49 protein-coding genes, 13 tRNA genes, 2 pseudogenes and 2 riboswitches (1 of these 66 running past the window's edge) are annotated in these 57,671 nt (G+C 51.1%); of the genes and pseudogenes, 47 read left to right on the top strand and 17 right to left on the bottom strand.

Going from position 1 to position 57,671, the window contains the following annotated elements; genetic code table 11:
• Positions 1-77 precede the first annotated feature (77 nt).
• The 16 genes from EDM58_RS02750 to EDM58_RS02830 all read left to right on the top strand — a co-directional run bounded on the left by EDM58_RS02750 (position 78) and on the right by EDM58_RS02830 (position 9,626).
• Positions 78-153 (top strand) — tRNA-Asn (locus EDM58_RS02750).
• 5 nt (positions 154-158) lie between these two features.
• Positions 159-251 (top strand) — tRNA-Ser (locus EDM58_RS02755).
• A gap of 3 nt (positions 252-254) precedes the next feature.
• Positions 255-331: transfer RNA gene (locus EDM58_RS02760), tRNA-Glu, on the top strand.
• 85 nt (positions 332-416) lie between these two features.
• Positions 417-492: transfer RNA gene (locus EDM58_RS02765), tRNA-Val, on the top strand.
• Positions 493-539: 47 nt separating this feature from the next.
• A tRNA-Met gene (locus tag EDM58_RS02770) sits at positions 540-616 on the top strand.
• A 7-nt stretch (positions 617-623) separates the two neighbouring features.
• Positions 624-700, top strand: a tRNA-Asp gene (locus EDM58_RS02775).
• Between the two features lie 33 nt (positions 701-733).
• Positions 734-809 (top strand) — tRNA-Phe (locus EDM58_RS02780).
• 3 nt (positions 810-812) lie between these two features.
• A tRNA-Trp gene (locus tag EDM58_RS02785) sits at positions 813-886 on the top strand.
• 26 nt (positions 887-912) lie between these two features.
• A tRNA-His gene (locus EDM58_RS02790) sits at positions 913-988 on the top strand.
• A gap of 10 nt (positions 989-998) precedes the next feature.
• Positions 999-1,073, top strand: a tRNA-Gln gene (locus EDM58_RS02795).
• A 5-nt stretch (positions 1,074-1,078) separates the two neighbouring features.
• A tRNA-Gly gene (locus EDM58_RS02800) sits at positions 1,079-1,154 on the top strand.
• 151 nt (positions 1,155-1,305) lie between these two features.
• A tRNA-Cys gene (locus tag EDM58_RS02805) sits at positions 1,306-1,379 on the top strand.
• 9 nt (positions 1,380-1,388) lie between these two features.
• Positions 1,389-1,470: transfer RNA gene (locus EDM58_RS02810), tRNA-Leu, on the top strand.
• A gap of 796 nt (positions 1,471-2,266) precedes the next feature.
• Positions 2,267-2,365: riboswitch (cyclic di-GMP riboswitch) on the top strand.
• A gap of 229 nt (positions 2,366-2,594) precedes the next feature.
• On the top strand, positions 2,595-7,334 hold the full coding sequence (locus tag EDM58_RS02820) for an Ig-like domain-containing protein (protein ID WP_246000508.1): 4,740 nt from the start codon (positions 2,595-2,597) through the stop codon (positions 7,332-7,334).
• A gap of 110 nt (positions 7,335-7,444) precedes the next feature.
• Positions 7,445-8,077: a class D sortase gene (locus EDM58_RS02825; protein WP_122911993.1), complete on the top strand. Its 633-nt coding sequence runs from the start codon at positions 7,445-7,447 to the stop codon at positions 8,075-8,077.
• Between the two features lie 217 nt (positions 8,078-8,294).
• Complete coding sequence (locus EDM58_RS02830) at positions 8,295-9,626, top strand: purine/pyrimidine permease (RefSeq protein WP_122911994.1); 1,332 nt, start codon at positions 8,295-8,297, stop codon at positions 9,624-9,626.
• Between the two features lie 131 nt (positions 9,627-9,757).
• Here EDM58_RS02830 and EDM58_RS02835 read toward each other — a convergent pair whose 3' ends face one another.
• The 4 genes and pseudogenes from EDM58_RS02835 to EDM58_RS02850 form a co-directional block, all read right to left on the bottom strand.
• On the bottom strand, positions 9,758-10,465 hold the full coding sequence (locus tag EDM58_RS02835) for an SDR family oxidoreductase (protein WP_122911995.1): 708 nt from the start codon (positions 10,463-10,465) through the stop codon (positions 9,758-9,760).
• 108 nt (positions 10,466-10,573) lie between these two features.
• Positions 10,574-11,086: pseudogene (locus EDM58_RS02840) on the bottom strand (zinc-binding dehydrogenase); the annotation flags it as partial.
• Between the two features lie 133 nt (positions 11,087-11,219).
• Positions 11,220-11,894 carry a Crp/Fnr family transcriptional regulator gene (locus EDM58_RS02845; RefSeq protein WP_122911996.1) on the bottom strand — a complete coding sequence of 225 codons (675 nt, stop codon included), beginning with the start codon at positions 11,892-11,894 and terminating at the stop codon, positions 11,220-11,222.
• Positions 11,895-11,958: 64 nt separating this feature from the next.
• Positions 11,959-12,627, bottom strand: coding sequence for a B3/B4 domain-containing protein (locus EDM58_RS02850; protein WP_122912181.1), 669 nt, complete (start codon positions 12,625-12,627; stop codon positions 11,959-11,961).
• Positions 12,628-12,750: 123 nt separating this feature from the next.
• On the opposite strand from EDM58_RS02850, the gene rnhA reads away from it, so the two are divergent.
• From rnhA to EDM58_RS02870, 4 genes are all read left to right on the top strand, one after another.
• Positions 12,751-13,185: a ribonuclease HI gene (rnhA, locus tag EDM58_RS02855; protein WP_183187409.1), complete on the top strand. Its 435-nt coding sequence runs from the start codon at positions 12,751-12,753 to the stop codon at positions 13,183-13,185.
• Positions 13,182-14,333, top strand: coding sequence for a tRNA epoxyqueuosine(34) reductase QueG (gene queG, locus EDM58_RS02860; protein ID WP_122911998.1), 1,152 nt, complete (start codon positions 13,182-13,184; stop codon positions 14,331-14,333). The genes rnhA and queG overlap by 4 nt, the downstream gene beginning before the upstream one ends.
• Before the next feature lie 57 nt (positions 14,334-14,390).
• The gene (locus EDM58_RS02865; protein WP_122911999.1) at positions 14,391-14,939 is read left to right on the top strand and encodes a methylated-DNA--[protein]-cysteine S-methyltransferase; all 549 of its coding nucleotides are present in this window, start codon (positions 14,391-14,393) and stop codon (positions 14,937-14,939) included.
• A gap of 127 nt (positions 14,940-15,066) precedes the next feature.
• Positions 15,067-16,041 carry an amidase domain-containing protein gene (locus EDM58_RS02870; protein WP_122912000.1) on the top strand — a complete coding sequence of 325 codons (975 nt, stop codon included), beginning with the start codon at positions 15,067-15,069 and terminating at the stop codon, positions 16,039-16,041.
• A gap of 11 nt (positions 16,042-16,052) precedes the next feature.
• On the opposite strand, the gene EDM58_RS02875 is transcribed toward EDM58_RS02870, so the two are convergent.
• From EDM58_RS02875 to EDM58_RS02890, 4 genes are all read right to left on the bottom strand, one after another.
• Positions 16,053-16,754 (bottom strand): ferric reductase-like transmembrane domain-containing protein, encoded by a 702-nt coding sequence (locus EDM58_RS02875; RefSeq protein ID WP_122912001.1) that lies wholly within the window; start codon positions 16,752-16,754, stop codon positions 16,053-16,055.
• Between the two features lie 147 nt (positions 16,755-16,901).
• Positions 16,902-17,351 carry a PTS sugar transporter subunit IIA gene (locus EDM58_RS02880; RefSeq protein WP_122912002.1) on the bottom strand — a complete coding sequence of 150 codons (450 nt, stop codon included), beginning with the start codon at positions 17,349-17,351 and terminating at the stop codon, positions 16,902-16,904.
• Between the two features lie 47 nt (positions 17,352-17,398).
• A complete protein-coding gene (locus tag EDM58_RS02885; RefSeq protein WP_122912003.1) occupies positions 17,399-18,862 on the bottom strand; it encodes a PTS galactitol transporter subunit IIC in 1,464 nt (487 codons plus the stop codon).
• 26 nt (positions 18,863-18,888) lie between these two features.
• Complete coding sequence (locus EDM58_RS02890; protein ID WP_246000510.1) at positions 18,889-19,209, bottom strand: PTS sugar transporter subunit IIB; 321 nt, start codon at positions 19,207-19,209, stop codon at positions 18,889-18,891.
• A 138-nt stretch (positions 19,210-19,347) separates the two neighbouring features.
• Here EDM58_RS02890 and EDM58_RS02895 point away from each other — a divergent pair, with 138 nt between their 5' ends.
• The 8 genes from EDM58_RS02895 to EDM58_RS02935 all read left to right on the top strand — a co-directional run bounded on the left by EDM58_RS02895 (position 19,348) and on the right by EDM58_RS02935 (position 26,565).
• A complete protein-coding gene (locus EDM58_RS02895; RefSeq protein ID WP_122912005.1) occupies positions 19,348-19,605 on the top strand; it encodes an HPr family phosphocarrier protein in 258 nt (85 codons plus the stop codon).
• A gap of 7 nt (positions 19,606-19,612) precedes the next feature.
• Positions 19,613-20,575, top strand: a complete 963-nt coding sequence (locus tag EDM58_RS02900; protein WP_122912006.1) for an NAD(P)-dependent oxidoreductase — start codon at positions 19,613-19,615, stop codon at positions 20,573-20,575.
• 281 nt (positions 20,576-20,856) lie between these two features.
• Complete coding sequence (gene trmL, locus EDM58_RS02905) at positions 20,857-21,327, top strand: tRNA (uridine(34)/cytosine(34)/5-carboxymethylaminomethyluridine(34)-2'-O)-methyltransferase TrmL (RefSeq protein ID WP_122912007.1); 471 nt, start codon at positions 20,857-20,859, stop codon at positions 21,325-21,327.
• 42 nt (positions 21,328-21,369) lie between these two features.
• The gene (locus EDM58_RS02910; protein ID WP_122912008.1) at positions 21,370-22,095 is read left to right on the top strand and encodes an HAD family hydrolase; all 726 of its coding nucleotides are present in this window, start codon (positions 21,370-21,372) and stop codon (positions 22,093-22,095) included.
• Positions 22,096-22,576: 481 nt separating this feature from the next.
• Positions 22,577-24,475, top strand: a complete 1,899-nt coding sequence (locus tag EDM58_RS02915; protein WP_023556115.1) for a PrkA family serine protein kinase — start codon at positions 22,577-22,579, stop codon at positions 24,473-24,475.
• A gap of 43 nt (positions 24,476-24,518) precedes the next feature.
• Positions 24,519-25,676, top strand: coding sequence for a sporulation protein YhbH (gene yhbH, locus EDM58_RS02920; RefSeq protein ID WP_122912009.1), 1,158 nt, complete (start codon positions 24,519-24,521; stop codon positions 25,674-25,676).
• A 280-nt stretch (positions 25,677-25,956) separates the two neighbouring features.
• Complete coding sequence (locus EDM58_RS02930; RefSeq protein WP_122912011.1) at positions 25,957-26,244, top strand: YiaA/YiaB family inner membrane protein; 288 nt, start codon at positions 25,957-25,959, stop codon at positions 26,242-26,244.
• Positions 26,245-26,286: 42 nt separating this feature from the next.
• Positions 26,287-26,565 carry a hypothetical protein gene (locus tag EDM58_RS02935; RefSeq protein ID WP_122912012.1) on the top strand — a complete coding sequence of 93 codons (279 nt, stop codon included), beginning with the start codon at positions 26,287-26,289 and terminating at the stop codon, positions 26,563-26,565.
• Positions 26,566-26,614: 49 nt separating this feature from the next.
• Here the strand turns inward: EDM58_RS02935 and EDM58_RS02940 are convergent, their stop codons facing one another.
• The 3 genes from EDM58_RS02940 to EDM58_RS02950 all read right to left on the bottom strand — a co-directional run bounded on the left by EDM58_RS02940 (position 26,615) and on the right by EDM58_RS02950 (position 28,728).
• Positions 26,615-27,313 carry a L,D-transpeptidase family protein gene (locus EDM58_RS02940; protein WP_122912013.1) on the bottom strand — a complete coding sequence of 233 codons (699 nt, stop codon included), beginning with the start codon at positions 27,311-27,313 and terminating at the stop codon, positions 26,615-26,617.
• 106 nt (positions 27,314-27,419) lie between these two features.
• Positions 27,420-27,779: a VOC family protein gene (locus EDM58_RS02945; protein WP_122912014.1), complete on the bottom strand. Its 360-nt coding sequence runs from the start codon at positions 27,777-27,779 to the stop codon at positions 27,420-27,422.
• Between the two features lie 112 nt (positions 27,780-27,891).
• Positions 27,892-28,728 carry an MBL fold metallo-hydrolase gene (locus EDM58_RS02950; protein ID WP_425455596.1) on the bottom strand — a complete coding sequence of 279 codons (837 nt, stop codon included), beginning with the start codon at positions 28,726-28,728 and terminating at the stop codon, positions 27,892-27,894.
• A gap of 196 nt (positions 28,729-28,924) precedes the next feature.
• Between EDM58_RS02950 and EDM58_RS02955 the strand changes: the two genes are divergently transcribed.
• Positions 28,925-29,680, top strand: coding sequence for a hypothetical protein (locus EDM58_RS02955; protein ID WP_122912016.1), 756 nt, complete (start codon positions 28,925-28,927; stop codon positions 29,678-29,680).
• 39 nt (positions 29,681-29,719) lie between these two features.
• Here EDM58_RS02955 and EDM58_RS02960 read toward each other — a convergent pair whose 3' ends face one another.
• Positions 29,720-30,538 carry an SPL family radical SAM protein gene (locus EDM58_RS02960; RefSeq protein WP_122912017.1) on the bottom strand — a complete coding sequence of 273 codons (819 nt, stop codon included), beginning with the start codon at positions 30,536-30,538 and terminating at the stop codon, positions 29,720-29,722.
• Between the two features lie 19 nt (positions 30,539-30,557).
• Entirely contained in the window at positions 30,558-31,130 is a 573-nt protein-coding gene (locus tag EDM58_RS02965) for a bifunctional transcriptional activator/DNA repair enzyme AdaA (protein WP_122912018.1), read from the bottom strand.
• A gap of 192 nt (positions 31,131-31,322) precedes the next feature.
• Here EDM58_RS02965 and EDM58_RS02970 point away from each other — a divergent pair, with 192 nt between their 5' ends.
• The 3 genes from EDM58_RS02970 to EDM58_RS02980 all read left to right on the top strand — a co-directional run bounded on the left by EDM58_RS02970 (position 31,323) and on the right by EDM58_RS02980 (position 33,705).
• A complete protein-coding gene (locus EDM58_RS02970; RefSeq protein WP_122912019.1) occupies positions 31,323-32,144 on the top strand; it encodes an amino acid ABC transporter substrate-binding protein in 822 nt (273 codons plus the stop codon).
• A 140-nt stretch (positions 32,145-32,284) separates the two neighbouring features.
• Positions 32,285-32,944 (top strand): amino acid ABC transporter permease, encoded by a 660-nt coding sequence (locus tag EDM58_RS02975; RefSeq protein ID WP_122912020.1) that lies wholly within the window; start codon positions 32,285-32,287, stop codon positions 32,942-32,944.
• A gap of 14 nt (positions 32,945-32,958) precedes the next feature.
• Positions 32,959-33,705 (top strand): amino acid ABC transporter ATP-binding protein, encoded by a 747-nt coding sequence (locus tag EDM58_RS02980; RefSeq protein ID WP_122912021.1) that lies wholly within the window; start codon positions 32,959-32,961, stop codon positions 33,703-33,705.
• 107 nt (positions 33,706-33,812) lie between these two features.
• Here EDM58_RS02980 and EDM58_RS02985 read toward each other — a convergent pair whose 3' ends face one another.
• Both EDM58_RS02985 and EDM58_RS02990 read right to left on the bottom strand, forming a co-directional pair.
• On the bottom strand, positions 33,813-34,664 hold the full coding sequence (locus EDM58_RS02985; protein ID WP_122912022.1) for a transporter substrate-binding domain-containing protein: 852 nt from the start codon (positions 34,662-34,664) through the stop codon (positions 33,813-33,815).
• 95 nt (positions 34,665-34,759) lie between these two features.
• Positions 34,760-36,733 carry a methyl-accepting chemotaxis protein gene (locus EDM58_RS02990; protein WP_122912023.1) on the bottom strand — a complete coding sequence of 658 codons (1,974 nt, stop codon included), beginning with the start codon at positions 36,731-36,733 and terminating at the stop codon, positions 34,760-34,762.
• A 71-nt stretch (positions 36,734-36,804) separates the two neighbouring features.
• A riboswitch (cyclic di-GMP riboswitch) is annotated at positions 36,805-36,905 on the bottom strand.
• Between the two features lie 273 nt (positions 36,906-37,178).
• On the opposite strand from EDM58_RS02990, the gene EDM58_RS02995 reads away from it, so the two are divergent.
• The 6 genes and pseudogenes from EDM58_RS02995 (at position 37,179) to EDM58_RS03015 (ending at position 42,933) form a co-directional block, all read left to right on the top strand.
• Positions 37,179-38,327: an alpha-hydroxy-acid oxidizing protein gene (locus EDM58_RS02995; RefSeq protein WP_122912182.1), complete on the top strand. Its 1,149-nt coding sequence runs from the start codon at positions 37,179-37,181 to the stop codon at positions 38,325-38,327.
• A 66-nt stretch (positions 38,328-38,393) separates the two neighbouring features.
• Positions 38,394-38,843: pseudogene (locus EDM58_RS26115) on the top strand (GNAT family N-acetyltransferase); the annotation flags it as partial.
• A gap of 105 nt (positions 38,844-38,948) precedes the next feature.
• Positions 38,949-39,308, top strand: coding sequence for a GNAT family N-acetyltransferase (locus tag EDM58_RS26120; protein WP_246000532.1), 360 nt, complete (start codon positions 38,949-38,951; stop codon positions 39,306-39,308).
• A 112-nt stretch (positions 39,309-39,420) separates the two neighbouring features.
• Positions 39,421-39,900, top strand: a complete 480-nt coding sequence (ybaK, locus tag EDM58_RS03005; RefSeq protein ID WP_122912024.1) for a Cys-tRNA(Pro) deacylase — start codon at positions 39,421-39,423, stop codon at positions 39,898-39,900.
• 4 nt (positions 39,901-39,904) lie between these two features.
• Entirely contained in the window at positions 39,905-40,648 is a 744-nt protein-coding gene (locus EDM58_RS03010; protein ID WP_122912025.1) for a hypothetical protein, read from the top strand.
• Between the two features lie 167 nt (positions 40,649-40,815).
• On the top strand, positions 40,816-42,933 hold the full coding sequence (locus EDM58_RS03015) for a putative bifunctional diguanylate cyclase/phosphodiesterase (RefSeq protein ID WP_122912026.1): 2,118 nt from the start codon (positions 40,816-40,818) through the stop codon (positions 42,931-42,933).
• A gap of 72 nt (positions 42,934-43,005) precedes the next feature.
• On the opposite strand, the gene nadD is transcribed toward EDM58_RS03015, so the two are convergent.
• Positions 43,006-43,647 carry a nicotinate-nucleotide adenylyltransferase gene (nadD, locus tag EDM58_RS03020; protein WP_122912027.1) on the bottom strand — a complete coding sequence of 214 codons (642 nt, stop codon included), beginning with the start codon at positions 43,645-43,647 and terminating at the stop codon, positions 43,006-43,008.
• Positions 43,648-43,663: 16 nt separating this feature from the next.
• Positions 43,664-44,569: a cysteine hydrolase family protein gene (locus EDM58_RS03025; protein WP_122912028.1), complete on the bottom strand. Its 906-nt coding sequence runs from the start codon at positions 44,567-44,569 to the stop codon at positions 43,664-43,666.
• A gap of 199 nt (positions 44,570-44,768) precedes the next feature.
• Between EDM58_RS03025 and EDM58_RS03030 the strand changes: the two genes are divergently transcribed.
• The 9 genes from EDM58_RS03030 to EDM58_RS03070 form a co-directional block, all read left to right on the top strand.
• Complete coding sequence (locus EDM58_RS03030) at positions 44,769-45,893, top strand: glycosyl hydrolase family 8 (protein WP_122912029.1); 1,125 nt, start codon at positions 44,769-44,771, stop codon at positions 45,891-45,893.
• Positions 45,874-46,743 (top strand): GGDEF domain-containing protein, encoded by an 870-nt coding sequence (locus EDM58_RS03035; protein WP_122912030.1) that lies wholly within the window; start codon positions 45,874-45,876, stop codon positions 46,741-46,743. The genes EDM58_RS03030 and EDM58_RS03035 overlap by 20 nt, the downstream gene beginning before the upstream one ends.
• Positions 46,709-48,481 carry a polysaccharide deacetylase family protein gene (locus EDM58_RS03040; protein ID WP_122912031.1) on the top strand — a complete coding sequence of 591 codons (1,773 nt, stop codon included), beginning with the start codon at positions 46,709-46,711 and terminating at the stop codon, positions 48,479-48,481. The genes EDM58_RS03035 and EDM58_RS03040 overlap by 35 nt, the downstream gene beginning before the upstream one ends.
• Complete coding sequence (locus EDM58_RS03045; RefSeq protein ID WP_122912032.1) at positions 48,474-49,760, top strand: glycosyltransferase family 2 protein; 1,287 nt, start codon at positions 48,474-48,476, stop codon at positions 49,758-49,760. Before EDM58_RS03040 ends, EDM58_RS03045 begins: the two co-directional genes overlap by 8 nt.
• Before the next feature lie 6 nt (positions 49,761-49,766).
• Entirely contained in the window at positions 49,767-52,013 is a 2,247-nt protein-coding gene (locus EDM58_RS03050) for a cellulose biosynthesis cyclic di-GMP-binding regulatory protein BcsB (protein ID WP_122912033.1), read from the top strand.
• 121 nt (positions 52,014-52,134) lie between these two features.
• Complete coding sequence (locus EDM58_RS03055) at positions 52,135-53,589, top strand: DHA2 family efflux MFS transporter permease subunit (RefSeq protein WP_122912034.1); 1,455 nt, start codon at positions 52,135-52,137, stop codon at positions 53,587-53,589.
• Between the two features lie 170 nt (positions 53,590-53,759).
• Positions 53,760-55,064: a hypothetical protein gene (locus EDM58_RS03060; protein WP_122912035.1), complete on the top strand. Its 1,305-nt coding sequence runs from the start codon at positions 53,760-53,762 to the stop codon at positions 55,062-55,064.
• Positions 55,065-55,407: 343 nt separating this feature from the next.
• On the top strand, positions 55,408-56,946 hold the full coding sequence (locus EDM58_RS03065; RefSeq protein ID WP_122912036.1) for an AbgT family transporter: 1,539 nt from the start codon (positions 55,408-55,410) through the stop codon (positions 56,944-56,946).
• Positions 56,947-56,985: 39 nt separating this feature from the next.
• Positions 56,986-57,671: the 5' portion of an amidohydrolase gene (locus EDM58_RS03070; RefSeq protein WP_122912037.1), read on the top strand. Its footprint extends 574 nt past the window's final position; only the first 686 of its 1,260 coding nucleotides appear in the window; it begins with the start codon at positions 56,986-56,988; its stop codon lies off the right edge, out of view.

Raw genomic sequence — 57,671 nt, forward strand, 5'->3', positions numbered from 1 at the left:
TCGGTCGAGGACTTATCCACAGACATCCATAAGCATTCGTGCAGATTCAGTTTTGAAGGAATAAATTCCTTCCTTGTTCCTCGGTAGCTCAGTCGGTAGAGCAATCGGCTGTTAACCGATCGGTCGGCGGTTCGAGTCCGTCCCGAGGAGCCATATATGGATGGATGTCCGAGCGGCCGAAGGAGCACGATTGGAAATCGTGTAGGCGGGGTCAACTCGTCTCGTGGGTTCAAATCCCACTCCATCCGCCATCTGGCCCGTTGGTGAAGCGGTTTAACACAGCAGCCTTTCACGCTGTCATACAGGGGTTCGAATCCCCTACGGGTCACCATACAAAACCCTTCACTAGTTGTTGGGGCCCCCGCAAAGTACTCGGAATATGCTTCAGAGCATAAATGTCACTTTGTGGGGAATGCGGAGGCTTAGCTCAGCTGGGAGAGCATCTGCCTTACAAGCAGAGGGTCGGCGGTTCGATCCCGTCAGCCTCCACCACTTTTTAAAAGTGGATAGTAACTTTATCAGGACATTGTCCTAGTCGTCGCGGGATGGAGCAGCTCGGTAGCTCGTCGGGCTCATAACCCGAAGGTCGCAGGTTCAAATCCTGCTCCCGCAACCAAATTTTTGGAGCTGTGGTGAAGTTGGAGTTCACGCCGGTCTGTCACACCGGAGGTCGCGGGTTCGAGTCCCGTCAGCTCCGCCATTCTTTTTAAATGGCGAGTAAGAAGTACATTATGGCTCGGTAGCTCAGTCGGTAGAGCAGAGGACTGAAAATCCTCGTGTCGGCGGTTCGATTCCGTCCCGAGCCACCATGTAGGGGCATAGTTTAACGGTAGAACGAAGGTCTCCAAAACCTTTGGTGTGGGTTCGATTCCTACTGCCCCTGCCAATTTCTCCAAATAGATTCATAGTATGGCGGTCGTGGCGAAGGGGTTAACGCACCGGATTGTGGCTCCGGCATTCGTGGGTTCGAGTCCCATCGATCGCCCCATTTTCATCCTTGGGGTATAGCCAAGCGGTAAGGCAACGGACTTTGACTCCGTCATTCCCAGGTTCGAATCCTGGTACCCCAGCCATTTATGCGGATGTAGCTCAATTGGTAGAGCGTCGCCTTGCCAAGGCGAAGGTCGCGGGTTCGAGACCCGTCGTCCGCTCCATAGAAGTTCTTCAGGTCTCTCACCCGTTCCGGGTTCACCCTTGAAGAAATACAGGAAGCAGGTTGCTCGGGTACTACCGATCTGGCTTGTCTCGGAAGCGTATCGACGCAGAGGCGCCAGAGAAGCGAGACCCGTCGTCCGCTCCATATCTGGAGGCATAGCCAAGTGGTAAGGCACGGGTCTGCAAAACCCTTATCCCCGGTTCAAATCCGGGTGCCTCCTCCAAGTAAATAGGCCGGTGTGGCGGAATGGCAGACGCGCGCGACTCAAAATCGTGAGGGAAACCGTGGGGGTTCAAGTCCCTTCACCGGCACCATAAGAAAAACAAGAAGTTCTTTAGGAGTAAAATCCTAAAGGACTTTTTTTATTTTGAAAGTGATGAACTGTTTGCTCCTATCATTCGCCCAAATGCCCGAATGATAGGAAATGAAGCACTAACGCAATGTATTTGTGGGCACATACGATTGCAGTCTTGAAACAGGCTTATCCGGCTTTTGACGAGCAGGCCGTGCTTAGTCATGCCGTGGAGGATATATCAGGCGACTCGTTGATCGCTGCGTTCGTCAACGGGGTTCATCGTGTATCGCAAAGGACTGTACTCTTATGGGATGATTTTCATCATTTTCATCATAATCAAAGAGCCATCGATCTTAGAGAAAGTGGTTTATTTACTGGAGCGCTTGCCATCCCGCGCTCATCACCTTATCGCAAGCCGAACTCCCCCGTTGCGTTCTCTATCCAGAATAAGGACAGAGAACGCGTTGAGCCGATTGGATGCGAGTGCTCTGCGCTTCGGCGGGAATAGGTTCATGCCGAATGATACTGCAACTCGCGCAGAAGCAACGGTAATGCTGCTTCGAATCTTTGAACTCAATCGATAGATAAGCAAATTCACAGGCGAAGACGGCTCTGAAGGGGTCTCTTCGCATTTTTGTGATATCTATTCCATTTCTATTTTTTAACTTCTACTAAGATGTTTCCTGCCAAAATGACAAAACCTAACAAATAATGAGAAATTCCTACAAAATTGGGTCAATCGTACCTAACTGAAAGAATTTTATCAATATATACTAAAAACTTTAATTTTAGTATAAAACTTATATTCACCCTCGTAACGATAATAGCAAACCCATTGAAAGATGGAGACGCAAAGCTAAAGGGGCTAACGGATTTGCAGAAGACGCAAATACCTATGCCAGCCAGTTGCCGAAAACGACGGAAACCTCCGTCTATTAGCGCATGTCCGCTTATGACGGAGGTTTTTTTATTAATGGCTTGAGGAGGAAGGAATCAGGAGGTGAGGGTAGTAAACGCAGAATGTCTATTTTTATGGTTGCATCTACTAGAAGACAAATCCTCCCCTCACAGTCAAACTGGAAAATAAAAGGAGGAGGTACATTGAAAACAAAATACTTAATCAAGCAAGCTTTGAAAGTTTTAATGGCTATTCTACTTGTTGTAGCGAACTTCCCTTTATACCATCAAAATGCAAAGGCGGCTGATGCTGGTAATCGGTTGACCTATAAATTTGAGGGATTCTCTAATAATGAGATAAATGATTTTTCCTTTAATGGTGATGCTGAAATTCCCACAGGGATGAATCTTTTACGCTTGACACCGGCAGTTGCATTAAAAAGCGGAGCAGTCTTTCACAAAACTCCGGTTTATCTTCAAAATGATTATTCATTCAGTACAGTCTTTTCATTTAGAATGAGTAATTCAAATCCTGTTGATGGTATAAGCGACGGGTTGACTTTTACGATCCAGACCAAAACATCCAGTGCACGGGCAGATGGAGGGGGATTGGGGTATTACGATATTAAGCCCAGTTTTACTGTAAAATATGATACTTTTAAAAATGATGTTTATCAGGATCCCTCTGCAAACTACATAGGAATCGCGCAAAATGGGGAGTTGGGCAATAAGCAAGCATCCTGGTATACGGATCTGGATCAGTACAATACGGCTAATAGCACCAATTATGTTTTATCAGATGGAACCCTGTATTATACATGGATCGATTATGATGGACGAAACAAGAATATTCAGGTTCATCTCGGTACTTCGCCGGATCGGGCAAACTCCCATCAAATATTGGATGTAAATGGTATAGATCTTGGTGCGCTATTCAATGGAAGTCCTATTCATGCCGGTTTTACGGCAGCAACAGGATACCCAAATTATGAGACTCATGATATCTATCGTTGGTATTTTGCGGATGATTACGCACCGATTGATTATGCCCAGAACCGGCCGCCAACGGCTTCAGAGGACAACGTAACAACGGAAGAAGATACTCCAGTGTCAGGTGCTGTTAACGGCACGGACCCGGATGGGGATCCATTAGCATATACAAAAGGCGAGGATCCGAAGCACGGGGTTGTTACGCTCAATCCGGACGGAACTTGGACCTACACTCCGGAGAAAGGCTTTGTTGGTGAAGATAGTTTCACCGTAATCGTGGATGACGGCTATGGCGGTACAACAGAGGTTACGATTACTGTTGATGTGACAGAATCAAATACTCCGTCTCCACCTAATGCATGTGGACCAAGAGTGGCATTGATTAACGGCAGCTTCGAGCAACCGTTAGCAAGAAATGTTGGCGATAAAGGTTCTCCTGGAGCTGAGCACGCTTGGATGTATTTTTACGATTACGAAGTTCCGGCTTGGGAGACTACAGCAACAGATCATTTTATACAAATAATGCAAAACTCCAATGAATTTCTGGGGCCAAATCTAGGAGGGAATGGTCAGACAATCCCCGTTGTTGCAGCTGACGGAACACAATATGCCGAATTGAACGCAAATCAAGTATCCATGTTGTATCAAGACGTGGAAACCACCCCGGGGCAAATCATTTATTGGCGGCTGGCTCATCGTGGTGAATATGGTGTTGATACGATGCAACTTAGAATAGGTTCTCCTGACATCCCGCCGCTAACTATGCCAGTTATTCAACAAATGAGCAGTACCAATAATAAATGGACGTATTATTCAGGAACCTATACGGTACCGCAAGGGCAAACTGTAACAAGGTTTGGGTTTGAAGGTGTCACAAGTTCAAATGGGGATCCAACATTTGGTAATTTGTTGGACGACATCTTCCTGGGTACAGAACCATGCGGAATCGTTACCAAGTCTGTGGACAAATCGGAAAATGTTCAATCAGGGGACAACCTCACTTACACGGTAAACTTCAAAAATGAGGGTGGAGATGTCGCTGAACACGTTGTATTGGAAGACCAAATTCCTGAAGGAACCGAGTATGTTCCTGATTCTCTGGAGATCATCGACGGCCCGAATACAGGACCATTAACAGATGAAAGTGGCGACGATCAAGGCGAATTTGATGAAGATGCTAACAAAATAATCGTTCGTTTAGGAAGTGGAGCAACAGAACAAGAAGGTGGAAGAGTCCCTAATACAGATATTCTGCCTGAAGGAACGACCATTCAATTTAAGGTCAAGGTACTTCCCGAATCTAGTGGAAAACAGGTCATCAACAAAGCTGTCGCCAATTATGATAATTTGTTAGAAAACAAAAACGAGACTCTCGAATCTAATGAAGTCGACAGTTCAGTAAATCTGAATCAACCTCCGATCGTATCGGATGACAACGTAACGACGGAAAAAGATACACCCGTGTCTGGTAAGGTCAATGGTACGGACCCGGATGGAGATCCGCTGACGTATACAAAAGGCAAGGATCCTGAGCACGGGAATGTTACGGTGAATCCCGACGGAACCTGGACCTATACTCCAGAGACAGGCTTTGTCGGTGAGGATAGCTTTACCGTCATCGTAGATGATGGCAAGGGCGGCAAAACGGAGGTTACGATTACCGTTGATGTGACGGAATCAAATACACCACCCCCGCCAACGAACCAAAAGCCAACCGTGCCGGACTACAACTTGTCGACTAGGAAAAACTCCCCGTTAGAAGGAACTGTGGAGGGAAGGGATCCGGATGAGGATTCGCTGACGTACAGAAAGGGAGAGGATCCGGAACACGGAACAGTGACGGTGAACCCGGACGGAACGTGGACGTATGAGCCAGATCCCGACTATGTCGGCCCAGACAGTTTTACCGTCATCGTGGATGATGGAAAGGGCGGCACGACCACGTCAACGATCACGATTGAAGTAGAGGAGCCGAGTACGCCCCCTCCGGTGAACCGACCGCCAACCGCACCGGACTACAGCGAGACGACAGATAATGAAACACCTGCAACCGGAAAGGTGAGGGGAACAGATCCGGACGGCGATCCGCTGACGTATACGAAGGGCGAGGATCCGAAACACGGAACCGTGACGGTGAACCCGGACGGAACGTGGACATATGAGCCGGACCCAGGCTATGTAGGCGAGGACAGCTTCACGGTCATCGTAGATGACGGGAATGGCGGTACAACGGAAGTGACGATCACGATTGACGTAACGGATCCAGTCACGTCGAATCCGCCGCCAGATCCAGAGGAGAACCGACCGCCGACGGCACCGGACTACAGCGAGACGACAGATAATGAAACACCTGCAACCGGAAAGGTGAGGGGAACAGATCCGGACGGCGATCCGCTGACGTATACGAAGGGCGAGGATCCGGAACATGGAACCGTGACGGTGAACCCGGACGGAACGTGGACATATGAGCCAGACCCTGGTTATGTGGGAGAGGACAGCTTCACGGTCATCGTAGATGACGGGAATGGCGGCACAACGGAAGTGACGATCACGATTGACGTAACGGATCCAGTCACGTCGAATCCGCCGCCAGATCCAGAGGAGAACCGACCACCGACGGCACCGGACTACAGCGAGACGACAGACAACGAAACACCGGCAACCGGAAAGGTGAGGGGAACAGATCCGGACGACGACCCGCTGACGTATACGAAGGGCGAGGATCCGAAACACGGAACCGTGACGGTGAACCCGGACGGAACGTGGACGTATGAACCGGACCCAGGCTATGTGGGCGAGGACAGCTTCACGGTCATCGTAGATGACGGGAATGGCGGCACAACGGAAGTGACGATTACGATTGACGTAACGGATCCAGTAACGTCGAATCCGCCGCCAGATCCAGAGGAGAACCGACCGCCGACGGCACCGGACTACAGCGAGACGACAGACAACGAAACGCCGGCAACCGGAAAGGTGAAGGGAACGGATCCGGACGGCGATCCGCTCACGTACACGAAGGGCGAGGATCCGAAACACGGAACCGTGACGGTGAACCCGGACGGAACGTGGACGTATGAACCGGACCCAGGCTATGTGGGCGAGGACAGCTTTACCGTTATCGTAGATGACGGCAATGGCGGCACAACAGAGGTGACGATCACGATTGATGTGAAGGAGCCGAGTACGCCGCCCCCAACCCCGACCCCGGACCCAGAGGAGAACCGACCGCCGACCGCACCGGACTACAGCGAGACGACAGATAATGAAACACCTGCAACCGGAAAGGTGAAGGGAACGGATCCGGACGGCGATCCGCTCACGTACACGAAGGGCGAGGATCCGAAACACGGAACCGTGACGGTGAACCCGGACGGAACGTGGACATATGAGCCGGACCCAGGCTATGTAGGCGAGGACAGCTTTACTGTTATCGTAGATGACGGCAATGGCGGCACAACAGAGGTGACAATCACGATCGAAGTGAAGAAGCCGAGTACGCCGACTACACCACCGGGCTCGTCAACCGAAGGACGGGACCGGGATAGGGACAGGGACAGACCAAGCACGTCAAACGGACAGCAGGGCACGCCTCCGGAAGTTACTACACCGCCGTCGAGCATGCCAGATCAGCCGTCAAGTACACCTCACCAACCAAGCATGCCAGATCAGCCGTCAAGTACACCTGACCAACCGCCGAGCATGCCAGATCAGCCGTCGAGTACACCTGACCAACCGCCTGGCATGCCGACTCCACCGCAAACTACATCGACCCCGCCACAAGCAGGGCATGTAGCAGGAGCTCAATCGGAACAAGGAACAGAGCTTCCATCGGTTGAACCCAAAGGTGGTAAAAAGCCGCAAGCGAAGGATGGAGAGCAGCCTCCGAATAGGTTGCCTAACACCTCGACTAATCTGTATAACCTGGGATTCACAGGAGCGATTGCAATGTTGGCAGGCTGGTTGCTACGAAGAAAAAAAAGCAAGCCGCAATAGATCAGCAGCCATAACAAAGAAGAAAACACTTTTCTTGGGAAAGGTGTTTTCTTCTGTTTCAAAAACCGGTATGGCCAAAAAGCCAAGACTATATTTGGAGGGAACTGTGGATGCAGAGGAAAGCAGGGACACTCTTGATGGCGATTGGTATGATCGTCGTTGCGATCGCCATTTTTCAATATATTGAACATCAGGTCAAGATGAAACAGGCATTGGCGAAGGCAGAGGCATTAGTCGAGTCTTCACCACTGAAGGATGCTTCTGCAACGAAACCGTCCGCTTCCTCTGTTGCAGCTTCCGAACTCCTTTCCGAGCGTCCCAAATTTAGCCCGAAAGAGAATGATGTGATTGGAACGCTGCACATTCCGAAGATAGAGGCTGAGCTGCCAATTATCGAAGGTACGGAGGAAGAGATGCTCCAGCAAGGCGTCGGACATTATCTCACAAGCGCGTTTCCGTCTGATGGGGAACAGATCGTATTATCCGGTCATCGCGATACCGTTTTTCGGGATTTTGCGAAGCTGGAATTAGGGGACCGATTCATCGTCAAGATGCCGTATGGTACGTTTCATTACGAAATATCGAGTACGGAAATTGTCGATCAGGACGACACCTCAGTGATTCGTTCAATGGGGGAGGAGGTACTCGTTGTAACGACATGCTATCCTTTTCGTTACGTAGGAGATGCTCCCGAGCGGTATATTGTTTACGCCCTGCCGGTTTTGGATGGCGAGAACTCTTGAATATAAGCATCGAGATAGGATTCCCTATATTGTACTTATAGGGAAAAAGAGATTCTGATCGTCAATTCCTTGATGATCAGAATTTTTTTGTTTTGGATCAAAAACACATGAAAATCTAGAAAAGAAACCGCATTTCGTGCATAGTAAGTACGTAGGTCGAAAAAAGGCGTTCGCCCAAGCCCAAACGAAATGCTGAAAGAAAAAAGAGGTGGTTGAGATGAGATACGGGATACATGACAAGCCGCCTATGGGCACAACGCTGCTTTCAGCCCTGCAATGGATGATTGTGACAGTGTCAAGCAGTGTGGCAGTTCCCTTGATGATTGGAGATATATACGGACTGCAGCCTGATGAGATTGGCAAGCTGATGCAGCAAACGATGTTTTTTATTGGTTTGGCCTCGATTCTGCAAGTCTGGATCGGGCATCGCTATCCCATGATGGAAGGGCCTGCGGGGCTTTGGTGGGGAATATTTATCATTCTGGCCCAGATTGGAACCAGCGTCGGGCTGCATCCGCAGGAAATCGGACAATCCTTCCAGCTTGGTCTGATCATAGCAGGGATTCTCTTTCTGATCTTTGGTGGATTAGGCTGGGTCGGGAAGCTGCAAAAATGGTTCACCCCGATTGTTTCAGGCACATATATGATTTTGCTTGCGATCTCGCTCTGCAGCAACATCCTGACAGGTATGATGGGGATTGGATTTCAGCACTCCCATGAGGTGCAGCCAGGAGTCGCAATCACCTCTGTTGGGATCGTCGCGTTGGTCATCTGGTTGACAAGATTGGAGCGTTTCTCCAGTTTCGCAGTCTTGTTCGGCATGGTTGCGGGCTGGGTATTATACGCAGTCATGGGTTGGACGGAACCGGTGCGCCCTTCGCATCAAGTGTTTGAATGGCCGTCGCTGTTTTTCTGGGGAGCGCCCAAGTGGGATTGGGGAATCGTTCTGACAAGCGTGCTGACGGGATTTGTCCTTTTGACCAATCTGGTGACCAGTATTGTTGTGATGGGAAAAGCGACGCAGACAGAACCGACGGCGAAGCAGTACAATCGCGGCGGCGTCTTTACAGGGGTATCCCACATTCTCTCCGGGCTGTCCGGGGTAGTGGGGATGATACCGCTCTCTCTGGCAGCGGCGGTGATTCAAACTACACGCATGGCTTCCCGCTTGCCATTCATGCTGGCCATGGTGGGGATCATGGTCATCGGCCTTTTCCCTGCGATCTCTCATTTCCTGTCCGCCTTGCCTACACCAGTCGCATACGCGGCGATGTTCATCACTTACACCAAGCTGCTGGGTTTTGGCTTGAAGGATTACGCCAGCCTGAAAATGGACGAACGGACGCTTACAGTTGGGGGCAGCTCCTTGCTTGTCGGGATCGGCATCATGTTTGTTCCCGCCAGCGCTTGGCAGCAGATGCCGCCGATGATCAGCTTCCTGTTTGGCAATGGACTCTTGCTCGGGGTTCTGGTCTGTTTGGCTCTCGAGCACATCGTGTTTCGCAAACCGAAGGAATCGAATGAACAAAAAGACGGCCAAGCTGCATGACGGCCGTCTTTTGTTATAGTGATGGATGGGATTATTTGAAAAATGGCAATGAACGGCAATATACCGATGACACCCATTTCGGTATTTAGAATGCCAAATACACCTAACATCAAAATAATTCATGCTTATGGTCACCAATCTACTCGTCTTCCATCTCTGAAGAATTCCCCGTTTGGTCCATCAGGTCCAAGCGTCGCTAACCAAAGGATTGACTCGGCAGCTTGCCTAGGCGTTCTCGGAGCAGATGGGCCACCCATATCTGAGCTCACCCATCCCGGATCAACTGCGTTTATTTTGATGTCACCATTGATTTCTGCTGCTACCAATCGCGTCAATCCATTTAGGGCAAGTTTGGACAACTTGTAAGCGCCGGCCCCCCTGTAGGACATCTCCCTTATCGCCCCATACTCGGAGGAAACATTGATAACTCTCCCATAGCCATGTTTTTGCATGAGGGGAATAAAGGAACGGATCACGTGATAAGCGCCGAAGAAATTCGTTGCCATCGTTTGCTCTAGAATGGAAGGGTCCATCGTTAAAATACTACCATTTTCTCCCAAATAAACTCCGGCATTATTAATCAGTACGTCTAATCTTCCAAATCGCTCATTTACTGTAAGTGCCGCTTGACGGATACTTTCTTGATGATCGACATCCATCAGCACAAATGACACGTCCAATGCGGACTCTTGCAGTTTTTGCGCAGCTTCCTGACCTTTTTCCGGATCCCGGCTTGTTAAAATGACCTGATAACCACTCAAAGCCAAAAGCTTGACCAGCTCATATCCAACTCCTCGGTTCCCGCCGGTGACAAGCGCAACTTTTGTATTCTCCGACATCGTTATCCTCCTTCTCTCGGCTATTAATCAGTTTGGGGCTGAGTTGCCACTATGGAAAGAGGCACGCCGTGTTGGCATGCCCCCATCCTATTCTGCAAGGATCAATCGCTATTCATTCTCCATCGTGCTGATGTCGATCACAAATCGATATCGGACATCTGAAGCTAATACGCGCTCCCATGCCTCATCAATTTGCTTGGCTGAAATAACCTCGATCTCAGGAGCAATGCCGTTTTCAGCGCAAAAATCGAGCATTTCCTGCGTTTCGCGGATACCGCCGATCGTCGACCCAGCAAATGAGCGACGATGAAGGATAAGGGGAAATGCGTTAACGGACATCGGTTCCGCCGGTGCACCGACATTGACTAGTGTACCGTCCAGCGCCAGCAACGAAAGGTAGGCATTAATATCAATCGTCGCGCTCACTGTATTTACGATAAGGTCGAACGAACCGGCCAGTTGCGTAAACGTCTCTGGATCGTTCGTGGCATAATAATGATCCGCTCCAAGCCGCAAACCGTCCTCTATCTTTTTCAATGATTGTGATAAAACAGTAACCTCTGCCCCCATGGCATGAGCGAGCTTCACAGCCATGTGTCCAAGCCCGCCAAGTCCTACTAATGGCGAAACAAGTCGGGGCTTTGTTAGGGAGAAGTCTATAGTTCATGAAAAAAGAGCGTCCTAAATCCACTGCCGGGACGCTCTCTATTTTTACTTGCACGTTTTCTTTTCATCGGCAAATTCAGGGCGGGGGCTACTCCAGCCCGGCGGCGGCTAAAAGTCCGTCCAGATCGGTAATCCTGATTTGCCGATTCACGATTCGAATATAACCTTTGTTCTGCATGTCTGACAAAACCTTGGTTACGGTCTCTCGGGCAGTAGCCGTCATATCGGCCATTTGATGGTGGGTGAGCTTCAATCCGATGACGCGGTCTGCTCCAGGGGTCTGCGTCAGGCGGACCAACAGCCGTGCAATACGCGCATAGGCGGAGGTCATGGAGAGGTTGGCGATTTGCTCGTTTGCTTGGCGGAGGCGTTCCAGTGCCGTATTGAGGATCTTGATGAAGATGTTCGGATTCTTGTTGAGAAGCTGCAGGAAGTGTTCCTTTTTCAGGATGTAGACGGTTGTCTTTTCCAACGTGTTGGCGGAAGCTGAGCGTACCTTCTCGTCGCCAAACAGGACCATTTCGCCAAAAAAGTCTCCTTGGCGAAACAAAGCCAATATAATTTCTCTCCCTTCCTGATGACGGAAGATTTTGACCGCCCCGGACTGAATGATGAAGAGCTCGTTGCCCTCTTCATTTTCCCAGAAAAGGTTGACGCCCTTGTTGTAAACCTTCGTCGTAATGACGGAGGCAATATCTTCGAGTTCCTGTCCGTCCAAATGCTCAAAGAAAGGGAAATTTTTCAAAAACTCCATGTCTGGCATGATAGTGGCTCCTTCCCAACAACCTGCAATGCAATGCCCGAAAAGAAGGACAGCCGAAGTCAGGCTATCCTTCTTGCGCAGATACGATGCCGGAATGCACCAGCTCTCCACCGTTGATCTCTGTAAACATGCGTCCTACTGAGCCGAGGATCTCATCTTGTTTGGCGGAATCAAACTGGTCGTGAAAAAAGATGACGTGCAGCAAATCACGGCTTTGCTCGGTGACACAGGTGCGCTTGGAGTCTACGATCGGGCTGCCAAAAGCGCCGAGACCATCTGCCAGCAGTGGTTTGTTTTCCATGCTCACTTCGCGGCCGTTCAAGCCCTCGTAGCGATCGTCGGCAGTTCCGAGCCGGAAAGACACATCGCCTTCTATCTGTGCGGCATCATATATACCGAGAGGCAGGGCGTGCAGCACGGAGAAAAAATTATTGACGTCTACAGCGCTGTTTACCCAAAAGAACGGGTTGCCCTGTAGCAATCGGCGCAGCAAGGCTTCCGCTGACGGTCGATAGCGCGAAGGATCAGTACCCGCTTGCTTCAAGCAAGCACGCCATTCGCGGATACCCGGAATCTCTGTCAAACGGGCAAGTTCATTCTCGAGGCGCAGATTTTCCACAAATAAATTGATGCGTCCCTGGAGCATTTTGGGCGAGTCGCTCACAGTCACATCACGATATTGCAAAACGCCAAGGGATATATTCGGCAAACGTTTTGTGATGGATGAATCCATATGTACTTGTACCAACACTCATTCCCCCGAACCTATTTTTGGTAGTATACCAAATTTTTTTTGTGGAAGCGACTAACCTTCGTTACAATAGAAGAGAACAGGAGGGATTCCCTGGAGATGACGATGCGAGAAGTGACTATTTATACTGACGGGGCTTGTTCCGGCAATCCAGGACCTGGCGGTTGGGGAGCAGTCCTCATGTACGGACAGCACATCAAGGAAATGTCCGGAGCCGAGCCTAACACGACGAATAATCGCATGGAGCTACAAGCTGCGATCGAGGCCCTGTCTCAATTAAAAGAGCCCTGCAAGGTTACGCTATACAGTGACAGCGCTTATCTGGTCAATTGTTTTAAGCAGGGCTGGTATAAAGGCTGGCTGAAGAACGGTTGGAAGAACAGCAAGGGACAGCCGGTGGAGAACCAGGATTTATGGAAGGAACTGCTTCGTTTGATGGATATTCACAAGGTAGAGTACGTCAAAGTAAAAGGCCATGCCGACAACAAGTGGAACAACCGCTGTGACGAGTTGGCGACAGGAGCGATCAGACAGCTGTGAGCGACCGGCAATACTGGGAACAGACGAAGCAGGCCATCAAGGATTATGCCAGCAAGATCGGAATCGACAAGATTGGCTTTGCCAGTGCCGACCCGTTCGTGGAGCTTCGCGAGCGGCTGGTCGAGCATCGGGAGAAGGGATACGAATCTGGCTTTGAGGAGCCGGATCTCGAGAAAAGGACGCAACCACAGCGCATTATGGAGGGCGCAAGATCGCTCATCTCTATTGCTTTGGCATATCCGTCCAAACTGGAGAACCCGCCAAAATCGGAGCCAGGTGCTTACCGCGGCATACTGTGCCGAGCGGCATGGGGCACGGATTACCACCATGTTCTGCGCGACCGGATGGACAAGCTGAGCCGTTTTATTCAGGAGCTGGAGCCGGGAGTGAAAATCGAGTCCATGGTCGATACGGGTGCGCTCTCCGATCGGGCCGTAGCCGAGAGGGCCGGGTTGGGCTGGGTAGGGAAGAACTGCGCGTTGATTACACCTGAATTCGGCTCTTGGGTCTATCTGGGGGAATTGGTGACCAACCTGCCGTTGCCTCCCGATCAACCCGTAGAAGAGGGCTGCGGAGACTGCAACATCTGTGTAGACGCATGTCCTACAGGCGCTTTGGTGCAGGGCGGTCAATTAAACGCGCAGCGCTGTGTCGCATACCTGACACAGGTCAAGGACTTCATCCCCGACGAATTTCGGGCCAAGATCGGCAATCGGCTCTATGGATGCGACACATGCCAGACCGTATGCCCGAAAAATCGCGGCATTCACTTCCAGAACCACGAAGAGTTTAGGCCCGATCCGGAGGTAGCCAAGCCGCTGCTCATTCCGCTGCTGGAGATGAGCAACAAGGAATTCAAAGAGAAGTTCGGAATCTCTTCCTCGTCGTGGCGGGGGAAAAAGCCGATCCAGCGCAATGCGATCCTGGCACTTGCCCACTTCAAGGACCGCACGGCTGTACCGCACCTCGTCCGTTTGCTGGAAAACGACCCGCGACCTGTTATTCGCGGGACGGCTGCCTGGGCTTTGGGCAAAATCGGGGGAGAAGATGCCCATGCCTCGCTGCTTCAGGCAAAAGATCGGGAAGAATCCCCAGAGGTCTTGCAGGAGATCGACAAGGGATTGGACATGCTGAAAGCTGCGCTCTGATTGTACGGATAGCGTGTGACAAGGAGAAGGAATCTACGGGAGCAGGAGGTAGGTTGGATGACGAATACATTGCGTTATACCATGATGGACTCGCCCATTGGACCGTTGTTGCTGGCTTCTACGGCAGAGGGATTATGCTTTATCGAATTTGGAGCAGAGCAGGATAGCCTGCCGTCTCTGCAGAGTTGGAGCAAAAAGCACTTTCTCGGCATGCCGATCGCACGTGACGATGAAGCGAACGAGCAGGTAAAAAAGCAGCTTCATGAGTACTTTGCAGGAGAAAGGGAAACGTTTGACCTGCCTTATGTCTTGCACGGAACGCCTTTTCAAAAAGCGGTCTGGATGGAGTTGAGCCGCATCCCGTATGGAGAGACGCGCTCCTACAAGGATATTGCCTTGGCGATCGGAGCATCGAAAGCGGTCAGAGCGATTGGCGGTGCGAACAACCGCAACCCGATACCCGTCATTATTCCGTGCCACCGGGTTATTGGGTCCAACGGAGCTCTGGTTGGGTATGGAGGAGGCCTGTCGATCAAAGAACATCTGCTCGCTTTGGAAAAGGTACTGCTCACATTGCCCCATACTTCCAATCAAGCCACTCGTTAATTCGGGTGGCTTTTTCTTCTGAAAGGCTTTTCCCTTACATATTCTGCTATGAAAGCAGACGGAAGCCGCATGATTCACGGCAAAAGACAGGCGGAATGCGAATCAGAAAGGAGAGGGGAAGCAGAAGATGGACTGGAAGGGATTTATCCAAAAGTATTTCGATGCTGTTCATTGGTCGTGGATGGACGGCAAAATAGAACGATTAGCATCATTTTTTAGCAAAGAGGGACAAGACAAGACGGGAGAGTGGGAGCGTCTGACACGAGAATACAGTCAGACAGTAAGCCGAGGGGCGCAAATCTATGCTGTGAGCGGACGGGTTATACCATTGTGCTGGATGGAGACGGAAAAAACGCTGGAGATCAGTCTGGTCTGGCGGGGAGCGCGCCATTACCGGATCGGAAATCAGCGGCATGAAGAGGCAAGCTCCCGTGTGATGACGCTGCGCTTGAACAAGGTAGACCATGATTCGTGGGTCATCGCCGAAACGCGTGAATGGGAGGGGGACGTAAAAGCAGCGAGTAGGGAGGCAAATAAAGAGGAGCGGGAAGCAGCTGTCCAGGAAGAGGAGACAGCCGCCAAACCGCTCATGGTAGTGTATGGTGCCAAAGGGTACAATGCCCGCAAAGCGGTAGAGTACGCTGAGCGATACTGGAATACGACCAATCCGGTCTATCCCCGTTTCAATGACGACTGCACCAACTTTATCTCGCAATGTCTGCATGCCGGGGGAATCCCGATGCTTTTTTCCAAAGAGAAGACCAAGGGCTGGTGGATTCGGACGGGAAAAGGCAGCGAGTGGAGCTATAGCTGGTCGGTAGCGCACAGCTTGTATCTGCTGCTCAAATCAGGCAGAGAGCCGATGCGGGCAGTTACAGTCAACTCGCCTGAAGAACTGGTGCCAGGTGATATCATTTGCTATGACTTCAACGGAGACGGACGCTTCCAGCACAATACGATTGTTGTCGCCAAGGATTGGGACAACATGCCGCTGGTCAATGCCCATACGACGGACAGCAGGTTGCGTTACTGGGCTTATGAGGATTCGACCGCCTACACCCCTCAGATTCGCTATGCGTTTTTTCATATCCAAGGGGTATAGGGCCTGCAAAGTCAGCGTCTACGGTTCCACACCGCGCGCCAGAACGTGATGACGCGGACGATCCAGACCGCGAAGGCAAAAAGCAGGATGTCGGATAGGGTGTGTGGCTCGCCTTTGATGGATTGGATATAGATCAATCCATGTACGACAACGAGAATGAAGATGAACGGATTCGCCAAATGGAGCCGTTTCCACGTGGAGCCACCCAACCATTTTTTCGCTGCATCCGAAGAGGTGAAAAGCAAGCTGATGACGTACAAAACCGAAATCAGTCCCAGATAGTTCGCTACCCCAATCAGCGACAAGCGAGGCATTGGCCACCCGTAGAAGGATTCGTAATTCTGGAAAAAGAGGCCAAGCCAGCCTGAACGGGGGCTATCCGCATTGCTCTGCAGGATCATCAGCCGAGGCACTCCCGAGAAAAGAATCAAGACCAAAATGACGTGGGTTATTGCGGTGATTCCAGCCCAGATTCCCAGATCGCGGCGAATGGACAGGCAAGCTGCGCCAAAGCGGGAGGGCAGCCATGCGGACAAGGGACCGATCAAAAGCGTCAAGCCGATTAAGAGAAAAGAGACGTACCCCATGATCATACTGGTGGCCTCCATGGGGGGAAATGATGCGTAATCACCCCACATCCAACGCATGGTCAAAGCTATGAAGATCAGACTGACCAGATGTGTGACAAGACGAAAGGCAAGCGATCGTGCCATCTGCCATTCAACTCCTCATTCAACCCGAAGGCATTTTCCCTTAGATGCAGCAGCGAGCCTTTTCGTTACAGCACTATTGGTCAAAAAATAAAAAGACCTGCCGCATCCATTCGCTTTACCGAAGGACGGCAGGTTTTTTAGCCTTATTTACGCAATGCTTGTCTGCATGACATCCAACACTTCATCGGCAGAAGACGCTCCTAGTACCTTTTGCAATCGCTCGGTATCGCTCAAGATTTCCATGAGACGCTTGAGCAGAGCCAAATGTTCGCGAGGATCCGCAACGGCGAGCAAAAAGACCAGGGAAACGTCAACCAGTTTGTCAGGATCGCTCATCAAGCCAAAACGTACAGGAGTCTGCAGGGTTGCAACGGCAATGCCGGATTCGAGCACATGGCTGCTGTCTGTATGGGGAATAGCCACAAAGAATCCTTTGCCAGGCAGTGCCGTAGGATATTCCCGTTCGCGATTTAGTACGGCTTCAGGATAGCTTTCTTTTACGATCTGGTGGCGGAGAAAAAGCTCGCTCAACTCGCGAATGACTTCTTCTGCACTGCTTGCTTGCGATTGAAGTACGACAAATTCAGGACGGATCATGAAAAACGCTCCTTTTTTGCAGATCGAAGGAAAAGCGGCGACCAGAGCTACTGACCGATGGCGCTGACAGTCCCTTTTTCCGGATTCTCGTCTTTTTTCGTGCGGTCGCCATCCAGTAAAGCGCTGCGCTCGATGTAGTCGGTGATGGCGCCTTTATTCTTCTTGAACAGGATATAAGCTGCAAAATAGATCACCAGTACAAGCCCGATCCACAGCCAGGACTGGGAAAGGAACGCCAGGAAGATCAAGGCGGATACGGGAGAGGTCAAAATGCCGAAGCTCGTGATCAACAAGGTCTCGGCAGGGATCGTCACGCCGACGCCCTTCGCTACTTCAGTAAAGAGAGGGGCGGTGAACGTAATCACATACAGTCCGATGCTGAACCAAACTGCGCCGATAATGACCGATTTGAAAATATTCCCGTTGGTAATCGCCACGGTAGCTTGAATCATGAACGGCAGGGCAATCAAGTCGACCAGCGGCAATGCTTCGTTGCCGGGAAGAATGAGCGCCAGAACAACCATGATGGGAATCAGCAAAATTCCTGTTGTAAGCGTCGCGGTTTCCCCATACCCCATCGCGTCATTGACACCCAGGTACCATTCCCGGGATTTGTCCGTTGACGCAGAATTGGATTTCTTCAGACTTTTCTTGGCTGTCTCGGTGAGCGGCAGGAACGCTTGGGCAAAGATCCCGGATACCTTGGGGAAGATCACCATAACGGCACTTGTGGCGATCCCTACCGTGGCTATTTGCCCCCAGGCTGCCATCGTCCCGAGATTGTTCAGGTTCCCCAGCAGGCCGAGCAAGAGGCCCAGGATCAAGCCCAGAGAGATGGGCTCCCCGAAGATTCCCAGTCTTTTTTGCAGCGCTTCCGGGCTGAGGTTGATTTTATTGCCAACCAGCTTGTTCAGCACCCAGTTTCCCGCGAGAGCAAAAGGAACGCTTCCCACGTGGTGAAGCTGGACAATCGTCACGCGCGGATACTGGAAATAGGTAGACCATCTTTTTGCAAACAGTTCCGAAAACAAAAGGCTGTAAAGATTCAGTACGATCATGCAGGAGATGGACAGGAACATGCTGTCTGTGATCAGATAGACCATCGAACCCCACACCATGTACGAGTAGTTGTTCCACAAATCACCGGGCTGGAAGATGTTCGTCCATTTGACGAAGAACAGAAAAATTTGCAGGACCAGCGCCAGTCCAAGAAAAATCATGCCGACTTTGGTGGAGTAAGCGACGATTGCCGTAGCTTGCCACCCGATGTCAAAGACGGGCAGGCTGACCCCTGTGCTTTTCACCATATTTTCGACGACGGGCATAATGATCGGGATAAAGGCATTAATCAACAGGTTGAATCCGAATAAACCGATACCGGCATACAGCGCGGAGTACAATGCTTTTTTGATCTCAACTTTCAACGCCAGGGAGATGATGAAGATGACGACCGGAACAAATATGGGGGCGCCAAACGTATCAAAAATCTCCTTCAAGGTTTGAAGAAACATGAGGTCTGCTCCTCTCGAGAGAAAAATTAGTTCGCTTCGTTGTTCAGAATCCGGGAGATGACCTGACGCACCTCTTCCAAAAATTCTTCTTCTTCCAAACCGGTCAGAAAGCCGACGCCATTAATCACCGGGATCGGAATATTGCCGGAAACGGGCGTAGTATTGACCACAAAATCATAGTTGCCTTGCTCCACATGTCCCAACACTTGCGTCGGCTTTACTTCTGTGGTGGTGATGCTGATTCCGTCTGCTGCCAGAGCCTCCTTTAATTTTTGCGCCACCATTGTGGAGCTGATCGTGCCTGAACCGCAAACTGTCAAGATATTCAGTGTTCTCACAGGTATCATCCCTTTCTTTTGACTGTGTACATATTAAAACAAATAAATCCGATCAGTCAAATATGAATTATATGATTTACAGGATAAATGATTTGTGGTTACAATGTGTGAACAGATTTGGTTTGAAAAAGGAGAGGAGTTAATCACATGCTGGAGAGAAAAGTAGTCGTTGCGTTGCAGCAGGGTCTTCACGCCAGACCGGCTAGCCAATTTGTAAAGTCGGCGTCTTCCTTTGAGAGTGATATCCGAATCGGGAAGGGCGAAAACCTGGTAAACGCCAAAAGCATTATCAACGTTCTGACCTTGGCAGTAGAAGAAGGCGAAGAAGTTGTGTTGATTGCAGAGGGGCCGGATGAGCAGCAAGGGATCGAAGCACTGGAACGCTATCTGGTCGGACAGGAGTGAGCACAGCATGCGAATTCTTGTCACAGCCCCGTATCCCGTTGCCAGGTTGACTGAGCTGGAAAGCTGGTTCGGAACGGTCATCTACCAGCCTTGGATCGACCGTGGCGCTGCTTATACGGCAGCTGAACTGACAGCGTTGATCAAAGAAACACAGGCGGATGCGCTCATCACCGAATTGGATGAATTAACCCAGGATGTAATCAATGTCTGGGAACCCAAGCCGCGATTTGTGGCCATCTGCCGGGCTACCCCTTCGAATATTGATGTTCAAGCGTTGCGAGAACAGGGTATCCCGCTCATTACTGCACCAACACGCAATATTCAGGCAGTGGCTGAGCTATTGATCGGGAATGTCATCAGCTTTTACCGGCATGCGAGCCGAAGTGAAAAATGGCTGAAAGAAGGCAATTGGACGGACTGGCTCTACCCGTACAAGGAATTCCGCGGCCAGCAGCTCTCTGAAAAGAAGGTCGGCATTGTAGGATTGGGCGCAGTTGGTCGACGTGCAGCTAGACTTTTTGAGGCATTCTCCTGCGATATTTCGTATTTTGACCCGTATGTATCGGCCGAGGATTTTCCGCAATACAAGCCTGCATCTTTGCAAGAGATCTTTTCGGCAAACGAGATCGTGTCGGTCCATCTGCCTTCCACGCCCGAGACGAAACGCTTGATCAGCAGAGAGTTGGTTGAGCTGCTTCCACAGGATTCACTATTTGTGAACACATCTCGGGCATCTGTCGTCGATACCGAAGCGCTAATTGACATCCTTGAAAGCAAAAAAATACGCGGTGCTGTACTCGATGTATTTGATCATGAGCCGCCAGAAGAACAAGACATGCGCCTGATCCGCCTGGAAAATGTCCTGGCTACGCCTCATATCGCAGGCTCCACGGAGGAAGTAGTCCACAATCATGCCGCCTTGATCAACAATGCCTTGGCGGAGTGGAAAGGGACTTGGGCAGCCAGATAGCTATTAGACTATGTAATGCTTCCCCGTGTATGCGGGGATTTTTTATTTGAAAACACCAAGATTTAAGTCATTTTTTTATAAAAACCTCTCGAGAAGCCCGCAAATAAAGCGGGAGGACCAGTAGTAGCTGGCTGAGGAAAAAGGGGACTGAAGCGTGTCCTCTTTTTCCTCCTCTCCACTGCAGCTGGTGGACCACAATGTTCTAAGGTGGCTTTTCAAAGCTGCGTTTAGGTATAATAGAGGTTGTTTACCAGCTCGGATACCAAGGAGATAGTGCTGACATGCCGCTACATATTGTTTTGCATGAGCCGCTCATCCCTGCCAATACGGGAAATATCGCTCGTTCCTGCGCAGCGACAGGGGCTCACCTACACTTGATTCACCCGTTGGGCTTTTCGACGGAAGACCGTTATCTGAAACGGGCAGGCCTGGATTATTGGCACGCCGTGCAGGTTCACCATTACGATTCTTTTGAGCATTTTGCCGAGGTGCAGGGAAGCGAAGCGGGGACATTTTACTTCGTGGAGACCTGGGGAGAGAAGCTGTATACAGACGTTACGTTCCGGGACGGCGACTACATCATCCTGGGCAAAGAGACGACAGGCTTGCCCGAGGAATTGACGAACCGTTATCGGGAGCAGACTATTCGCATCCCGATGAGCGGCGCTACTCGCTCCGTCAATTTATCGAACTGTGCGGCGATTGTATTGTTCGAGGGCTTGCGGCAACTGGGATTTCCCGGATTATCGTAGCCAATGACCAGGACAAGTCCTGACATGAAAGGGGAAACGAACATGAGCGTCAATACGATTTTGTTTGATTTGGACGGCACTTTGCTGGAGATGCAGACGGAGCCTTTTATTGAACAGTATTTGAGAGCCCTGGGCCGCTACGTAGGAGATGCCTGTGACACGAAAAAGCTGATCGCCCTGATCTGGGACGCGACCAAAGCGATGATCACAAGCCAAGAAGCAGACAAGACAAATGAGCAGGTATTTATCGAGTATTTCAGGGAGCATGGCGAATGGAATATCGAGGAGATCTGGCCCATTTTCGACGCCTTTTATCGCGACGAGTTCCCCAAGCTGGTCGAGCATACGCATCCGTCGCCATGGGCGAAGCAAATCATAGCAGGAGCCAAGGCACAAGGCTTCCGCGTCGCGGTCGCCACCAATCCGGTTTTCCCGCGCGATGCCATCCACCATCGACTGGCCTGGATCGGAATGGATCCTGAGGAATTTGAATTGGTGACGGTGTACGAGGAATCGCATTTTACCAAACCAAATCCGGGCTACTACCTAGAGATTTGTAAAAAACTGGGTGTTGAGCCGTCCGAGTGTGTCATGGTCGGCAATCACATGCAGGAGGATATGGTTGCGTCGAAGGTAGGCATGAAAACCTTCCTCGTCACCAACTGGATGGAGGATCGCGGAGAGCCTTCGTACCCGGTGGATCAAAAGGGAACGCTGGAGGAGCTGCATCAGGCGATCAGTGGAAGAAGCGGGGTTTTTGCCGGCTGAGCCGACACAAAGAATAAATGAAAAAAGCAGGTTGCCCGATGAGGCAGCCTGCTTTTTTACTGGGAGCGATGCAAGCCGGTTGCGCTTGCGCCCGTCTTACAGGTTCCAGGTTTTGTCTTTGTTATAACCTGCTGTAAGAATGAAGAACAAAAACGCGGCAAAGACCAACCCTACGATAAACGTACCCATGTTGGACTGCTCCTTTCGTAAAAACTCCCTCCCATTATAGCGTAGCTTGCCCTGTTTGCAAACGGGCTAACAAGGCGTCCTAAGCAAAGTTCGACAAAACTCCATACAAGATTCAGAGAAGTAATCCGAAACTTGCGACGACGGCTTGCATACACATATGAAAAGGCTAGATGGCCTGAAGCGTGCAAGAAAACAGGTGTAAGTGAATGTGCAACCGCCAGCGGACATATACATGAAAGTACATTGTCGTTTGGGGGAAGAGAGAGGGGCTTATGAGGGAGGAGTGACGAGCATGGATATTTTAAAACGAATAGCGCAACACCGGGCCCGAGAAGAAAAGCTCATGTGGAGAGGGACTTTTGCCGAATATCTGGAATTGGTGCGCCAGAATCCACAAATAGCCCAGACTGCTCACTCACGCGTCTACAACATGATTAAAAGCGCCGGCGTCGAGGAAAATGAAGACGGCTCTCGTTCGTATCAATTCTTCAGTCGAGAAATTTATGGATTGGATCGCTCTATTGAACGACTGGTGGAGGAGTATTTTCACTCCGCTGCCCGCCGGCTCGATGTGCGCAAGCGAATTCTGCTTTTGATGGGACCAGTAAGCGGCGGTAAATCGACGCTGGTCACCATGCTGAAGCGGGGGTTGGAGGAATACTCGCGGACGGATGAGGGAGCGATCTATGCGCTGGACGGCTGCCCGATGCAGGAAGAGCCGCTGCATTTGATCCCTCATGATCTGAGGCCGGAGATAGAGGAAGAGCTGGGTGTCAAAATCGAGGGTGAGCTGACGCCCTACAACCGGATGAGACTGGAGCAGGAGTTCGGCGGCTGCATTGAGAATTTCCCTGTTCGCCGCATCTTGTTCTCCGAGTCCCAGCGTGTCGGGATCGGGACGTTCAGTCCGTCCGATCCGAAGTCGCAGGACATCGCCGATCTGACGGGGAGCATCGACTTTTCTACCATTACCAAGTACGGTTCCGAATCCGACCCGCGTGCCTACCGCTTCGATGGCGAGTTGAACAAGGCAAACCGCGGGTTGATGGAGTTCCAGGAGATGCTGAAGTGCGATGAGAAGTTCCTCTGGCACCTTTTGTCGCTTACCCAGGAAGGAAATTTCAAGGCGGGCCGATTTGCCTTGATTTCCGCAGATGAGCTGATCGTCGCGCATACGAACGAATCGGAGTACAAAGCCTTTATCGCCAATAAAAAGAACGAAGCCCTGCAGTCGCGGATTATCGTCATGCCGATCCCGTACAACCTGCGGGTCAGCGACGAGGAAAAAATCTACTCCAAGCTGATCAAGCAATCCGATCTGGGACATGTGCATATCGCGCCGCACGCGCTTCGCTCCGCAGCCATTTTCTCAATCCTGACGCGGCTGAAGGAGTCGAAGAAGCAAGGGGCGGATCTGTTGAAAAAGATGCGCCTCTACGATGGGGAATCGGTAGAGGGCTTCAAAGGTTCGGATCTGGAAGAGCTGCGCAACGAGCACGCGGATGAAGGCATGTCGGGAATCGACCCGCGCTATGTCATCAACCGCATTTCCAGTGCCTTGATTCGCCGGGATACGGAGTGCATCAATGCGCTGGATATCCTGCGCGCACTCAAGGAAGGCTTCGACCAGCATCCATCGATTACCAAGGAACAGCGCGAGCGCTATATGAATTTCATCTCCATCGCGCGCAAGGAGTACGACGAGCTGGCCAAGAAGGAAGTGCAGAAGGCATTTGTCTACAGCTACGAGGAATCCGCCAAGACGCTCATGGATAACTATCTGGACAACGTCGAGGCGTACTGCAATATGAACAAACTCCGCGATCCGGTGACTGGCGAGGAGATGGACCCAGACGAGCGCCTGATGAGGTCCATCGAGGAGCAGATCGGCATCTCGGAAAACGCCAAGCGCGCCTTCCGCGAAGAAATCCTCATCCGCATCTCGGCCTATGCGCGCAAAGGCAAGCGTTTTGATTACAGCACACACGACCGTCTGCGTGAAGCGATCGAGAAAAAGCTGTTCGCCGATCTCAAAGACGTGGTCAAAATCACGACCTCCAACAAAACGCCGGATGAGCATCAGCTGAAGAAAATCAACGAGGTGACCAAACGCCTCATGGAAGAGCATCATTATTGCCCAGTCTGCGCCAACGAGCTGCTTCGCTACGTCGGCAGTCTGCTGAACCGTTAAACATATTCGGCGCAGGTTGCGCCAGTTACTAGGAGGAGACGCCATGAAAGATGAGACATCATTCATTGTCTCCCGGGAAGACTGGTCGCTGCACCGCAAAGGGTACCAGGACCAAACGCGGCACCAGGAAAAAGTAAAGGAAGCGATCAAAAAGAACCTGCCAGATCTGGTAAGTGAAGAAAACATCATCATGTCGAACGGTCGGGAAGTCATCAAAATCCCGATCCGTTCGCTGGATGAGTATCGCCTTCGTTTCAATTTTTCCAAAGGGAAGCACGGCGGCCAGGGCAAAGGCAACAGCAAAGTGGGAGACGTAATCGCCCAGGACGGCGACCCGGCGCAGGGAGCCGGCAAAGGGCAGGGAGCCGGGGATCAGCCGGGGATCGATTACTACGAGGCAGAGATCAGTGTAGAGGAATTGCAGGAGATGCTGTTCGCCGAGCTGGAGCTGCCCAATCTGGAGCAGAAGGATGAACAGCAGATCATCGTCGAGGAGACGCGCTTCAACGATATTCGCAAAAAGGGTTTGATGGGCAACATCGACAAAAAGCGCACCCTGATCGCCGCGATCCGCCGCAACGGACTGGCCGGCTACAGCGATCTGGAGCTGGGCATCAGCGAAGATGATTTGCGCTTCAAGACCTGGGAGGAGATCATCAAGCCCCATTCCAATGCCGTCATCATTGCAATGATGGATACTTCAGGGTCGATGGGCGTTTTTGAGAAATACATCGCCCGCAGCTTTTTCTTCTGGATGGTCCGCTTCTTGCGCACGAAGTACGAAAAGGTAGAGATTGTGTTCATCGCCCACCATACGGATGCCAAGGAAGTGAATGAAGACACCTTTTTTTCAAAAGGAGAGAGCGGGGGGACGATCTGCTCGTCTGCTTACAAAAAAGCGCTGGAGATCATCGACAGCCGCTATCCGACCTCGCAGTACAATATTTACCCGTTCCATTTTTCAGACGGCGACAACCTCACCTCCGACAACGAGCGCTGCGTCAAGCTGGTGAGGGAATTGATGGAGCGCTGCAATATGTTCGGATATGGAGAGGTCAATCAGTATAATCGCCATTCGACCCTCATGTCCGCCTACCGCCATATCCGGGAGCCCAAATTCATGCATTGCGTGATTCGGGAAAAGGGTGAGGTGTATAAGGCGTTGAAGACGTTTTTTGGGAAGAAGGAAGCGGTAACGTGAAGGCGAGAAGGGAATAGAAGGATACATGTGCCCCTTAAAGTTCCTTGGGTCAACCGCAGTGGTTGTCCGGGAGAACATTAAGGGGAGTTTTTTGGCTTTTCCCGTTCGTGCTTGGGCTTTTTGTGAAAAGGGCCGTGTGATCAGAGCAATTGTCCGGTTGATTTATGCAACGAAAGACCTGGAACGAAAGGCCTTGTTGTGTAAAAAATGGGAAAATATTAAAATGTAAGAATGTGGAGTTTTCGTTCTTAATAAGAAATAAATCATAAGGAGGTTTACGATGTATCCACAAAAGCATCGCAAGCGCAACACCGCAGCCTTCACATTCTTGGCATATTTTACTTTAGGTGCAGGCGTACTTCTGTTTTCAATCGGTCTTTACAATGCGAGCTCACTTCAATTGAATGAGAAAGGGTACTATATCGCATGCATGCTGCTTGTCGCAGTCGGGGCGATTCTGACGCAAAAGGTAGTAAGGGATAACGAAGAAGATAAAGCCATTATCGAGGAGCAGGAAAGAGAATTCAACTTGAAGGTATCGAAAGTGGAGAAGGAGACTTCGAAATAGCAATCATTCCGGTTACGAATGGATAGATATGGGAGCATTCATATGGGAACACCAGAAAAAAGCAACGATGAACGTTATATTGTAAAGACTTTTCGATTTCTTTCACCATGGAATGATGATCATGTGCAAGATTTTGAATGGCAAACGGATTCCCTAGAGGAAGCGATGCAAGCGGCCCATCAACAAGCTGAATTATATAAAGATGATAAAGATAAATATGTAGTTTGCATTCATGCTTTGGTAGCTGATGAGCGGTGTGGATATGTACATGTTGACGGCCAGCGAAAGAAGGAAATTCAAAACTGGGTAGAAGTGTTATAAAAAACGCCTGAAACCGCTTGGCTGCCTCAAAGCCCAAGCGGTTTTTCTGTTATTCCACCAGTCCAAACTCCCGGTACATCCTCAGTGAAACCACTCCATTCTCCGGCAGTCCGTGGTCGCGTTGAAATTTTTTGAGGGCAGCCGTGGTACTGGCACGAAATTTTCCATCGCAATCTCCATGGAAATATCCTGCGCTTTTCAAACGAGATTGGATCAGCTGCACATCTCCGCCGACGTCCCCTTCAGCCAAATTCCTCGGGTGATGGCTGGGATGTCCCAAAATATGCCCGTAGATCGTTACTTTTGTTCCGACCGGAACCATATCGAACAGTTCGAGGACATCCCGGTTGTACATGCGGATGCAGCCATGGCTGAGGTGCTGTCCGATGGAGTAGGGCTTGTTGGTTCCGTGTATGCCGTAAATTCCCCACGGAACATTTAATCCCAACCATCGCGGACCAAAGGAAGGACCCCAATCCTTCCCTTTGTAGATGATTTTGTATTCCCCGACAGGTGTAGGCGTGGACAGGTTGCCGACCGCGACCGTATACGTTTTTACCTTTTGACCATGCTTTAGCACGATTAATTGGTGTTTTAAAGGATAAATCTCTATGGAGAAGGTCCCCTGCTCATCGACGATCGGCAACGCCGTATCCGCATAAGCGGGTCCCGGACCTATGCCAAATAGCAGCAAAAAAATGGTGGCAGCCCAAAAGGTAAGGAAATGCAGCCTGCGATATAGATTCATTTTTTCATACCCGCGATCCTCTATTTTTCCTTTAGTGTGCGCTGGTAAGGGCAACTTATTCCTTTTGGCGGCAGCAGGTGAAAACCGCGGCGAACCCATTGGGAGCTTACTTGGAGGGCATGTGGGCAAGAATGTTGACGAGCTTGCCGAATGGATCGCGAACGAAGAATCGTCGAACTCCCCAAGGTTCGTCGGCTGGTCCGTATTCGATCGGATATCCGGCATTTTTCACGTGTTCGAGGGCAGTATCGACATCATCCACTTCAATGGATAGATCAGGAGTAGGTGTATCAGACCCTCCTTGTGAAGCGAAGCTGATCTGGACATCCATCTTTTCGTTCGTGCCGTAGGTAGCAATCCAGCCGTGATCCATGAGGAGCTGCATGCCAAGCACATCCTGATAAAAATGTTTTGCTGCATCGATTTTATGTGTCTCGATATTGGCGACGATTCGTTTGACTTTCATGGAAATCCTCCATTTATTGGGATTTCGCTCCATTATATGGTTGCTTTCTTCAGGCGTCAATAATAAGCCCTCCGGAAGAGGGCTTATCCTTTTTAGCTTCTGGCTACATCTTTTACGATTGAACCGGGCTGTATTTGCCGTAATCGGGAACGGCGACCTCATCAAAATGCTCGGTAAGCCAACGAAGGCCTGAAGAGAGCTGCTCGCCAGACAGAGGGGGCCCATGGCCAGTCACGGCAACAGAGGGGTGCAAGGCTTCCAGTTTGCGTACCGACTCTCGCGCCGCCTGCCAATCAGTCGTCAAGTATCTCGGTGGACCATTGATCTCCTGGGCCTGCAGGAGAACATTGAACAGGGAATCCTGCTTAACGTTGATAAACGCGTCTCCGGCGATGAGGGTACGGTCGGAGTCTCGGAAAAACGAGACATGTCCGGGGGAATGTCCCGGAGTATGGATCCAGCGCCATCCGGGCAAGGCCGGAATGCTGCCGTCTGAGGGCAATGTTTTCACACGATCCCCTAGATCGATCGCTTCATTCGGGAACATGCGGGACATTTTGGCGACGAGGCCACCTTCTACAGTGGGGTCGGGTTCGGGATAAGGGGATCTACCCGTCAAGTAGGGGAGTTCCCTTTCGTGAGCATAAACCGGTACATCCCAGTGCCGCGACAGCTCGAGGACGGCTCCTACATGGTCAAAATGTCCATGGGTCAAAAGGATGGCGGCAGGGGGATGGTCGGCACCGAATCGCTGTTCCGCTTCCGATAAAATAACATCGGCGGATTTCGGCATCCCGGTATCCACGAGGAACCACCCCGTCCTTTCTCCCGGATTGCCTACAAAACAGACGTTGACGACCTGAATGCAAAAGCAGTAAATGTCGGGCTTGACCTCCTGCCCAACACCGCTGTCGATTGAAGTGACGGGAATATAATCTTGATGCTCCATCTGTGTCCTCCAGTCCATTCAAAAATAGGTGGGGTAGCGAGAATACGATCCATGATTTTGGGCAAAAATGACAGCTGTACACTGTTCATAACCTTTTTCAACCCTCGCAGCCACGAGGGCTTTTTTTCTGTACGGGACCAACCATAAAATGATAGACTCGAATGATACTACCATTTCTCAAAACGTGGAGGATATCATGAGAGCAGCGATACCCTTGGCCGTACTCTTCTTTGTCTTTTTCACGATAGGATGTGTAAAGCAAGGGGCGGATATTCAAGAAACAGCGCCTTCTCCAAGTCCCGCAGCAGAGGAGCGGCCTGCACCTGTCCCGGTATATGAGGAAAAAAGCGCGGAGTGGGCAGCCAATCGATTGCTTGAGATCTCGAACCGCTATTTCGAACGGTTGGAAGCGGCTCAAGCCGCCGGACTCCCTTTTGAAAAATTTCGCATTCAATTGTCCGGCGATATGACAGACCATTTTATTGCTCAGGAGCAATTGGAGGAATTCTATCAGGTGCGGGTCGGATTGACAGCCTTGTACCTGTTTCACTATGAGCCCGGGGCGCTGGATGCGCGTACGACCATCCTGGAGCAGAACGCAGAGCGGATCGTGGTGAAAACGATGTGGTTCGCAAATGAATTAAACAGCGGCTATTACGAAATCAGCACGCTCGTCAATCAAGAGGGAAAATGGCTGCTGGATGAAAGGCAGCGTGAAGAATTGACGGAGCAAGGCTTCCAGCTCTCCATCGAGGAAGCGGCAGTTTACATGAAGGCCTTTCCGTATTATGAAAAGCCGGTAACCACTGTCGAATATGTCGACACGATCCAATTGGAGGATGCGCCAGGAGAGTATGGGCGATTTTACCAGTTCATGTGTGAAGGTAGCCCCTACTATATCTCTCCCGTCGATGGTTATGTGTTGCATGAAAAAATGGAAAATGTCCGCTGAAAGAAACCAAAACCAGCCAAAGCATGGCTGGTTTTTTCGTCAAGGAGCGAAGCCTTTCTGGCTGACAAGCACTTGCCCTGGTGCAAAAACCTCTGTCAGCCTGTCGTACACGAGCCGATAGGCGGACGGATCATACCAATCAGTCAAGCCCAGCTTCTCATAGAGAGAGGAGATGCCGAGCTTCTTGGTTCTTTTGCCGCCGCTGCCGTCGCCCATGAAATAGTCATCGATGCACACCCGGTCGACCACAGCCCGCAGCTTGTGCGCAAAGGCTTCGCTGCTCGGCAGCACCGGAGCAATGGTGGCTTGTGTCGGAATGTCCGCGGCTGCCAGAAGTTCAAGAGTCTTGAGGCGAGCGGCAATCGGAGGGGCATTTGGCGTGAACGCTCTCTTGATCTCCTCCAGATCCGTCTCTACGGTCAAACTGACTCGCACACGGTCCCTCATCTCCCGCAGCAGGTCTATGTCGCGGCGAACGAGCGGACTGCGGGTTTGGACGAGTAGAAAATCAGGCGGGTCTTCTGCCATGACCGCCAATAGGGAGCGTGTCACCTCCTCGGAGTATTCAACGGGCTGATAAGGGTCCGTGCTGGAAGACATAAAAATCGTGACGGGTCCTTTCGCCTTGGCGCGCGCAAGTTCCTTTCGCAGCAAGGATGCTGCCTCCTGCTTGATGTTGACCCAGGTTCCCCATTCTTTTTTATGAAAAAGCGATACGGGCATCTGGCGCACATAACAGTAGGAACAGCCAAACGAGCAACCGGTATAAGGATTCAGGGAGTGGGTATAATCGGTCAGAAATCCCGTACCTTTATTCAGAAGGGACTTCGGGTATGTGGCGAAGCGTTCATAACCCATCTTATTGTCCTCGCTAGCTTCAATGATTTGTAGAGACAGCAGGCTGCTCCCGATGGTTTTGACGAAACGCGGTAGGAGTTAGCCCGGTGCTTTTGCGAAACAGCGTGATGAAATAAGGGGTGTTGGGGATGCCGACAGAGCGGGCGATTTCGGCGACAGGTGCATCGGTATGAGCCAAACACGCCATGGCTTTGCTTATTCTCTTCTGCTGGATGTAGGCAACCGGAGTAATTCCAGTGATCCGTTTGAATGTCCGGTGCAGGTGATACATGCTGCCATGGCACATCTCTGCCAGCTTATCCAGGGTCAGTCTCTCGGAATAGTGGGCATCGATGAAGCGGGTGATCTGCTCAACCCAGTCGCTGTCCGGCAATAGCTGACCAGTCGGTTTGCAGCGCTTGCAAGGGCGAAAGCCGGATGCCAACGCTTGATTTGCATCTGAAAAGATCCGCACATTTTCGATGTTGGGCGGTTTGGATTTGCATGAGGGTTTGCAAAAAATGCGCGTCGTTTTGACAGCGTAAAAAAACTGATTGTCATAGCTGGGATCGTTATGAAGGATCGCCTGCCATTTTTCGTTCGTCAATTCCATCTGCCTCACCTCTACGAACAGTATACCTCGCCGGGCGCCCCACTGTACGGAAGGGGGAATAAAAAAGCAAGATTGCGAAAAAATCTGTGTTTTTCCATACCTATCGACTCTTTTGAAATCATGTGCTATCATGATACCTTGTTAACGTACTACCACTTTAATAAGATAAAAAGAGATTTGAGGGGGATATTTATGAAAAAACTGGCAGCACTCTGTCTGATGGTAGGAACCGTATTTTCACTCGTAGTCGGCTGTTCCAGCGCGCCTCCTGCTTCCGGTGGTTCCGAAGCAAATGCGCCTGCCGAAGCCGGGAAGAGCCAGGAAGCAGCAAAACTGGTGATTGGAATTGATGACAAATTCGCGCCGATGGGATTCCGCGATGACAACAACGAATTGGTCGGCTTTGATATTGACTACGCCAAAGCGGCTGGAGAGAAAATGGGACGCGAAATCGTCTTCCAGCCTATCGATTGGAGCTCCAAGGAGTCCGAGTTGAACAGCGGACGCATCGACTTGATCTGGAATGGATACACGATTACGGATGAACGCAAAGAAAAAGTCTTGTTCACCAAGCCATACCTGGAAAACGCACAGGTAATCGTGACGTTGGCGAACTCCGATCTGCACAAAATCGACGATCTGGCTGACAAGACAGTGGGTCTGCAAAAGCTGTCCTCCGCACTGGACGCGCTGAATGCACATCCAATCAAAGACAAGGTCAAAACCATCTCTGAATTCGCTGACAACGTGCTTGCTCTGAATGACCTGAAAATTGGCCGCGTCGACGCTGTTGTCATTGACAAGGTCGTAGCAGACTATTACATGGCAAAAGATCAAGGCACCTTCAAATTCCTCGAAGATTCGCTTGCGCCTGAACAGTACGGCATCGGCGTGAAAAAAGGCAATGAAGCGCTGCTGGAAGAATTGCAAAAAGCACTGGACGCGCTGAATGCTGACGGCACTGCCGCGAAAATCTCGGAAAAATGGTTTGGCGAAGATCGTGTGTTAAAATAAGACAATGAGTACATCGTAAGCAAAACCGGATGGTGGGCAAAGCCGGTTTTGCTTTCGGCTTTTAGAAGAGGGCTCCCGGCTGTCGCGAGAGCTGTCCAGCAGTCAAGCAAGCCCAAGTTTTTGAAATAGGAGATGCGAGGATGAGCATTGATTATCTGATCAAAATAACCATACCCATGCTGCAAGGGGCGCAGATGACTGTTCTTTTGTTTTTCATCGCGATCATCGCCTCGATTCCCCTGGGCTTTCTGATTACGCTGATGGCAAAAAGCAGCAACAAGGGACTGGCTGCAATCGCCCACACCTACATCTATGTGATGCGCGGTACGCCTTTGCTGCTGCAATTGCTGTTCATCTGTTTTGGCCTGCCGCTGCTGCCTGTCGTCGGGGAGTACCTGGTCATGGATCGCTTCGTCGCTGCCTGCGTCGGGTTTATCCTCAACTACGCGGCTTACTTCGCAGAGATTTTCCGCGGGGGACTGCTGGCAATCGACAAGGGTCAGTATGAAGCAGCGCAGGTATTGGGCTTTAGCAAATGGCAGACGACCCGCAAGATCATTCTGCCTCAGATGTTTCGCGTAGCCCTCCCTGCAGTGGCGAATGAATCGATTACACTCGTGAAGGATACAGCCTTGCTGTACGCCGTAGCGGTGCCGGAGCTGTTGCACTTCGCCCAGACAGCTGTGAATCGTGACTTTACGATCATGCCTTTCTTTGTGGCGGGGGTCATCTACTTGCTGATGACGCTATTGTTGACGCTCTTCTTTAAGTGGCTGGAGAGAAGATCCAAATTCGAATAGAGGGAATGGCAAATATGGCGATCATGCGTGTTTCAAATCTGAAAAAGTCCTATGGCAATCTGGAAGTTTTGAAAAAAGTGACCTTTGAGATCGAGAAAAACGATGTGGTTGCGGTCATTGGCCCCTCTGGCTCGGGTAAAAGCACCATGCTGCGCAGTCTTGTTCACCTGGAGCAGATCGACGCAGGGAGCATCCAAATCGGAGACGAGTATCTGGTGAAGGACGGCAAGTATGCCAGCGTGCAGGAGATCAAACAGATTACAGCCCGGATGGGAATGGTGTTTCAGCACTTCAATCTCTTTCCTCATCTCACAGTAAAAGAAAATCTCGAATTGGCGCCGCGGATCGTCAAAGGAGAAGCGGAAGCCGAGGTAGACAAAAGAAGCAAAGAGCTTTTGGCGAAAGTCGGGTTGTCGGACAAAGCAGACGCGTATCCGTCCAAGCTGTCCGGCGGTCAAAAACAGCGTGTGGCGATCGCGCGTGCCCTGATGATGAAGCCGGACATCCTGCTGTTTGACGAGCCTACCTCCGCTCTCGATCCGGAATTGACCGGCGAGGTGCTGCAGGTAATCAAGCAATTGGCGGAGGAGCATATGACCATGATCGTGGTTACGCACGAGATGGGATTTGCTCGTGAGGTCGCCAATCAGGTGATGTTTATGGACAATGGAGAGTTCATTGAGTCTGGCGAACCAGAGTCCTTTTTCCGCAACCCGCAATCGGATCGGGCTAAGGCGTTCCTGCAACGCGTCTTGACTTGAATGCATGTTGTATGAAAAAAAGCAACCAACTTCTGCTGCTGCAGCCGAGGTTGGTTGCTTTTTTAGACCCGTTTGGTTATCCAAACAGAGCCTGTAAGTTCATTGTTTTATTGAATCCATTTATGGAACAGCTCTTCGAATTTTCCTTGCAGCTTCATTTCATCCATCCATACATCCAGGTAGCTTGCGAAAATGAAATCTCCGCGCGGGATCATATAGGCTTTTTCACTCTTGGTAAAGGGATTGTCTGTCAGAGCCGCATACAGGCGGGAATCTGCCTTGGAGTACACCATAGCCTCGATCGTATCGGTAATCATGACGTCATAGGTACCGTTTGCGACCAGCCCCGGGATGTCGAGATTGTTTTCGACGACCGTGACCGTTGCGTCGGTCAGATGCTCACGCACGAACTTTTCGTTGGTTCCGCCCGGATTTACGCCAATGCGAACGGATGGCTTGTTGATATCCTCGATGCTTTTGTACTTGTCCTTGTCTGCTGCACGGATCAGCGGCGCTTTTCCGAATTGGATGTAAGGATCGCCCATGTGAGCCGTTTTTTCGCGGTCGGTGTTGCGGGTCACGCCGCCGACGGCAATATCAAATTTGTCAGCCAGGAGATCGTTCATCATTGTCGACCATGAGGTTTGCACAAAGCGCACCTCGACACCCAGGCTTTTCGCAAATTCTTTCATGGCATCGATATCGTATCCTTCATATTCGTTCGTTTTCGGATTCAAATATGTGAACGGTTTGTAGTCCCCTGTCGTACCCACGAGAATGTACCCCCGCGCGATGATGGCGTCCAAACGGGACTCAAACTTTTTGTTTTCCTGTTTTTTGGCGGCTTCTGCAGCCGCAGTCGGAGCTGCTTGGTTCGTTGCGGCAAAAGCTCCTGTTCCTGTCATCAGCATAGTAGCAGCGAGCGTGCTCGCCATGATGGTTTTTACGTATTTTTTCATTGGTTTCTCCTCCTGGTTGTAGATAAGAAGTTATTTCTGACAAACAAACGACTTCATCCCTTGCATCGCATCCCCCCTTTCACAAGGGAATGGTCTTACAGCGTGAACTTGCCAACTCCGTGCCGCAGCTCTTCCGCCACCGCATTCAACCGTTCGGCCGAGGCAGCGATGTCCTGAATGGCCTGGAGCTGCTCTGCTGCAGCTTCCACTACGGTCTGGGAATCCTCGGAAGCGCGCTTGGCGATCTGGTGCATTTCATCTACAGATGCGCTGACCTGCTGGGAGCCTGCAGACATCTGTTCGGATGCCGCCGACACTTCCAGGATGTGTCCAGCGACATTGCGGGACGACTCGAGGATATGGTCAAAGATGTTCCGCACTTCCTGAATCAGTTGAATGCCATCCTGCGCATTATGATTGCTCTCGTTCATCACGTCGACCGCATGTCGGGTATCCTCCTGAATTTCTCCGATCAACTGCGCGATTTTGGATGCCGACTCTTCGGACTGGTTCGCCAGATTTTTTACTTCACCAGCTACTACGGCGAATCCGCGCCCGTGCTCGCCCGCCCGTGCGGCCTCGATCGATGCGTTCAACGCAAGCAAATTGATTTGCGAAGTCAACTGACTGATGGTATCGAGAATTCCCTCAATTTCTTTGGAACGGCCGTTCAGACGCTCGATTGCCTCTGCCGCTTTGCTCGTCCCTTCGCCGATGCTGCCCATTTGATGGACGGCTTGCTCTACGACAGCCGTTCCCTGCTCTGCCTGTTGGGCTGCCTCCCGAGCCGATTCAGAGACGTGAGAGGAAGTTTCCGCGATTTTTACAATTCCTGTGGCCATTTCGTTCATGGACAGGGCCACTTCCTGGGAACTGCTCGATTGTGCCTGTGCCCCTTTGGATATCTGGGCAATGGAAGCGCCAATCCGGTTTACGTGTTCGGTCGCATGCTCAATTCCGGCCGAGACTTCCCGCGTAAACAGCAGCACCTGCTCGGACGACAAAGAGACGCCCTCGATCAGGTTCTTCAAGTGGGACACGGTTTGGTTGAAGTCGCGAGATAATACGGCAATCTCGTCTTTTCCTTCCACGGTCACCGTCTCAGTCAGATTGCCTTGTGCCACGATATTGACCGCTTGATTCAGACGCTGGATCGGTTTGACCAGACGGCTCGCCAGGAAATACACCAGCAAAATTCCGATGATCAATACAGCGGCCGAGATGGCAATCAGATTGATCGACAGCTCATTGACAGGAGCATGCAGCTCTGTGGCCGGAGCAGTAATGAATACGCCCCAGTTCAGCCTGGTGCTCGCAAACGAGGCAAAGTGGGCGGTCTGGTCCTGCTGGTATTGGATGATGCCATGGTTGCCCTGCTGGATCGCTTCAAACGCCTTTTGCAGCTCGGGAACATTCGCATTCATCACCGACTCTTTCAGGATCAGCTCTTCGTTCGGATGCCAGATATACGTCCCTTTTTTGCTGACCAGCAAGGCGTATCCGCTTTGGCCGAATGTTTCTTCGGAAACGGTTTTTTGGATTTCGTTGATGGGGATGGTGGAACCAATATAGCCGTACTGGCGGTTGTCCTTCATCAACGGCACGATGACCGTCACGATGTTGTTGCCCGTCCGCTGGGAAACCACGGGCTCGGAGACGATGATTTTCCCTTCTCCCTTGCCGGCTTCCTGAAAATGCGGACGATCAGAAGGATTGGTCACCTCTCCTTTGAAATTGATGACCTTTTTTCCGCTTAAATCATAGGAAAAAAAGAACGTTTCAAACTCCGGATTTTTCTTCTGGGCTTCCTGGATCAACTTCAGGTCATGCTCAAAATCGTTATCCGCCGACATGATTTCTCCAATAGTTTCGATAACGCCAATTTTCTCCAGAAAGAAACTGTCGATACGGATGGATAGGTTGTTCGCTGCCAATTCCGCTTCCTTATCCAAGCTGGAAGCCAACAGCCTCGAAGAGCTCCAGTAGCTGGCGCCGCAGACAACAGCCAAACTGATAACCAGGAGCAGACACATGACGACAATCAACTTTCTTCGCAAGCTAGCTTTCATCGATAAATCGTTCCTCCAATCCTTTTGGTGCAACAAAAACGACTGCCATCCAACAGCCTCTGCGCTTGCGGTATGGCAACCCGGCTATCTTAGCAGCGGTCATACACGTCTGCGCTGCCTTAGACCCGTGGTTTTGCGTCCCTGTTTTTCAACAGGTTTGCCTTTGTCATTTTTTGTCGTTCTCGATGTGCAGTATGGGCATGAGCCTGATCGGTCTTGTCCACCGATTTTTTTTGTACCCGCATTTCTATAGTAGTAAACATTTTTCATTAAAACGGAAAATTCCGTTTTTTCAAGCAATGTGTACGCGTCATGATAGACAGCATGCAGGCGGAATCATTTAGCAGTGAAGTATAAAAAAGATTAGTGCAATTCCAACAGAGAGGTGTAACATGAAGTGGATAAGGAATGCAATATCGATGAGGAAGAAAAGGAGTTGTCACATATGTCTTTTGTCGAGAATAAGGAATCCCTCTTGTTTACCAAGGTAGATAAATCGACGGAGTCTCTTCCTATCTCCTATGAAGACTGGGAAAGACTGGCGCGTGAACGGGTTCCTGCTGGACCATTTGATTATACGGCCGGGGGGTCTGTGGAGGAGCAGACGCTGGCTGCCAATCGCGCTGCTTTTTCCCGCTGGGCGATTGTACCGCGGATGCTGCGTGACGTGACGAACCGATCGATGGCGATCACTCTGTTTAACCAGCAGCTGAAAACCCCGGTCTTGCTGGCGCCAGTAGGCATGCAGGCCATCTCCCACCCTGAAGGAGAGCTGGCGACAGCACGTGCTGCAGCGCAAGCAGGTGTGCCACTCGTGGTGAGCACGGTCTCCTCCCACTCAATGGAGCAGATCGCAGAGGTAATGGGCGATGCACCCCGCTGGTATCAGCTCTACTGGTCGACAGATCGTGAAGTGAGTGCCAGCATGGTCAGACGAGCTGAAGCGGCTGGTTATTCCGCCATCGTCTTGACCGTCGACACCATCATGCTGGGCTGGAAGCGGCGCGATTTCAAAAACGGCTATTCTCCGCTGCGGGAAGGCAAGGGAATGGCGAACTACATCAGCGATCCCGTTTTCTGCTCCCGCCTGCCGGAAGTGACGCCCGAGAATGCCGTAGAGGAAATCCTCCGCACGATCTATACCCCGGCTTTGACCTGGAGCGATATCGATTATTTGCGCGAGCATACTTCCCTGCCGATTCTGGTCAAGGGCATCCTGCATCCTGAGGACGCCAAGCTGGCAGTGGAGCACGGCGTGGACGGCATTATTGTTTCCAATCACGGCGGACGTCAGGTGGACGGAGCGATTGCTACCCTCGATGCCCTGCCAGCGATCGCCGAAGTGGTGCAGGGACGGATTCCGGTATTGCTGGACAGCGGCGTTCGGACGGGCCCAGATGTCGTGAAGGCTATTGCGCTCGGGGCGAATGCCGTCCTGATCGGTCGCCCGTTTGTCTATGGGCTGGCAGTGGCAGGGGAAAAAGGTGTGGCAAGTGTAGTGGATACGCTGCTTAATGAGCTGGATGTGACGTTGGCTCTGTCGGGCTGCGCTTCCCTTGCCGATGTGAACCGAAGCATCCTGACACGCCAATAATACTATGGGGAGTCTGCAGGGGGATCATCGCTTAGTTGCACGTGGTCAGCGGAAGGGTGGTATATGATGGATATTCGATTCTTGCCGGTGACAAGGGGCAATTGGGAAGAGGCGCTGCTGCTTCGGGTGACGAAGGAGCAGGCGGGGTTTGTGCCGACAGTTGCGGTATCGCTGGCGAAAGTGTCCATCAAGCCGGACGGGGAGCAGGTCGAGTATTTGCCGTTTGCCATTTATGACGGAGAGTGCATGGTTGGGTTTATCATGCATGCTTTTGAAGCGGATACACGCGACAGCTATTGGATCAACGGCTTTCTTATCGATGCTCGTTTTCAAGGGAGGGGATATGGAAAGGCGGCTTTTGCCGCCATGCTCCGCGATATTCAAAAGCGGTCGCCTCACTGCGAGGAAATTCGTTTGACGGTGCATCCAGCCAATGCCACAGCGAGAAGACTCTATGAAGGCTTCGGCTTTCGGGATACGGGCAAGCTTTTCGGGGATGAGATGCTGTATCGGCTCCCACTGAAAAAAGAGCAGCCATTCTGCTTGGAGCGTGTAGGTGAGCTGTTCACGACTGAAATCCAGCATCTTGTGACGGAAGCGACTGCGGAGGGGCATCTGTTCATGCAGCGGCTTGTCGAAGAATATGAAAGCGGGCAAAATCGTTTTGACAAGTCTGGCGAAGCGCTGTTTGTCGCACGCTTGGGAGAGCGGGTCGTGGGGGTCTGTGGGCTCAATCTCGATCCGTACGAGAGGGATCCGGCTGTAGGGCGCGTTCGCCATCTGTTTGTTGAACAGTCCGTCCGGAAAATGGGGATTGCCCGAGCCTTGGTCTCGGAGGTGGTCAGGGAAGCGGCAAATCACTATCGGGTACTTTTGCTGCGCACGAAAAACCCTGCAGTCGACCAGTTGTACCGTTCGCTTGGCTTCTCTACCGCTACCGTTTATCACCATGCGACTCACCAGATGTGGTTCACAAGATAGAAAGCAACAAGGTTATGATGTGAGGGGCCACTCTGAAAAAGGGTGGCTTTTTTGCCCTCCAGGGAACTGGTAAAATGGAAAGGAAAAAAAGCCCAAGAGCAAGGAGTATCTCATGAAAACCGGAAAAACAAATGCCATGCGGATTTTGGACAAGGAAAAAATCACATATAACATGCTGACCTATAGCGCCGATGACGGCAAGATCGATGGCGTTTCCGTGGCAGAAAAAATCGGCAGAGAGCCGGGAGTCGTATACAAAACCTTGATCGCCCAAGGCGCCGGAAAGGGATATTACGTCTTTGTCATCCCTGTCGAAGCAGAACTTGATCTGAAGAAGGCTGCCAAGGCTGTCAGCGAGAAAAAAATCGAAATGATTCCGGTTAAAGAAATCACAGCAGTCACGGGCTACATACGCGGCGGCTGCTCGCCGATCGGGATGAAAAAGCAGTTTCCCACGATGATCGATCAGCATGCGCAAGCACTGGATATGATGATTGTCAGCGGAGGACAAATCGGTGTCCAGATCGAAATTCAGCCAGAAGCGCTCAGGAAAGCTACTAAAGCAGTTTGGGCAGACCTTTCTCAGGGGTGAGTAAATGAAATATTTGGTTGTATGGCTAGCCATTTCGTTATCCCTATTTGGAGTTTCATCGAGTCATGAGGAAAACCCAGCAGGAGCTGATGCAGCTATCCAAGAACAAGCAAGAAACATCCCGCTTCAGTTCGAACCGGCAGTCAATGAAAACGAAAAAATCACTTTCGTTCAGGGACAGGACAAGGGAGAAATCATAGAGAGAAGGAAGAGTGCCGACGGTGAATTTTTCATCTATAAAATACCGAATGATCCGTACGAGGAATTATACGGCGGGCTCCGGATCGGTGAAAAACACTATCACTTCGGACAAATTGGCTACGGAAAAGACACAAGCGCCATCACGATCGCATCCGTAGAAGCCATGGGAAGGAAACTCCTGAAAGTAAATGGATTCAGGGGAGCTAATTATCGGGTGACGTATTATATTCAGGTGCAAAATCAAGTCCCAAGCGTGTTTCTTTTCGTTGACGGCGGTGCCCACTATGAGGGGAACATGGACGGGGACCCGGTAATCATCGGTTCATACGCGGCGAGCACCTCCTTTCAAACGATCCTGTACAGGATGGAAGGCGAGAAACTGGTTTTCGCCGATCTTAACAAACAACTACATGAAGCTGACAGCGTGCGTGTTACGGACGACCTGCTTTTTGAAGTACGCCAAAAAGCAGACTCAGTCCCCAGACTGTACACGTATCAGAATAAAACCCTCATTCCGTTGAATCGGACAGCACCTGTATCCGAATAACAGCTTTTCTCCACCCGTTTTGCCAACGTTTGCAAAACTGTCAGCAATTATCGGATGGCTTGCGTTTCACCTCTCCTTTTCCGTGATACAATCGAATCGAAAGTTCTTTCGGATCATACATAAGGAAAAATGCAAATTCACCAGTATTTTCGGGAAAGGATCTCAAAATGGCTAATGATATGATCGTTCAACTTTCTGACCAGGACTGGGAAGAGTTGCTGCACGAAAAAGATGAAAAGCTGAAGCGGGCATTGCGGGAGTTGGCTGATGTCAGGTACGCGCTGGATCAATCCACCATCGTCGCCATTACCGATCAACGCGGCAAGATTCTCTTTGCCAACGACCAGTTTTGCCGCATGTCCGGGTACGAGCGGAAGGAACTGATCGGAGAAGACCATCGGCTGCTCAACTCCGGCACACATCCGAAAAGTTTTTTCAAACAAATGTGGGCGACTATTGGAGCTGGGCAAATCTGGCGCGGGGAAATTCGCAATCGCGCAAAAGACGGCACTTTTTACTGGGTGGATACGACAATCGTCCCTTTCATCAACCAGCAGGGAAGCATCTATCAGTACGTCTCCATCCGCAATGACATCACGGACCGCAAGCTGATGGAAGAAGAACTGAGAAAAAGCGAGGAGCAGTACCGCATCATTGCTGAAAATACGTCCGACATCATTTCCATGATCGATCGAGCAGGAAATTGCCTGTATCTTTCTCCGTCTCATCGAACTGTCCTCGACCACGATGTCCCGGAAGAGAAGATCCGGAATCTGTTGGATTGGGTGACCAAGGAGGATCGCGACATCATGGAGTACGCGATCGAGCATGTGTGCAGCACGCGCAAGGAATATACGGCTGAATGCAGGCTTACATCCGGCGGCAAACAGATTTGGACAGAGACCAAGCTCAATCCGGTTCTCGATGAGAGCGGGGAAGTACATACTCTTCTCCTGGTGACGCGCGACATCACCGAGCGCAAGCATTCGGAAGAGACGATCCACCATTTGGCCTACCATGACGCTTTGACGGATTTGCCGAATCGGCGCATGTACATCCAGCATCTAGGGCGCGAGATCGTTTCGGCCAAGCGCTTTCAGTCCAATCTGGCGGTTCTTTTCCTCGATCTGGACCGGTTCAAGGATGTCAACGATTCCTTCGGCCACGATGTGGGGGACCTGCTTTTGATCGAAACGGCGCGGAGGTTGAAGTCTTGCGTCAGACAAGGCGATGTAGTCGCCAGACTGGGCGGAGATGAGTTTACGGTTCTGTTGAGTCAGCTATCTGGCAGGCAGCATGCGGAAGACGTCGCCAACCGCATCATCCAAGAGCTGCAAAAGCCTTTTGTTTGGAACGGTCATGAATTTAATATTTCCTGCAGCATCGGGATATCGCTGTTCCCGGACGACGGGGAGCAGGCAGAGGATTTGTTGAAGCGGGCTGACACCGCCTTGTATACAGTCAAGTCACGCGGGCGCAACGGCTACGATTTCTTTGATCCGACGATGGAAACGAAATCGCTTGAGCGGATTCTGATGGAAAACGAGCTGCGCAAAGCGATCGAGCAGAAGCATTTTGAAATCTACTACCAACCGAAGATGGATATCGGTTCGAAGCAGCTTGTCGGTATGGAAGCACTCGTCCGCTGGATTCATCCCGAGCTGGGAATGATCCCACCGAATCGCTTCATTCCGATTGCAGAGGAGACCGGCATGATCCTGCCGCTCGGCGAGTGGATCTTGCGGGAGGCTTGCAGGCAGAACAAGGAGTGGCATGAGCAGGGATACGAGCTGAAGGTGTCCGTCAATCTGTCGGCAAGACAAATCTATCAAAAGGATCTGGTAGAGAACATCCGGCAGATTCTAAACGATACGGGACTGGATCCGAAATGGCTGGAGCTGGAAATCACCGAAAGCATTTTCGTCAAAATAGAGGAAGCAACGCCCGTCCTGCAGGAAATCAGGGATGAAGGCATTCATATCTCTATCGACGACTTCGGTACGGGCTACAGCTCCTTCAGCTACATCAAGAGCCTGCCCGTCGATACCATCAAAATCGACGCCTCGTTCATCCGCGATGTGCACCATAATCAGGAGAGCCAGGCCATCGTGAAGGCGATTGTGACCATTGCGGAAAGCCTCAATATGAACGTTGTCGCCGAGGGAATCGAACTGACGGATCAGGCAGAGGCTTTGCAGCTGAACGGCTGTGATCAGGGACAGGGATATTTGTTCAGCAAACCGTTGGCAAGGCAAGACTTTGACTCTTACTTAAAAATGAAATAGTCCAGAAAAAAACAGAGTGCTCCAGCGGCAGCGTAGCGGCAGCGTTGCTACATGGGGGCACTCTGTTTTAATTCAACTATCCACAATGCTTTGATAAAGTCCGTGTTCATAAATGTATTGCAGGCAGGCATCCGGCAGTAAAAAGCTGGGATCCCCTCCTTTGCGAATCTCATCCCGAATGTAGGTGGAGCTGATCCCCATATTGATGCCCTTGCTCATGATGAGAAAATGCTCGTCATTGTTGCGCAAAAGCGGATCGTCTGCGATCAGGTCAGCAGAAGGATAGCCTTCCCGAGACATGACGATGAAGTTGAACTGCGAGATCAGCTTCTGGGCATTCCCCCAGTTGGACATCCCTCGCAACAGGTCCGATCCCATGATGAAGAACAGTTCGTCGTTCGGGTATTTTTTGCGCATGTGGACCATCGTGTCGTAGGTATACGTCTCGCCAGGCAGCGCATCCATCTCGACAGTCGAGATCTCGAACAGCGGGTCGCCGAAGCGATTTTTTTTGTGCTGGGATGTCGAAAGCGCAATACGCAGCATTTCCAGGCGGTGATGATCCTGGGTTTGCAGCTTTTTGTCGTGGCGCAGGGAGGAGCAGGGAACAAAAATCACCTTGTCGAGACGCTTTCGATGCGCCACCGTAGCTGCTGTAAAAAGATGGCTGTATGTGATCGGGTCAAAGCTGCTCCCGTAGATGCCGATCCGCATGGGATTCATTCCTTTCCTACCATCTGTAGTCCGTGCTTCGGGTCACTGTAATCTCATAGGCCTGCTGCCAGGCAGCAAAAGTTTCTTCCGTCGAAGCCTCGAAACCGGGAATGCTGCTCATGCAATCCTCAAGAACCACGATCCGCGAGGTCATGTCTTTATCTTCGCCAAAATACTCCAGGATCTGTCGCAGAGATTCCAGCACACAATGGGATTTCGCTTCCCCTGCGATAAAGATTCTCTCATACTGCCTGAGGCTTTCCAGGAAAGCGAGCTGAGTCTCGTCGCCGGGACCGTATTCCGGTTTGATGATGCCGTACATTTCCGTGAGCGGGTCCTTGCCCTTGACGATTCGGATGGGCGCTGACTGACGCACGACAGAATGGAAGTAGACCATATTGGCAAATTGCCCTTCCAAGGCAGCGCCGAAGCTTCCCTCCAGGCAATGGTACGGCCAGATGCAAAGCTCCTTTTTGCTGTGTTGGTCCAAGTGGCTTACATAAGCCAGGCTTTCTTCCGAATGGCGAACCGCCCGCCATTTTCCGCTTCGGACGTCTTCCTCCGTAATGATGGTGAAAGGTGCGGGATTTTGTCCGCTCTCGTCGATCCACCAGCCCGGATGGAAAATCTGCTGCGGCTGGTGGGTGTCCAGGGAGACCGCAATCTGCGTGATTTTTTCCAGATGGTCATACAAAAAACGGGCCGTACGCAGGACGTCCTGATGAGAGCCCGGGACCCCCAGTTCTCCATGCTCCATGAAATCATTTTGCATATCGATGGCGAGAAACAAAGTTTTGCTCTTATCGTGTTCGGCAGCAGGGATGCTCTCCTCTGCGGCATGCGCCAACAGCTGGTTGAGACGCACTTGCGACACCTGCCCGATCGCTGAATCTGCGCATATCTCATGAAAAAGCGTCTTCATGCTATTGCACTCCTTTCGATGAAGCTGCTCTTACTATGTATTTAAGCCAAAATGGGCGAAACATTCAATACACTGTCCCATAAGTTCTCCAGAAGTTCCAAAATAGTAACAGAAAAAACCATTGTAATGACCATTAGATATGATAGATTGATACAATGAAAGAAAGTGAAAAGGCGTGAACAAGGTGAAATCAATTCGCATGCTGACTATCGTATTCGGTCTGCTCGTCCTGCTGATAACGGGGTGTATTTGGCCGGGCCTGCCATTTGCCCAAAAAGGCAATGAGCTGGCAGACGACACAACCGGCTATGCCAGGCTACTGCCAGGAGAGCTTTTTATCCGGGAGCATTTGACGAATAAAGACCATACCCTGAAGACCAATCTGCAGCCTGCTGCACCAGACGACGCCAATATTGCCCAAGGCGAGGAATCCCTCTCGGAGTCGCTCGGCTTGTGGATGCTGTACGCATTGGAAAAAGGGGACTCCGGCTTGTTTGCGCAAAATGTGCAAGTCCTTCAGAAGCATTTTTACCAGAATGGCTGGATCGTCTGGAAAACGGGCGGCGATCATCCCCAGGTAACGACGAACGCTCTGGTAGATGATCTTCGGATCGCCGAGGCTTTGTATCTCGCCGGAGAAAAGTGGAACGAGAAGTCGTATGTCCAAATGGCGAATGAAATAGCAGCAAGCATCGAGAAGCATCAGATCCGCGACGGGATGCCGGTTGACTTTTACGATCGGCAGCACGGCGTGAACAGCGATACATTGACCCTTTCTTACCTGAATGCTGCGACTCTTCACAAGATGCGTGAACAGGGAAAGATTGCGGAAGAACTGGACGGGCAGGCATCTGCCTTTTTGCAAAATCTCCCGACGGAGAACGGCTTTTTCCCCTTCTCCTATCATCTTCCCAGCAAGCATTTCACGTACCGGCGTGAAGTCAATCTGATCGACCAATTGTATGTCGCCCTGCATCGGGCGCAGGCAGGCATTGCCTCGCCGGAATTGTGGACGTTTTTGAAGGAGGAATTTGCCCGCCACAAGCTTTTGTACGGCCGATATGACGCTGTTACCAAGCAGCCTCTGGTCCAGTACGAATCTCCTGCCGTGTACGGCTTGGCGATCCAGACCGCGGTAGAACTGGGAGATGCTGATTTCGCTGTGGAATTGTACGAGCGGATGATCCGCAAGCAGATTCGCCGTCCGGAGAGCCAGCTTTACGGCGGCTATATCGATATGAGCCGGATGGATACCCACTCCTTCGACAACCTGATACCGCTTTTGGCGGAAAGGAGGCTCTTCAATGAGGGGATTCTCCAATAGAAATGGAAGATTCATTGCGTATCAGACGCTCTTCCTGTTTTTTCTTCTGTTTCTGTCTTGGTATGCATTAGACCTGCCAGCCATTCCTCTCGTACAAGCCGTTCTGATGGGCATCGCGCTCATCATTGGCTTGATCGGCATTTTCTTCGGGCTGCTTGCCAGTTTGGGTCTCAGCCTGTTGGCCTTGTTTCTGTTTGGCAGCTTGTTGATCTGGGGGATGGTAGCAAACTGGACCTTCCCGTTGTCTGTCCTTGAGATTGCCGTATGGATGCTGATCTTTCTGGCGGCTGCCATCATCACGGGATTGATTCATCGGCTGGTCGCCCAGACAGTCGAGGAACATCAGGAGATGGTAGGAAAATTCGATGATCTAGTCACCATTGATGAGGTGACGGGTTTTTCCAATGAGAAAAGGCTGCTGTTTGATCTGGAAGAAGAACTGAGCCGTTCACGACGGACAGGGGTTCCTTTTTCCCTGATGCTGATCGAGGTCAAATATATGGATTCCTTCTCTCAACTGTATGGCCGAAATGAGACGGATTACCTGCTCAGCTCACTGGCGAACATCCTTCGGGAGCACACGAGGCTGACGGACCGCAAGTTTCGCTTGGATCAGGGGGACCAGGGGTCGGGCACCTTCGCTGTGATACTCAACAACAGCCTGGAAGAAGGCGCGGAAGTGGTACACGCGAAGCTGGAAAAACTGATGCAGACTCATGTCTTGGAAAACAAGAAAAAACAGGTCACACTGACGATTGCTTTTGGTATCAGTCAGTATGCTGACGATGTGAGTGACCATATGGAGCTGGTGAAACGTGCCAAGCAAGAGCTTGATCAGTACATACAATAAATGGGTGCGAATCTCGGTAGCGCTGATCATGCTGCTGACCTTGCTGACCGGGACAATGGACAAGCTTCATGCCGCCGGGGGAAATAGCGGGCAGGAGCCGAAGATACTGGTGGTCTATACGACAGACACCGGCACGGTGAACGAGGATGTTCGCATGCTGGACCTGGTGTTGGGCCATTTCAGTTCACGTCTTCACTATGTGGCGGATGGCGAATTGACGGTACGTGATCTGGACGGAGTCGACTATCTGGTCTATTACGGCGCTGTTTCCCAAAAACTGCCGGACGATACAAAAGAAGTCATGCGCAGCTTTACAGGTACGCTGTTGGCGATGGGCAAGAATGCCGAGCAATTGGGGGCGCGTTTTTCATTTTTGACCTGGAAGGAACAAGTAAACATCCAGATGGTCTCGAAACCACAAGGAATCGATCCGATGCTGCTCGAAATCAATATGCCAATCGAGGGCGTATCGCTAGCGCAAGGAGAGGTGCTGCTGGAGGGATGGAAGGGAATCTACGCCTATCCACTGATGATGAAGCATGGGAATACGGCGTATTTTGCCAGTGCCAGCTTCTCTTCTCCTCTCTCCATGTTCGCAGCGGAGGCCTTACATGACGTATTCGGAATCCCTCATCAGACGGGGCACTTGGCGCTGATTCGTCTGGAGGATGTGCATCCGCAATCGGACCCCAAGCTGGTGCTGGAAGCAGGAAGCTATTTGGCAGACAAGGGAATTCCTTATGTAATTGCGCTTATTCCTGTCTACACCAATTCCGAGACCAAAGAATTGGTTCACCTGAAGGACCGGCCGGAGTTGGTCAAGGTCCTGCGTACGCTGCAGCAGAGAGGGGCAAGCATTGCCTTGCACGGGTACATGCATTACTATCGGGATTCCGAGACAGGCGAAGGTTCGGAATTCTGGGATATGGAGCGCAATACGCCGATTTCAAAACCGCCGGAGGATACGACTCCTATAAAAGAGCGCCATGAATGGTCTTCACAGGAGGAGTATGAGCAGTACCGGGCTTCGCTTGCGCAGTATGAAGAAACGTATATCAAATCGCGCATCGAGAGCGGAATCAAGGAATTGACGGAGCTGGGATTGATCCCTGTGGCCTTTGAAGCGCCGCACTACAATATGAGCCAGACAGGGTACCAGATTACATCCCGCTATTTTTCTTACCTGTTGGGACAAGTGCAGTTCAACCAGACGGACTGGCACCAGATGGGGGCTCCTCCGACGATTTCCAAACCTGGTTTTCTTCACGGCATGACCCTTTTGCCGGAGACGGTCGGCTACTATGATCCCAATTCACTTACGCCCTTGCAGGACATTCGGGACAACGCCCGGCAAATCAGCTTTGTCCGCGACGGTGTGATCGGCATGTTCTTCCACCCTTATCTGGGGGTGGAGCCGTTGAAGGAAATGATCACCTACGTGGAAACACTGCCCGACGTGACCTGGATCGATGTCCGCAAAATGGCCGGATTAGATGCCGTAGAAGAAGCCCATGATACGGCGGTCGCACGACAAGAGGAGGAACCAGCCCAATCAATCGAGGCTGAACTCGTGGAGAAGACCGTGACCTTCCTGCAAGAAGACAGTTGGACCCAGCGCATCCTATGGGGCATCGTGGCACTTGTGACATGCATGGTTCTGCTGTTTTCGCTCTACACCTGGCGAAATCGCGCCAATTTGCGCAAACAACTTTTCATGGAGCGTGATCTCGATGGCTAATCTGTTGTTCTATCTATCCTTGACCGTCATTTGGATCATGCTTCTGTACCATATGTTCTTGATGCAAGGCGGCTATTTTCATTACCTGCGCTATGCCAGATCCATCCCGGACTGGGAAAAAAACGAGCAGCCCAAGCCGACGGTGAGCATTTTGGTCCCGGCACACAATGAAGAAGTGGTGATTGAACGGACCATCAAGGCGATGCTGCGGCTGGAGTACCCCAAGGATAAGCTGGAGATTATTGTCATCAACGACAATTCCAGCGACCGGACGGGAGAGATCTGTGATTATTATGCAGCCAAATATCCGTATGTGAAAGTCGTCCATACCAAGCCGCCCCACGCTGGAAAAGGAAAATCGGGCGCGCTTAACCAGGGCTTGGCCCACTCAACAGGGGAGATCATCGTCGTCTATGACGCGGACAACACCCCGGAGCGCAAAGCCGTCCATTATCTCGTTCTGGCCCTGCAAAACGATCCTCAGGCCGGTGCGGCAGTCGGCAAATTTCGTGTCGTGAACGCGGCCAAAAATCTGCTGACGCGCTTTATCAATATTGAGACAATCTGTTTTCAGTGGATGGCGCAGGCCGGGAGGTTCTTCTGGTTTCGGGTGACGACAATTCCCGGCACGAACTTTGCCATCCGCCGCTCGATCCTCGAGGAGCTGGGCGGCTGGGATGAAAAAGCGTTGGCGGAAGATACGGAATTGACGATTCGCGTCTACAATGCAGGCCACTACATCCGCTTTTTTCCGGCCGCCATTACCTGGGAGCAGGAGCCGGAGAACTGGAAGGTATGGTGGAAGCAGCGGACACGGTGGGCGAGGGGCAATCAGTACGTCGTCCTCAAATTTATGGGACGGTTGTTTTCCTTGCGCAAGAAAAGCATCATGTTTGATCTCGTCTACTTTTTCTTCACGTACTTCCTGTTTTTTCTGGGCGTGATCGTGTCGGATGCTTTGTTCGTCACCAATCTGTTCGTTGATCTGCATCTCGAGGTAGGCATTGTCGCCATGATTTTATGGATTCTTGCCTACTTTTTGTACGTGACTGAAGTGATGATTGCCTTGAGTATTGAGCGAACAGAACTGAACGCCAAAAATTTCTGGATCGTTCTGCTGATGTATTTTACCTACTCGCAGCTGTGGATCGTCCTCGTGCTCTATGCATTGTATCTGGAGATCAAGCGAGTTGTTTTTCGACAAGAATTGAAATGGTATAAGACCGAGCGTTTTGCAGCAGAAAAAAAGTCGGTCCCGCCAACAGAAAGACAGGTGTAGAAAACCATGAACAAAAACTGGAAACCAGCCTTCGCGGTCCTGACGATCACGGCTCTGCTTTTTGGTGAAGGAATCGGACATGCGTATGCCCAAGGTGCAATGGCAGCGCCAGCCAGCCAAACCCAAACAGCGGCAGCAAGTGCGCCAGTCTACAGCTTTGCGAGCCTGGCAAAGCAGAAAAATGCGATCTACACATCGAATGGATTGGGGCAGACTCCGGGGACAGTCGTCCGGTTTATCAATGAATCCATCACGCTTGGCGGCGTACAGGGAGCGGCGGATTATTATTACAGTGTGCCTCGGACATCGATTGGGGCCAACAGCTATCTGGAGATCAATTTTAGCCACTCAGAGCTGCTGCTGGCTGCACGGTCCACCCTAACGATCAGTGTGGATGACAAGCCGCTCAAGAGTATTTTTTTGACCAAGGAGACGGCGGCGGCAGGCAGTATCCGGATTCCGCTTGGAGCAGAAGAGACGTCCTCGGGCTTCCATAAACTGACGATTTCCAAACAGAGCGAGCTGACGGACGATCTCTGTGATGACCAGTCCAATCCTGCCAACTGGGTGAAGATCGGGAGAAGCTCGCATGTATTTATTGACTCGCATGCAACCGCCTCTTCTGCCGATCTTTTGCAGGACTTTCCATTGCCATTCGTAGAGCCGGGCAATCTGACCGAGGTCTACAGCACGATTGTCGTCCCCGACGCAGCTGATGCGGATGTCGTGGCGGCAGCTTTGCGAGTCGCCACTTCCCTGTCCGCACAAACAGCGACACATGCTTCGATCCCCATCCTGACAGAAAGCGAATGGAGTTCAAAAGGCACCCTGACACACGTGATTGCGATCGGCGGCCCGGAGGCATGGAACGGCCCGCTCAAGACATTGGTCGCAGAACAGGGAATCGCCGCCCGTGATCAAAAGCTTGGCATCGACACCTTCCAGATGCGGATCAACCAGTCCGCGACGGCCAAACTGCTGATGCTCGTCAGCCGGGGGAAGGATGCCAATCTGGAGCAATCCATCCACGTACTGACCGATCCTGCTTTGAACAAGCAATTGGCAGGCAATCAGATCGTCTTGCAAAACGTGCCTGCACTTCCCGGAAATCAGAACAAAGTAGGCGGGCAAAAGCTCACACTGGAGTCTGCGGGCTATTCGGATATCTTGCTGAAGCAGGGGGAGGACAGCGAGCAGCAGGTCGTAATGAGCCTGCCATCCCACTGGAAAGTGACGGGAGACGTCACCCTGGATCTGAAGCTGAGAGTCTCGCCATTGCTCATGCAGACGGAAGGAAGCGAAAAAGAGAAGAAACCGCAGCAGCATTTGACCGTCATGATCAATGGCGTCCCGCATACCGTTCTCCTACAGGAGTTAAAGGCAATAGACAAGAACGACGGCTACCTGCTTCGCCTACCGATCGACCCCTCCTTGCTGGAGGAAGGAAATCGTACGCTGAATCTCGCCTTTTCGGCTTCGCTTGAAGGGAAGGAAGCTGCGTGCTTGCCTGTGAGAGATTCGGGCAAATGGGTGTTTGTAGATAAAGCGAGCGCCTTGAACGTGCCGCATGAAACACCGTCGCTGCGCAGCTTCCAGTACTGGCCCTCCCCCTTGGTGCAGGAGCAAGGGCTGTCACAGACGGCATTCCTGCTCCCGGAGAAGCTGACTGGAACCTATCTGTCCCATCTTTCCCTTTTGCTCAATGAAATGGTAGACGGGAAAGAACTGCAAGCCAATGCGTTCACGATCTTCCGAGAGCCCTTGCAGCCGCAGGATCTGCAAAAAATGGCGGCATACCATGTGGTCGCAATGGGAGATTTGCAGCAGTATCCGACCTTGAAAGCGGCCCAGGGGCAACTGCTCATCCATCAGCCCAAGACGTTGGAACGCTACCATGTCATCAACGAAACGACCCGATTCGTCGCCTGGATTCAGCCTTCGCTGTGGAATCAGCAGCGGACATTGACCGTCTTTCAATCGGCCGAGGAAGGGGAGGCCGCTTTCGTTCATCCCACCTTGTTGTCCCACCTCAAAAGCGCACATGACGACGGTCAAATCGTCGTGATGAGCAAATCGAACGAGGTATTCACGATCCGGGTGGACGACGAGGGGGAAGAAACAGGCTTGGACAAGGCTGTCGGCAATATTCCCGTGTGGCTGATTGGAGTCGTACTGCTCGTTTTCTTGATCCTTCTCGGCATTTATATCCGGATGTTGAAAATCGAGAAGAAGAAGGCCAAAAGAAGAGGATAAGATGTGAAAGGCGTCAGACTGTCGAGTTGATCTTGACAGTCTGATTTGCCATAGAAAAAAAGATCGCCTACAATAGGTCAAATACAGATAGAGGTTAGTAGGAGAGGAGCTTGGAAAAACCATGCATGCAGAAGGAATCAGTCTCGAGAAAGAGGCAGATGCGGCGAACAGAAACGAGGAAATCAGAACGGTTCCGATTTTGATTTCGTTTTTGATCGCCGGTTTTGTCGGTTTGTTTGGTGAAACAGCGCTCAATATGGCTTTGAGCGACCTGATTCAAATCTTTGCCGTATCCCCGTCGACCATTCAGTGGCTGACAACCGGATTTTTATTGACACTAGGCATTTTGGTACCCGTTTCCGGGTTTTTGCTGCAATGGTTTACCACCCGGCAGCTGTTTGTAGGTGCGCTTTTATTCTCCATCGTCGGGACGTTTATTGCAGCCATCGCCCCATCCTTTAGCGTATTATTGCTGGCTCGCTGTATTCAGGCCATGGGGACTGCGCTGCTTCTTCCCTTGATGTTCAACACGATTCTCGTCATTATTCCTCCGAGCAGACGGGGAGCGACGATGGGACTGATTGGGCTCGTCATCATGTTTGCTCCGGCAGTAGGTCCGACCTTGTCCGGGCTCATTATCCAATCGCTGTCCTGGCACTGGATCTTTTGGATCTCCCTGCCGTTTTTCATTCTTGCACTGGTGTACGGCATGGTTTACATGCAAAACGTCACCACGCCGACCAGACCGAAAATCGACTTGCTTTCTGTCCTGCTGTCCACGCTAGGCTTTGGCGGAATCGTCTTTGGATTCAGCAATGCCGGCGAAGAGGGCGGCTGGGGCAATCCGGTGGTACTGACATCGCTGGTGATTGGCGGGATCGGTCTGCTCCTGTTTGTTCTTCGCCAGTTGAAGATGGAGCAGCCAATGCTGAACATGCGGGCATTTACCTATCCGATGTTTGTCATTGGCCTGCTGTTGGTTTTCGTCGGCTTCATGGTGATCCTCTCTTCGGTGATCCTGCTGCCGCTGTACTTGCAAAACTCGCTGCTGCTGACGACGTTCGCCGCCGGACTGATCCTGCTTCCGGGCGGGTTGATCAACGGGCTTTTATCCCCGCTGATGGGACGCCTGTTTGACAAATACGGTCCCAAGTGGCTGGTGATCCCTGGCCTGGTCGTAGCGGTTATTACGATGTTTTTCTTCCACGGCTTATCTACCGAGACTCCGATCTGGCTGATTGTGGCTTTGCACATCGCGCTGATGGTCGGAATAGCGATGGTGATGATGCCGGGACAGACGAACGGTCTCAACCAATTGCCGCCGGAGCTGTACCCGGATGGTACCGCGATCATGAACACCCTGCAGCAGGTGGCAGGCGCGATCGGAACGGCAGTCGCAATTTCGATCATGGCTGCCGGACAAAATCACTACCTGTCTGCGGTTGCGGATCCGCAGAACCCGGTGCATACGCCTTTTGCCTATGCCGCAGGTGTGCAGGAAGCCTTTCTGTTCGGTTTGGCCGCAGCGATTTTTGGCCTGATTATCTCGCTTTTTATCAAAAGAGTGAGGGTGTAGCCAGAAGGTTTCAGATGACAAGCGGGCAAAAGCAACCGTGACTGCGATCGATCGCCTCGGCGATCGGAACTGGGAGTATGCCCGGTCCGATTGCCGGGGCGATTTTCCTTGGAATCTTTGCTATGATAGGATTATCATTTATAATCCCATCAGATCAGGAGCTTCGAACTATGTATAAAATAGGTGTCGTTGGACCGCCGCCTTCCGTAGAGCGGATACTGGAAGTTGCAGATGAATTTGAGCACGAAATCGAATTTGTTCCGATTCCGTACGATGATGCCAAGTCTGTAAGCAGCATCGTCCTTGAATACAGCCGGGAATGTGACGGGTGGTTTTTTTCTGGGCCGATCCCGTACACGATTGCGAAAAGCGTACTGAGTCCCGATGCGAATATTGTCTATTGTCCGCCAACGGGATCCAATTTGTATCGGTGCTTTATCCGGATGTCCATCGATTGCGGCGAGGTTGTAAAGTGCGTTTCTGTCGACATGATCGACTCCGAGCGAAAATACTTGCACGAATCCTTGCATGAGCTCGATATTCCTTTAGAGGATCATCACATCCTGACGTATGATGAAAATTACGATGCCCAGAAAATTACACAGTATCATCTCGACCTATGGAAAGCCGGGAAAACACAAGGAGTATTTACAACCCTTTCTTCTGTAGAACGCGCACTGAAAGCCGAAGGTATCCCTGTCTATCGTGTCTTGATGACGAAAATGGAAATCAAGCAAGTGATGAAGATTGTGATAGAGAAGGCGAAAAGCTCTTATTTCAAGGATACGCAGATCGGTGTGGAAATCATTGAGCTTGAGGAAATGGACAAGATCGCGGAGAGGTCGAAAACGCGGTTTCATCTGCAGCATCTCGAATTGAAAATCAGGCAGACTTTGCTGCTTTTGTGCGAAAAGCTGGATGGATCGCTTCTGGCCAACGGGAACGGACGATACCAGATCTTCAGCACGCGCGGCGCGATTCAACGGGAAATCGAGATGCTTCGTAACACGGTCCGGCAGCTGTCGCTCGATGCGGATGTACCCGTGGCAGTCGGGGTCGGATTCGGGGAAACGGCGTTCTCTGCTGAGAACAACGCACGAAAAGCGATCCAGCACGCGAAGGAGAGGCCAGAATCCGGGATCGTCATCGTCCAGGATGACGGGGTCATTTTGGAAGCAGTCGGGGAAGCGGACCAGCTGTCGTATTCTTTCCGTTCCAATGACAAAGAGTTGTTGGAAAAACTGAACAAGGCCAATGTTAGCATCAAAACGTACAATAAGATCGAGGCGTTGGTTCAGCGAATGGGCTGGGGTGCGTTTACGACGACAGACATCGCGGAGTATTTGTCCATGACTGTACGGAATGCCCAGCGAATCATGGGCAGCTTGTGCGAATACGGCCTGGCCGAATTAATTGGCGAAGAACAGCAGGGAGTTCGAGGCAGGCCGAAAAAAATGTATATGCTAAAGAATTGAGGAGCACCCGAAATTATTCGGGTGTTTTTTCTATTTCATAAAGTCGAAGACGAATGAAGCATTTGTATTTTGCAAGAAGTCTAACAATTGTATTGAAATGTTTTTAACTATACTATATAATCCAATTAAACGAAATTGTCTTTTTATGTTCGTAAAATGACGAACGAACTTTACGGGAGGAAAGGGGAGCGTTTTTCAGTCAAAACTGAAACAGAAATGAAAGGGCTTTCAATTTGTGATTGAAAAAGACTGATCACTCACTCAGCGCTGTATTATTTCCCGAAAGAATAATACGACGGCATGAGGAAAAGAGGTATAAAACGACGCTAAGGGGGGTTCTCATATGAGTGCACATCCAATCCGAACAGACCAAATCGATCAGCAGTCAGAAGGAAGGGGCCTTTTGAAGTGGGTCGAGCGAATCGGGAACAAGCTGCCCAACCCATTCATGCTTTTCCTTTACCTGATCGCCATTTTGATGGTCGCCACCGCCCTCTTGTCCTGGTTCCACGTAACAGCGATGGATCCGATCAAAAATGAACAAGTAGCGGTGAAAAATCTGCTTAGCCAAGAGGGCCTCCAATGGCTGCTGCCCAACATCATCAAAAACTTCTCCGGATTCCTGCCGCTCGGGGCGATTCTGACCTTGATGCTTGGGGTCGGGTTGGCTGAAAAGGTAGGGCTTTTGGAAGCGGTTATCCGCAAAATGTCCCTGAAAGTAAGCGCCCGCTATGCCAGCTATCTGGTAGCATTTATCGCCTTTTTTAGTCATGTGTCTTCTGACGCAGCTTTCGTGATTATGCCTCCACTGGGAGCCATGATCTTCATGGCAGTAGGGCGTAACCCGATCGCCGGTCTTTTGGCTGCGATCGCGGGTGTTGGGTCCGGTTTTACCGCGAATATCCTGATCGTGACGACAGACGTCTTGCTTTCCGGTATCAGCTCGGAGATTTCAAAAGGCGTTGATCCGAACGTAACGGTCAGCGTTTTGGACAACTGGTTCTTCATGGCGGCTTCCGTATTCTTGCTGTCCGCAATCATCGGCTTTATCACCGATAAATACATCGAACCGAGGCTGGGTGTCTACAAAGGGGATAAGGTCGGCAAACTGGAAGATCTAAGCGATATCCAAAAGAAAGGTCTTCGCGCTGCAGGTGTGGCGGCATTGGTGTTCATTGCTGTCATCGCAGCATTAGTGGTTCCTGCCAACGGTATTCTTCGCGATCCGAAACTGGGCACTGTCGTTCCATCTCCTTTCATTTCGGGAATTGTACCTGTTATTTTGCTGTTCTTCTTCACGGTTGCGATTACGTACGGCTTGAAAGTCGGGGTAATCAAAAAGCAAAATGACATTCCTGCCTTGCTGACTGATCCGATCAAAGGAATGGCTGGTTTTATCGTCATGGTGTTCCCGCTGTCGCAATTCGTCGCGATGTTCAACTGGAGCAACATGGGCAGCTTCCTCGCCCTGTCTATTACAGACGTGCTGGAAAAAATGAACATGACAGGCGCTCCAGTCTTCATCGGCTTGATGTTTTTGTCCGCGTTCCTCTGTATGTTTATCGCCAGTGGTTCTGCGATCTGGTCGCTTTTGGCACCGGTGTTCATTCCGATGTTCATGGCGTTGGGCTTCCACCCCGCATTCGCGCAAATTGCATTCCGGATTGCCGACTCGTCCGTCATTCCGTTCGCGATTGTGTCACCCTTCATCCCGTTGTTCCTGGGCTTCCTGCAGGAATACAATAAGGATGCCAAGCTGGGAACCTACTATTCCCTGATTCTGCCTTACCCGATCGCGATCTTCATCTTGTGGACGCTGCTCTTTATTGCTTGGTATTTCCTTGGCTTGCCAATCGGTCCTGGGGTTTATCCTCATATGTAAGGATAAAGCTGCCCCAAAGAGAATAAGGAGGTATAAGTAATGATGGATTTGGTTTCTTTACGAAGAGATTTTCATATGCATCCAGAAGTAGGCTTCACTGAATTTCGCACTGCTGCCAAAGTGGTGGAAATTCTGACTTCGCTTGGATACGACGTGATTTACGGACAAGATGCGTTGGACGGGCCCTCTCGCAGGGGCCTGCCTGCGCAGGAAGTCCTGGACCAAGCATATGAACGGGCGCTGCGTGACGGTGCCAATCCCGCCATCGCAGCAAAAATGCGCGGCGGCTACACAGCTGTAATCGGTGTGAAAAAGGGAAAGGCGGACGGACCTACGGTGGCGTTTCGCTTTGATATGGATTCCCTGCCCGTATTGGAGAGTCAAGAAGAAGATCACTTCCCTACGGCAAATGGCTTTCGATCCCGCTATGAAGGCAATATGCACGCATGTGCCCATGATGGACATACCACCATCGGTCTGGGGCTGGCGGAAAAGCTTGCAGACGGAGACTTTTCCGGCACCGTCAAACTGATATTCCAACCCGCAGAGGAAGGCGTGCGCGGCGCTTATTCGATCGTGCAAAAAGGACTTTTGGACGATGTGGATTACATTTTCTGCCATCATCTCGGAGTCAATGTCCCGCTGGGTGAAATCCACGGCGGTTCCCACGGGTTTCTCGCGACGACGAAAATGCTGGCTCATTTCCACGGTGTCTCCTCCCATGC

The sequence above is a fragment of the Brevibacillus panacihumi genome (assembly GCF_003710985.1).
Lineage (GTDB): Bacteria > Bacillota > Bacilli > Brevibacillales > Brevibacillaceae > Brevibacillus > Brevibacillus panacihumi.

Excerpts from the sequence above, each read along its gene's own strand:
- EDM58_RS02915 (WP_023556115.1), top strand. The coding sequence starts at position 22,577 with ATGGATATTTTAAAACGAATAGCGCAACACCGGGCCCGAGAAGAAAAG.
- EDM58_RS03035 (WP_122912030.1), top strand. The coding sequence starts at position 45,874 with ATGAGGGGATTCTCCAATAGAAATGGAAGATTCATTGCGTATCAGACG.
- ybaK (WP_122912024.1), top strand. The coding sequence starts at position 39,421 with ATGAAAACCGGAAAAACAAATGCCATGCGGATTTTGGACAAGGAAAAA.
- rnhA (WP_183187409.1), top strand. The coding sequence starts at position 12,751 with ATGCGAGAAGTGACTATTTATACTGACGGGGCTTGTTCCGGCAATCCA.
- EDM58_RS03025 (WP_122912028.1), bottom strand. The coding sequence starts at position 44,569 with ATGAAGACGCTTTTTCATGAGATATGCGCAGATTCAGCGATCGGGCAG.
- EDM58_RS02945 (WP_122912014.1), bottom strand. The coding sequence starts at position 27,779 with ATGAAAGTCAAACGAATCGTCGCCAATATCGAGACACATAAAATCGAT.
- EDM58_RS02825 (WP_122911993.1), top strand. The coding sequence starts at position 7,445 with ATGCAGAGGAAAGCAGGGACACTCTTGATGGCGATTGGTATGATCGTC.
- EDM58_RS02865 (WP_122911999.1), top strand. The coding sequence starts at position 14,391 with ATGACGAATACATTGCGTTATACCATGATGGACTCGCCCATTGGACCG.
- EDM58_RS02845 (WP_122911996.1), bottom strand. The coding sequence starts at position 11,894 with ATGCCAGACATGGAGTTTTTGAAAAATTTCCCTTTCTTTGAGCATTTG.
- EDM58_RS03050 (WP_122912033.1), top strand. The coding sequence starts at position 49,767 with ATGAACAAAAACTGGAAACCAGCCTTCGCGGTCCTGACGATCACGGCT.
- EDM58_RS02930 (WP_122912011.1), top strand. The coding sequence starts at position 25,957 with ATGTATCCACAAAAGCATCGCAAGCGCAACACCGCAGCCTTCACATTC.
- EDM58_RS02820 (WP_246000508.1), top strand. The coding sequence starts at position 2,595 with ATGGCTATTCTACTTGTTGTAGCGAACTTCCCTTTATACCATCAAAAT.
- EDM58_RS02875 (WP_122912001.1), bottom strand. The coding sequence starts at position 16,754 with ATGGCACGATCGCTTGCCTTTCGTCTTGTCACACATCTGGTCAGTCTG.
- trmL (WP_122912007.1), top strand. The coding sequence starts at position 20,857 with ATGCCGCTACATATTGTTTTGCATGAGCCGCTCATCCCTGCCAATACG.
- EDM58_RS02990 (WP_122912023.1), bottom strand. The coding sequence starts at position 36,733 with ATGAAAGCTAGCTTGCGAAGAAAGTTGATTGTCGTCATGTGTCTGCTC.
- EDM58_RS02980 (WP_122912021.1), top strand. The coding sequence starts at position 32,959 with ATGGCGATCATGCGTGTTTCAAATCTGAAAAAGTCCTATGGCAATCTG.
- EDM58_RS03010 (WP_122912025.1), top strand. The coding sequence starts at position 39,905 with ATGAAATATTTGGTTGTATGGCTAGCCATTTCGTTATCCCTATTTGGA.
- EDM58_RS03055 (WP_122912034.1), top strand. The coding sequence starts at position 52,135 with ATGCATGCAGAAGGAATCAGTCTCGAGAAAGAGGCAGATGCGGCGAAC.
- EDM58_RS02955 (WP_122912016.1), top strand. The coding sequence starts at position 28,925 with ATGAGAGCAGCGATACCCTTGGCCGTACTCTTCTTTGTCTTTTTCACG.
- EDM58_RS03060 (WP_122912035.1), top strand. The coding sequence starts at position 53,760 with ATGTATAAAATAGGTGTCGTTGGACCGCCGCCTTCCGTAGAGCGGATA.
- nadD (WP_122912027.1), bottom strand. The coding sequence starts at position 43,647 with ATGCGGATCGGCATCTACGGGAGCAGCTTTGACCCGATCACATACAGC.
- yhbH (WP_122912009.1), top strand. The coding sequence starts at position 24,519 with ATGAAAGATGAGACATCATTCATTGTCTCCCGGGAAGACTGGTCGCTG.
- EDM58_RS03045 (WP_122912032.1), top strand. The coding sequence starts at position 48,474 with ATGGCTAATCTGTTGTTCTATCTATCCTTGACCGTCATTTGGATCATG.
- EDM58_RS02880 (WP_122912002.1), bottom strand. The coding sequence starts at position 17,351 with ATGATCCGTCCTGAATTTGTCGTACTTCAATCGCAAGCAAGCAGTGCA.
- EDM58_RS02850 (WP_122912181.1), bottom strand. The coding sequence starts at position 12,627 with ATGGATTCATCCATCACAAAACGTTTGCCGAATATATCCCTTGGCGTT.
- EDM58_RS03015 (WP_122912026.1), top strand. The coding sequence starts at position 40,816 with ATGGCTAATGATATGATCGTTCAACTTTCTGACCAGGACTGGGAAGAG.
- EDM58_RS02830 (WP_122911994.1), top strand. The coding sequence starts at position 8,295 with ATGAGATACGGGATACATGACAAGCCGCCTATGGGCACAACGCTGCTT.
- EDM58_RS02950 (WP_425455596.1), bottom strand. The coding sequence starts at position 28,728 with ATGGAGCATCAAGATTATATTCCCGTCACTTCAATCGACAGCGGTGTT.
- EDM58_RS02890 (WP_246000510.1), bottom strand. The coding sequence starts at position 19,209 with ATGATACCTGTGAGAACACTGAATATCTTGACAGTTTGCGGTTCAGGC.
- EDM58_RS02870 (WP_122912000.1), top strand. The coding sequence starts at position 15,067 with ATGGACTGGAAGGGATTTATCCAAAAGTATTTCGATGCTGTTCATTGG.
- EDM58_RS26120 (WP_246000532.1), top strand. The coding sequence starts at position 38,949 with ATGCAGCGGCTTGTCGAAGAATATGAAAGCGGGCAAAATCGTTTTGAC.
- EDM58_RS02975 (WP_122912020.1), top strand. The coding sequence starts at position 32,285 with ATGAGCATTGATTATCTGATCAAAATAACCATACCCATGCTGCAAGGG.
- EDM58_RS02900 (WP_122912006.1), top strand. The coding sequence starts at position 19,613 with ATGCGAATTCTTGTCACAGCCCCGTATCCCGTTGCCAGGTTGACTGAG.
- EDM58_RS02940 (WP_122912013.1), bottom strand. The coding sequence starts at position 27,313 with ATGAATCTATATCGCAGGCTGCATTTCCTTACCTTTTGGGCTGCCACC.
- EDM58_RS02835 (WP_122911995.1), bottom strand. The coding sequence starts at position 10,465 with ATGTCGGAGAATACAAAAGTTGCGCTTGTCACCGGCGGGAACCGAGGA.
- EDM58_RS02910 (WP_122912008.1), top strand. The coding sequence starts at position 21,370 with ATGAGCGTCAATACGATTTTGTTTGATTTGGACGGCACTTTGCTGGAG.
- EDM58_RS02935 (WP_122912012.1), top strand. The coding sequence starts at position 26,287 with ATGGGAACACCAGAAAAAAGCAACGATGAACGTTATATTGTAAAGACT.
- EDM58_RS02995 (WP_122912182.1), top strand. The coding sequence starts at position 37,179 with ATGTCTTTTGTCGAGAATAAGGAATCCCTCTTGTTTACCAAGGTAGAT.
- EDM58_RS02970 (WP_122912019.1), top strand. The coding sequence starts at position 31,323 with ATGAAAAAACTGGCAGCACTCTGTCTGATGGTAGGAACCGTATTTTCA.
- EDM58_RS02885 (WP_122912003.1), bottom strand. The coding sequence starts at position 18,862 with ATGTTTCTTCAAACCTTGAAGGAGATTTTTGATACGTTTGGCGCCCCC.
- EDM58_RS02960 (WP_122912017.1), bottom strand. The coding sequence starts at position 30,538 with ATGGGTTATGAACGCTTCGCCACATACCCGAAGTCCCTTCTGAATAAA.
- EDM58_RS03065 (WP_122912036.1), top strand. The coding sequence starts at position 55,408 with ATGAGTGCACATCCAATCCGAACAGACCAAATCGATCAGCAGTCAGAA.
- EDM58_RS02895 (WP_122912005.1), top strand. The coding sequence starts at position 19,348 with ATGCTGGAGAGAAAAGTAGTCGTTGCGTTGCAGCAGGGTCTTCACGCC.
- EDM58_RS03030 (WP_122912029.1), top strand. The coding sequence starts at position 44,769 with ATGCTGACTATCGTATTCGGTCTGCTCGTCCTGCTGATAACGGGGTGT.
- EDM58_RS02965 (WP_122912018.1), bottom strand. The coding sequence starts at position 31,130 with ATGGAATTGACGAACGAAAAATGGCAGGCGATCCTTCATAACGATCCC.
- EDM58_RS02985 (WP_122912022.1), bottom strand. The coding sequence starts at position 34,664 with ATGAAAAAATACGTAAAAACCATCATGGCGAGCACGCTCGCTGCTACT.